56 protein-coding genes and 1 pseudogene (1 of these 57 running past the window's edge) are annotated in these 54,644 nt (G+C 66.5%); 34 read left to right on the forward strand and 23 right to left on the reverse strand.

From position 1 onward, the window contains the following. Positions 1–74: 74 nt before the first annotated feature. The 4 genes from G0D83_RS17665 to G0D83_RS17680 all read right to left on the reverse strand — a co-directional run bounded on the left by G0D83_RS17665 (position 75) and on the right by G0D83_RS17680 (position 3,586). A complete protein-coding gene (locus tag G0D83_RS17665; RefSeq protein WP_164196123.1) occupies positions 75–1,136 on the reverse strand; it encodes a relaxase/mobilization nuclease domain-containing protein in 1,062 nt (353 codons plus the stop codon). After that, a complete protein-coding gene (locus G0D83_RS17670; RefSeq protein WP_164196124.1) occupies positions 1,133–1,558 on the reverse strand; it encodes a hypothetical protein in 426 nt (141 codons plus the stop codon). Before G0D83_RS17670 ends, G0D83_RS17665 begins: the two co-directional genes overlap by 4 nt. A gap of 337 nt (positions 1,559–1,895) precedes the next feature. After that, a complete protein-coding gene (locus G0D83_RS17675) occupies positions 1,896–2,657 on the reverse strand; it encodes an ABC transporter permease (protein WP_164196125.1) in 762 nt (253 codons plus the stop codon). Further along, positions 2,654–3,586, reverse strand: coding sequence for an ABC transporter ATP-binding protein (locus tag G0D83_RS17680; protein WP_164196126.1), 933 nt, complete (start codon positions 3,584–3,586; stop codon positions 2,654–2,656). The genes G0D83_RS17675 and G0D83_RS17680 overlap by 4 nt, the downstream gene beginning before the upstream one ends. Positions 3,587–3,821: 235 nt before the next feature. Between G0D83_RS17680 and G0D83_RS17685 the strand changes: the two genes are divergently transcribed. Continuing rightward, on the forward strand, positions 3,822–4,826 hold the full coding sequence (locus G0D83_RS17685; RefSeq protein WP_164196127.1) for a DMT family transporter: 1,005 nt from the start codon (positions 3,822–3,824) through the stop codon (positions 4,824–4,826). A gap of 7 nt (positions 4,827–4,833) precedes the next feature. Here the strand turns inward: G0D83_RS17685 and hemE are convergent, their stop codons facing one another. Beyond that, positions 4,834–5,871 carry a uroporphyrinogen decarboxylase gene (hemE, locus tag G0D83_RS17690; protein WP_164196128.1) on the reverse strand — a complete coding sequence of 346 codons (1,038 nt, stop codon included), beginning with the start codon at positions 5,869–5,871 and terminating at the stop codon, positions 4,834–4,836. Positions 5,872–5,978: 107 nt separating this feature from the next. On the opposite strand from hemE, the gene hemC reads away from it, so the two are divergent. Beyond that, positions 5,979–6,953, forward strand: coding sequence for a hydroxymethylbilane synthase (gene hemC, locus G0D83_RS17695; RefSeq protein ID WP_164196129.1), 975 nt, complete (start codon positions 5,979–5,981; stop codon positions 6,951–6,953). 57 nt (positions 6,954–7,010) lie between these two features. Here the strand turns inward: hemC and G0D83_RS17700 are convergent, their stop codons facing one another. Next, positions 7,011–7,523, reverse strand: coding sequence for a DUF6446 family protein (locus tag G0D83_RS17700; RefSeq protein ID WP_164196130.1), 513 nt, complete (start codon positions 7,521–7,523; stop codon positions 7,011–7,013). Further along, positions 7,520–8,479, reverse strand: coding sequence for a glycine--tRNA ligase subunit alpha (locus tag G0D83_RS17705; protein WP_164196131.1), 960 nt, complete (start codon positions 8,477–8,479; stop codon positions 7,520–7,522). Before G0D83_RS17705 ends, G0D83_RS17700 begins: the two co-directional genes overlap by 4 nt. Before the next feature lie 199 nt (positions 8,480–8,678). Here G0D83_RS17705 and G0D83_RS17710 point away from each other — a divergent pair, with 199 nt between their 5' ends. Then, positions 8,679–10,505, forward strand: coding sequence for a serine protease (locus tag G0D83_RS17710; RefSeq protein WP_164196132.1), 1,827 nt, complete (start codon positions 8,679–8,681; stop codon positions 10,503–10,505). A 106-nt stretch (positions 10,506–10,611) separates the two neighbouring features. Here the strand turns inward: G0D83_RS17710 and G0D83_RS17715 are convergent, their stop codons facing one another. Further along, a complete protein-coding gene (locus G0D83_RS17715) occupies positions 10,612–11,901 on the reverse strand; it encodes a sorbosone dehydrogenase family protein (protein ID WP_164196133.1) in 1,290 nt (429 codons plus the stop codon). 185 nt (positions 11,902–12,086) lie between these two features. Here G0D83_RS17715 and dctP point away from each other — a divergent pair, with 185 nt between their 5' ends. The 5 genes from dctP (at position 12,087) to G0D83_RS31915 (ending at position 15,591) form a co-directional block, all read left to right on the forward strand. After that, complete coding sequence (dctP, locus tag G0D83_RS17720) at positions 12,087–13,100, forward strand: TRAP transporter substrate-binding protein DctP (protein WP_164196134.1); 1,014 nt, start codon at positions 12,087–12,089, stop codon at positions 13,098–13,100. Positions 13,101–13,109: 9 nt separating this feature from the next. Further along, entirely contained in the window at positions 13,110–13,628 is a 519-nt protein-coding gene (locus G0D83_RS17725) for a TRAP transporter small permease (protein WP_235940156.1), read from the forward strand. A 29-nt stretch (positions 13,629–13,657) separates the two neighbouring features. Further along, entirely contained in the window at positions 13,658–14,947 is a 1,290-nt protein-coding gene (locus tag G0D83_RS17730) for a TRAP transporter large permease (RefSeq protein ID WP_164196135.1), read from the forward strand. Between the two features lie 16 nt (positions 14,948–14,963). After that, entirely contained in the window at positions 14,964–15,338 is a 375-nt protein-coding gene (locus tag G0D83_RS17735) for an OsmC family protein (protein ID WP_164196136.1), read from the forward strand. Between the two features lie 88 nt (positions 15,339–15,426). Continuing rightward, entirely contained in the window at positions 15,427–15,591 is a 165-nt protein-coding gene (locus G0D83_RS31915; RefSeq protein WP_193989074.1) for a hypothetical protein, read from the forward strand. Positions 15,592–15,734: 143 nt separating this feature from the next. On the opposite strand, the gene ilvC is transcribed toward G0D83_RS31915, so the two are convergent. Continuing rightward, entirely contained in the window at positions 15,735–16,757 is a 1,023-nt protein-coding gene (ilvC, locus tag G0D83_RS17740) for a ketol-acid reductoisomerase (protein ID WP_164196137.1), read from the reverse strand. 177 nt (positions 16,758–16,934) lie between these two features. Between ilvC and G0D83_RS17745 the strand changes: the two genes are divergently transcribed. The 3 genes from G0D83_RS17745 to G0D83_RS17755 all read left to right on the forward strand — a co-directional run bounded on the left by G0D83_RS17745 (position 16,935) and on the right by G0D83_RS17755 (position 19,077). Beyond that, on the forward strand, positions 16,935–17,390 hold the full coding sequence (locus tag G0D83_RS17745) for an Lrp/AsnC family transcriptional regulator (protein ID WP_164196138.1): 456 nt from the start codon (positions 16,935–16,937) through the stop codon (positions 17,388–17,390). Next, the gene (locus G0D83_RS17750; protein ID WP_108969306.1) at positions 17,387–17,842 is read left to right on the forward strand and encodes an Lrp/AsnC family transcriptional regulator; all 456 of its coding nucleotides are present in this window, start codon (positions 17,387–17,389) and stop codon (positions 17,840–17,842) included. Before G0D83_RS17745 ends, G0D83_RS17750 begins: the two co-directional genes overlap by 4 nt. Before the next feature lie 110 nt (positions 17,843–17,952). Beyond that, complete coding sequence (locus G0D83_RS17755; RefSeq protein ID WP_164196139.1) at positions 17,953–19,077, forward strand: aminotransferase class V-fold PLP-dependent enzyme; 1,125 nt, start codon at positions 17,953–17,955, stop codon at positions 19,075–19,077. Positions 19,078–19,282: 205 nt separating this feature from the next. On the opposite strand, the gene G0D83_RS17760 is transcribed toward G0D83_RS17755, so the two are convergent. Continuing rightward, positions 19,283–20,554 carry an L-fuconate dehydratase gene (locus G0D83_RS17760; protein WP_164196140.1) on the reverse strand — a complete coding sequence of 424 codons (1,272 nt, stop codon included), beginning with the start codon at positions 20,552–20,554 and terminating at the stop codon, positions 19,283–19,285. Positions 20,555–20,571: 17 nt separating this feature from the next. Further along, complete coding sequence (locus G0D83_RS17765) at positions 20,572–21,084, reverse strand: dehydratase (protein WP_203595031.1); 513 nt, start codon at positions 21,082–21,084, stop codon at positions 20,572–20,574. A gap of 110 nt (positions 21,085–21,194) precedes the next feature. On the opposite strand from G0D83_RS17765, the gene G0D83_RS17770 reads away from it, so the two are divergent. Further along, positions 21,195–21,992 carry an IclR family transcriptional regulator gene (locus tag G0D83_RS17770; protein WP_164196141.1) on the forward strand — a complete coding sequence of 266 codons (798 nt, stop codon included), beginning with the start codon at positions 21,195–21,197 and terminating at the stop codon, positions 21,990–21,992. A gap of 38 nt (positions 21,993–22,030) precedes the next feature. Continuing rightward, the gene (locus G0D83_RS17775) at positions 22,031–22,876 is read left to right on the forward strand and encodes an amidohydrolase (RefSeq protein WP_164196142.1); all 846 of its coding nucleotides are present in this window, start codon (positions 22,031–22,033) and stop codon (positions 22,874–22,876) included. A 296-nt stretch (positions 22,877–23,172) separates the two neighbouring features. On the opposite strand, the gene G0D83_RS17780 is transcribed toward G0D83_RS17775, so the two are convergent. Next, complete coding sequence (locus G0D83_RS17780; RefSeq protein ID WP_164196143.1) at positions 23,173–23,466, reverse strand: DUF1330 domain-containing protein; 294 nt, start codon at positions 23,464–23,466, stop codon at positions 23,173–23,175. 374 nt (positions 23,467–23,840) lie between these two features. Here G0D83_RS17780 and G0D83_RS17785 point away from each other — a divergent pair, with 374 nt between their 5' ends. From G0D83_RS17785 to G0D83_RS17835, 13 genes and pseudogenes are all read left to right on the forward strand, one after another. Beyond that, positions 23,841–24,419, forward strand: a complete 579-nt coding sequence (locus G0D83_RS17785) for an OsmC family protein (protein WP_164196144.1) — start codon at positions 23,841–23,843, stop codon at positions 24,417–24,419. Positions 24,420–24,516: 97 nt separating this feature from the next. Further along, a complete protein-coding gene (locus tag G0D83_RS17790; RefSeq protein WP_164196145.1) occupies positions 24,517–24,687 on the forward strand; it encodes a hypothetical protein in 171 nt (56 codons plus the stop codon). Between the two features lie 186 nt (positions 24,688–24,873). Then, complete coding sequence (locus G0D83_RS17795) at positions 24,874–26,121, forward strand: NAD(P)/FAD-dependent oxidoreductase (protein WP_164196146.1); 1,248 nt, start codon at positions 24,874–24,876, stop codon at positions 26,119–26,121. A gap of 16 nt (positions 26,122–26,137) precedes the next feature. Continuing rightward, positions 26,138–27,274 carry an NAD(P)/FAD-dependent oxidoreductase gene (locus G0D83_RS17800; protein WP_164196147.1) on the forward strand — a complete coding sequence of 379 codons (1,137 nt, stop codon included), beginning with the start codon at positions 26,138–26,140 and terminating at the stop codon, positions 27,272–27,274. 252 nt (positions 27,275–27,526) lie between these two features. Then, the gene (locus tag G0D83_RS17805) at positions 27,527–27,883 is read left to right on the forward strand and encodes a group 1 truncated hemoglobin (RefSeq protein WP_164196148.1); all 357 of its coding nucleotides are present in this window, start codon (positions 27,527–27,529) and stop codon (positions 27,881–27,883) included. 4 nt (positions 27,884–27,887) lie between these two features. After that, positions 27,888–28,937 (forward strand): adenylate/guanylate cyclase domain-containing protein, encoded by a 1,050-nt coding sequence (locus tag G0D83_RS17810; protein WP_164196149.1) that lies wholly within the window; start codon positions 27,888–27,890, stop codon positions 28,935–28,937. 1 nt (position 28,938) lies between these two features. Beyond that, positions 28,939–30,846: an ATP-binding protein gene (locus tag G0D83_RS17815; RefSeq protein ID WP_164196150.1), complete on the forward strand. Its 1,908-nt coding sequence runs from the start codon at positions 28,939–28,941 to the stop codon at positions 30,844–30,846. Further along, positions 30,843–31,541 carry a response regulator gene (locus G0D83_RS17820; RefSeq protein ID WP_164196151.1) on the forward strand — a complete coding sequence of 233 codons (699 nt, stop codon included), beginning with the start codon at positions 30,843–30,845 and terminating at the stop codon, positions 31,539–31,541. Before G0D83_RS17815 ends, G0D83_RS17820 begins: the two co-directional genes overlap by 4 nt. A 92-nt stretch (positions 31,542–31,633) precedes the next feature. After that, positions 31,634–32,071, forward strand: a complete 438-nt coding sequence (locus tag G0D83_RS17825) for a globin domain-containing protein (RefSeq protein WP_164196152.1) — start codon at positions 31,634–31,636, stop codon at positions 32,069–32,071. A gap of 10 nt (positions 32,072–32,081) precedes the next feature. Beyond that, a complete protein-coding gene (locus tag G0D83_RS32525; RefSeq protein WP_255455848.1) occupies positions 32,082–32,213 on the forward strand; it encodes a hypothetical protein in 132 nt (43 codons plus the stop codon). A gap of 25 nt (positions 32,214–32,238) precedes the next feature. Continuing rightward, positions 32,239–33,276, forward strand: a pseudogene (locus tag G0D83_RS17830) (PLP-dependent cysteine synthase family protein); the annotation flags it as partial. 105 nt (positions 33,277–33,381) lie between these two features. Then, positions 33,382–33,738, forward strand: a complete 357-nt coding sequence (locus G0D83_RS32265; RefSeq protein WP_370457262.1) for a glutaredoxin domain-containing protein — start codon at positions 33,382–33,384, stop codon at positions 33,736–33,738. A 12-nt stretch (positions 33,739–33,750) separates the two neighbouring features. Further along, a complete protein-coding gene (locus G0D83_RS17835; RefSeq protein WP_164196154.1) occupies positions 33,751–34,995 on the forward strand; it encodes an MFS transporter in 1,245 nt (414 codons plus the stop codon). Positions 34,996–35,099: 104 nt separating this feature from the next. On the opposite strand, the gene G0D83_RS17840 is transcribed toward G0D83_RS17835, so the two are convergent. After that, the gene (locus G0D83_RS17840; protein WP_108969276.1) at positions 35,100–35,900 is read right to left on the reverse strand and encodes a helix-turn-helix transcriptional regulator; all 801 of its coding nucleotides are present in this window, start codon (positions 35,898–35,900) and stop codon (positions 35,100–35,102) included. 149 nt (positions 35,901–36,049) lie between these two features. Here G0D83_RS17840 and G0D83_RS17845 point away from each other — a divergent pair, with 149 nt between their 5' ends. The 5 genes from G0D83_RS17845 to G0D83_RS17865 are packed head-to-tail and all read left to right on the forward strand — an operon-like array spanning position 36,050 to position 40,860. Continuing rightward, positions 36,050–37,183: an ABC transporter ATP-binding protein gene (locus tag G0D83_RS17845; RefSeq protein ID WP_164196155.1), complete on the forward strand. Its 1,134-nt coding sequence runs from the start codon at positions 36,050–36,052 to the stop codon at positions 37,181–37,183. Between the two features lie 41 nt (positions 37,184–37,224). Beyond that, positions 37,225–38,379 carry a PotD/PotF family extracellular solute-binding protein gene (locus G0D83_RS17850; protein ID WP_108969274.1) on the forward strand — a complete coding sequence of 385 codons (1,155 nt, stop codon included), beginning with the start codon at positions 37,225–37,227 and terminating at the stop codon, positions 38,377–38,379. A gap of 22 nt (positions 38,380–38,401) precedes the next feature. Next, positions 38,402–39,259, forward strand: a complete 858-nt coding sequence (locus G0D83_RS17855) for an ABC transporter permease (RefSeq protein ID WP_164196156.1) — start codon at positions 38,402–38,404, stop codon at positions 39,257–39,259. Between the two features lie 16 nt (positions 39,260–39,275). Beyond that, on the forward strand, positions 39,276–40,082 hold the full coding sequence (locus G0D83_RS17860) for an ABC transporter permease (RefSeq protein WP_164196157.1): 807 nt from the start codon (positions 39,276–39,278) through the stop codon (positions 40,080–40,082). A gap of 22 nt (positions 40,083–40,104) precedes the next feature. Next, the gene (locus tag G0D83_RS17865; RefSeq protein WP_108969269.1) at positions 40,105–40,860 is read left to right on the forward strand and encodes an SDR family NAD(P)-dependent oxidoreductase; all 756 of its coding nucleotides are present in this window, start codon (positions 40,105–40,107) and stop codon (positions 40,858–40,860) included. Between the two features lie 16 nt (positions 40,861–40,876). Here the strand turns inward: G0D83_RS17865 and glpK are convergent, their stop codons facing one another. The 8 genes from glpK to glpD form a co-directional block, all read right to left on the reverse strand. Next, the gene (glpK, locus tag G0D83_RS17870; protein ID WP_164196158.1) at positions 40,877–42,388 is read right to left on the reverse strand and encodes a glycerol kinase GlpK; all 1,512 of its coding nucleotides are present in this window, start codon (positions 42,386–42,388) and stop codon (positions 40,877–40,879) included. Positions 42,389–42,579: 191 nt separating this feature from the next. Continuing rightward, positions 42,580–44,283: an ABC transporter substrate-binding protein gene (locus tag G0D83_RS17875; RefSeq protein ID WP_164196159.1), complete on the reverse strand. Its 1,704-nt coding sequence runs from the start codon at positions 44,281–44,283 to the stop codon at positions 42,580–42,582. A 79-nt stretch (positions 44,284–44,362) separates the two neighbouring features. Beyond that, positions 44,363–44,635 carry a DUF2160 domain-containing protein gene (locus G0D83_RS17880; RefSeq protein WP_108969264.1) on the reverse strand — a complete coding sequence of 91 codons (273 nt, stop codon included), beginning with the start codon at positions 44,633–44,635 and terminating at the stop codon, positions 44,363–44,365. A gap of 12 nt (positions 44,636–44,647) precedes the next feature. Then, a complete protein-coding gene (locus tag G0D83_RS17885; RefSeq protein WP_164196160.1) occupies positions 44,648–45,499 on the reverse strand; it encodes a carbohydrate ABC transporter permease in 852 nt (283 codons plus the stop codon). Between the two features lies 1 nt (position 45,500). Further along, a complete protein-coding gene (locus tag G0D83_RS17890) occupies positions 45,501–46,370 on the reverse strand; it encodes a carbohydrate ABC transporter permease (protein ID WP_164196161.1) in 870 nt (289 codons plus the stop codon). Continuing rightward, positions 46,370–47,452 carry an ABC transporter ATP-binding protein gene (locus tag G0D83_RS17895; protein ID WP_164196162.1) on the reverse strand — a complete coding sequence of 361 codons (1,083 nt, stop codon included), beginning with the start codon at positions 47,450–47,452 and terminating at the stop codon, positions 46,370–46,372. The genes G0D83_RS17890 and G0D83_RS17895 overlap by 1 nt, the downstream gene beginning before the upstream one ends. A gap of 12 nt (positions 47,453–47,464) precedes the next feature. Beyond that, on the reverse strand, positions 47,465–48,553 hold the full coding sequence (locus G0D83_RS17900; RefSeq protein WP_164196163.1) for an ABC transporter ATP-binding protein: 1,089 nt from the start codon (positions 48,551–48,553) through the stop codon (positions 47,465–47,467). A gap of 36 nt (positions 48,554–48,589) precedes the next feature. Next, on the reverse strand, positions 48,590–50,185 hold the full coding sequence (gene glpD / locus G0D83_RS17905; protein WP_164196164.1) for a glycerol-3-phosphate dehydrogenase: 1,596 nt from the start codon (positions 50,183–50,185) through the stop codon (positions 48,590–48,592). Between the two features lie 233 nt (positions 50,186–50,418). Between glpD and G0D83_RS17910 the strand changes: the two genes are divergently transcribed. Beyond that, a complete protein-coding gene (locus G0D83_RS17910) occupies positions 50,419–51,186 on the forward strand; it encodes a DeoR/GlpR family DNA-binding transcription regulator (protein WP_164196165.1) in 768 nt (255 codons plus the stop codon). Positions 51,187–51,228: 42 nt separating this feature from the next. Beyond that, entirely contained in the window at positions 51,229–51,936 is a 708-nt protein-coding gene (gene sfsA, locus G0D83_RS17915) for a DNA/RNA nuclease SfsA (RefSeq protein WP_164196166.1), read from the forward strand. Positions 51,937–52,032: 96 nt separating this feature from the next. Here the strand turns inward: sfsA and G0D83_RS17920 are convergent, their stop codons facing one another. Beyond that, the gene (locus tag G0D83_RS17920; protein WP_164196167.1) at positions 52,033–52,929 is read right to left on the reverse strand and encodes a mechanosensitive ion channel family protein; all 897 of its coding nucleotides are present in this window, start codon (positions 52,927–52,929) and stop codon (positions 52,033–52,035) included. A 239-nt stretch (positions 52,930–53,168) separates the two neighbouring features. Here G0D83_RS17920 and map point away from each other — a divergent pair, with 239 nt between their 5' ends. Beyond that, positions 53,169–53,996, forward strand: a complete 828-nt coding sequence (gene map / locus G0D83_RS17925; protein ID WP_164196168.1) for a type I methionyl aminopeptidase — start codon at positions 53,169–53,171, stop codon at positions 53,994–53,996. A 112-nt stretch (positions 53,997–54,108) separates the two neighbouring features. Here the strand turns inward: map and G0D83_RS17930 are convergent, their stop codons facing one another. Continuing rightward, positions 54,109–54,644: the 3' portion of a sulfite exporter TauE/SafE family protein gene (locus G0D83_RS17930; protein ID WP_164196169.1), read on the reverse strand. Its footprint extends 277 nt past the window's final position; only the last 536 of its 813 coding nucleotides appear in the window; its start codon lies off the right edge, out of view; the stop codon is at positions 54,109–54,111.

Here is a 54,644-nt window from a genome sequence, read left to right on the forward strand (position 1 = left end):
GGCCTACCGAGACGCCATCGTTTGAAAGACAGTTGCTACTCAGGAGTTGGAGCCTCCGGCAAACCCGGGGCGGTTCATTGCCAGGCGTCATGCTCGCTCTGAGCTTTAAGCTGTGAATACTTGCCCGTCAGACGGCTCCAGAGTTTCCCGAAGCCCTTTTCCGGCAGGCGCGCGGCTCGTGCTGCGGCCTCCCTGGCTTCGCGCTGTTTTTGCAGTTCCGCGAGGCCAGTGCGCTCCATCCGGTGGCGATCCACCATCTGCATGCGGCGCTGCTCCAAGGTCGGGCGGAGGCGTTTGTAGCCGTCCGCGATCTGCTGCTTGTGCTCGCGCAAATTGTCCGCCATCAGCCCAGCGATTTTCTGGCGCTGCTCTTCCAGCGAGGGCAGGGCGTCCGAAGATGCAAAGCGGGCGGCAACATCCTTCGCTTTCACCCCTGACCAGCGCGAGAGGGCATAGGCTTCACCGCGATAATCCACGGCAACGACGCCCCTGCGGTCGCCCTTGGCAAGATAATAGCCGCGTTGTTCTAGGGCAGCTTTGAGAGCTTCGGCGGAATCGGAGCGCTGCCAGGCGTCCTTGAAGATCGCTTTGACGATCTGCGGATCTTGCTTGGCCCGCTGGGCTTGCTGCCATTCGGCGCGGGTGAAGGTGAGAGGGTTTTTCGCGGCGCGGTCGATCATGCCCTTCGGCATGTCCCAGCCGTGCTGGAGATAGAGCTCCTGGCTCAAATCCATCAGCCGCCGCTTTGTGAAGGATAGCTGCTTGGCCGTCATCGTGTCGGTATCGATGCGGCTCCAGACAGCATGGGCATGACGCCTGCCTTCTTTCTCATGGAAGACGACGGCGCGTGGCTGACCATTCAGGCCGAGTTTTTGCTCTGCCATCTCGACGGCGGCTTCAAAAGTGGCCGTGTCGACATGAGTATCTTGCGGGGGATTGAGGCTGAGCGAGAATAGATGCTGCTGGCAACGCGTGCCTTTGGCGATGGCCTCGGCTTCGCGCAGCGCTTCATGCAAATCCTCTTCGTTCATGAACCCGCGAAGCTCATGCAGCTCGACATGCTCGTTATCGCGGACATTCATCAAATGGGCGGCGAGCTTGGCGGCGTTGCCGCGCTGAGAGCCTTTCAGGATCATGGCTCACCTCCACCGGGCAAGCTGCCAAGCGCCCGCATCAGCTCTTCGCGCATCGCTTTGACATCCGCGCAGGCTTGGCGAAGTTCGGCTTCCACTTCCGGTGAAACTGGCAAGGAGCCCGTATTCGTTGCGTGGGCGAGCTGGTTGAGGTTTTGCGAGAGGCGAGATTGCCCGAGCGAGCCGAGAACACGGCCCAGAGCTTCATGGTCTTTCACAGGGTTGGTATTGCGGCGGCGCACCTTCTCCAGCGGCTCATCGAAGAGCTTGGCTTTGATGTACGCCCCGAGCGGTACGCCGTTTGCTGCGTCGCGCAAGAGAGCCATTTGTTCAAAGGAGAAGCGCAGCGAGAACGGAGCCTCGCGCGGCTTCTTTTTCGGCTTGGCGGCTGCTACCGCGTTGAAATCACGTTCCGAAATGCTCATAACCGCACCTCGGATCGTTATCCTGAGTTACGGTGTTAGAGGCTTCAACGGCTCTGAGATGGCGCTGCCACTCTTCTAGAGTGGCGAAGAAAGTGTTCGAACTTTCTCCGCTTAGGCGCGCCATAATCCTTTGATCTGTAGAAGCTCCCCAGCCGCTCGAAGCGGAAGGTCGTGTGGGCGCTTTGGCGCCCTGTTTCCGCCCGTGCTTCAAGGCCCGACACTGCGACAATCAACACGCGTGCGGCCTTTGCTGTGCAGGTTAGGCTTTCGTCCCGGGCAAGCCGCGCTTGAGAGCGCGCTTACCTGGAAAAGCCCTGGAGGGCCTCAAAGACCGAGCTCAGCTGCGCAGGCGCCAGCCGGTGCGGAATATCCACCAGATCACCGCGAGACAGAGCCCGGTGAAGGCGGCGATGGCCAGCAGGCTCAGGCCAATCGGCACGTCGGCCGTCCCGAAGAAGGCCCAGCGGAAGCCCGAAATAAGGTAGACCACCGGGTTGAACAGCGTGATCGTCTGCCAGATCGGCGGGAGCATGGAGATCGAGTAGAAGCTGCCCCCAAGGAAGATCAGGGGCGTGACCACAAGCAGCGGCACCAGTTGCAGCTGCTCGAAGTTGCCCGCCCAGATGCCGATGATGAAGCCGAGCAGCGAGAAGCTGATGCAGGTGAGCAGCAGGAAGGCGACCATGGCCAGCGGGTGCGCCACGTGAAGATCGACGAAAAGGTTGGCCGTGGCGAGGATCACCACGCCGATGAACAGCGCCTTGGTCGCCGCCGCCCCGACATACCCGATGACGATCTCGAGAAAGTTCACCGGGGCCGAGAGCAGCTCGTAGATCGTGCCGATGAACTTCGGAAAGTAGATGCCGAAGCTGGCATTGGAAATCGCCTGGGTGATGACCGAGAGCATCACCAGCCCGGGCACGATGAAGGCGCCGTAGCTGACGCCTTCGACCTCGTCGATGCGCGAGCCGATGGCGGCGCCGAAGACCACGAAATAGAGAGACGTCGAGATCACCGGCGAGATGAAGCTTTGCAGCAGGGTGCGGAAGAAGCGGGTCATCTCGTAGCGGTAGATGGCCCAGACACCATAGAGGTTCATGCCTCAGACTCCTCTTTGTGGACCATGCTGACGAAGATCTCCTCGAGCGAGCTCTGCCGGGTCGAGACATCGCGCACGGCGATGCCCTCGGCGGCGAGATCGGCCATGAGCCGGGCGATGCCGCTGCGCTCGGCGGTGCTGTCGTAGCTGTGCACCAGCATGTGGCCCTGCTCCTCCAGATCGAGCCCGCGGCCTTGCAGCACCGGCGGCAGCGCGCTGAGCGGCGCATCGAGCGAGATGCGCAGCTCCTTGCGGCCGAGCCGTGTCATCAGGCTCTGCTTTTCCTCGACCAGCAGGATGCTGCCGTGGTTGATCACCCCGATGCGGTCGGCGATGGCTTCGGCTTCCTCGATATAGTGGGTGGTCAGGATAATCGTGGTGCCCTGCGCCTTGAGACCGGCGACGATTTCCCACATGTCCCGCCGCAGCTCGACATCGACGCCCGCGGTGGGCTCGTCGAGGAACAGCACCCTGGGCTCATGCGCCAGCGCCTTGGCAATCAGCACGCGGCGTTTCATCCCGCCCGAGAGCGCGCGGATCGGCGTGTCCTTCTTGTCCCAGAGCGAGAGGCGGCGCAGCACGTCCTCGATCAGCGCGTCGTCGCGCTTCAGCCCGAAGAGCCCGCGTGAGAAGCGCACGGTATTGATCACCTTCTCGAAGGGTTCGAGGTTGATTTCCTGCGGCACCAGGCCGACCAGCCTGCGCGTCTCGCGGTAGTCGGTGATCACGTCGTGCCCGCCGACCTGGATGTGCCCGCCGGTGGGGGTGACCAGCCCGCAGATGATCGAGATCAGCGTCGTCTTGCCCGCGCCGTTGGGGCCAAGGAGCGCGAGGATTTCGCCTTCCTCGATGGCCAGGTCGACGCCCTTCAGGGCCTCGAAACCGCCGTCGTATTTCTTTGTGACCTGTGCCACCTCGACCATGGGCATGGGATGATCTCCGCGTGATGTGAGCGCAAACCTAGGTCCGCCAGCGCAAAGCGCAACGTGCGATACCGCAGGGATGGCTGTGCGGCAGAGGCCTGCTGCCTGTTTTCGTCAGGATCAGCGGCAAGGCCCTGTCGAAGAGGTGTGCCACGTCCTCAATTCGCCAAGTCCTTAAAAGGGCAATAGTGTTGTGAGGTTGCATATGGCGCTCGCGCGCGGGCCGCGCTAGAGCCGTGGCATGACACTCGCCGCATCACCCACCAGCCTTCACCGCCCCGGCCTTGGAATCGCGCTGATCTGCGCGGGCGTTGCGGGGATCTCGATCAACGACATGCTGATCAAGCTGCTCTCGGGCGGCTATCCTCTGCACCAGATCGTCGCGACCCGTGCAGCGGTCGGCCTGTGCATCATCCTCGTCATGCTCAAGCTCGAGGGCGGCTGGAAACTCCTGCGCAGCGATACGCCGCTGCTGCACCTGGCGCGCGGTGTTCTGGTGGTGCTCGCCAACATGAGCTTCTACGCCTCGGTGGCGATCATCCCGCTGGGGCAGGCGACGGCGCTCTTCTTCGTGGCGCCGCTCTTCATCACGCTGCTCTCGGTGCCGATCTTGGGCGAGAAGGTGGGGCCGTGGCGGCTCGGCGCGGTGTTTGTCGGTTTTCTTGGCGTGGTGGTCATGCAGCAACCCTGGGCAGAGGCGCCGGCGGGGGCCGAGGCTTCGCGGCTGGTGCTTTTGCTGCCGGTGATCTCGGCGCTGCTCTATGCGCTTCTTCAGGTGCTCACGCGCAAGCTTGGTGTCACCACCCGGGCTTCGGCGCTGGCGGTGCACCTGCAGCTGATGTTCCTGGTGGTTTCGGCGGGGTTCTACCTCGTGGCGGGCGACGGGCGCTACATGGACGCCTTCGAGAGCGAGGCCGCCCGCTTCCTGCTGCGCCCCTGGGTGCTGCCGAGCGCAAGCGACGCGCTTGTCTTTCTGACACTTGGCTGCATTTCGGGCTTTGTCGGCTACGCGCTGAGTGCCTCCTACCGGATGGCCGACGCGGCGGTCATCGCGCCCTTCGAATACGTCGGGCTGCCGCTGGCGATTTTCTGGGGCTGGGCGATGTTCGGCGAATGGCCGGTTTCCGCGACCTGGATCGGCTGCGCGCTGATCGTCGGGGCGGGGCTTGTGGTCTTCCTGCGCGAGCGGGCTCGGGCCCGTCCGCAACCGGGACGGCGGCGCCGAAGCACCGCCGTCCGGCGCTGAGGTCAGATCAGGCCGTCACCGTGCTGCGCACGGTGTCGATCATCAGTTGAACGTTCTCGGGGTCGGCGTCGGGCGTGATGCCGTGGCCGAGATTGAAGATGTGCGGTCCCTTCGAGAAGGCCTTCACCACCCGCTGCGTCTCGCGCACCAGCGCGTCGCCGCCGGTGACCATGTGCGACGAGGCAAGGTTGCCCTGCACGCAGCCCGCGACTTGCACGTGCTCGGCGGCCCATTCGGGGGTCACACTGTCGTCGACCGCGACGCAATCGGCGCCGGTGGCCTGATGGAAGCCGATGTAGCCTTCGCCCGCCTGGCGCGGGAAGGCGATGACCGGCAGGCCGGGGAAGCGCGTTTTCATTTCCTGGGTGATGATGCGGGCGGGCTCCAGCGCGTACTTGCGGAAATCATCCCCCTCGAGCGAGCCCGCCCAGCTGTCGAAGAGCTTCACAACTTCGGCGCCTGCCTCGACCTGCTTGGTCAAATACTCGATGGTGCCCTGCGTCAGCACGTCGAGGATGCCCTCAAAGAGCTTGCGGTTCTCGGCCTTCAGCGCATGCGCCGGGCCCTGGTCCTTGGTGCCGCGCCCGGCGATCATGTAGGTGGCGACGGTCCAGGGCGCCCCGGCAAAGCCGATCAGCGTGGTCTCGGACGGGAGCTCGCGCGAGAGGATCTTCACCGTCTCGTAGACCGGGTTGAGGGTGTCATGGATCGCGCCCACAGGCTTCAGCGCGGCGAGATCGGCGTCGGTCTGGATGGTCGAGAGCCGCGGACCCTCGCCGGTGACGAACCACAGGTCGAGCCCCAGCGCCTGCGGCAGCAGCAGGATGTCGGCAAAGAGGATCGCCGCGTCGAAGTTGTAGCGGCGGATCGGCTGCAGCGTCACCTCGGCGGCAAGCTCGGGGTTGTAGCACAGCGACAGGAAGTCCCCGGCCTGGGCGCGGGTGGCGCGGTACTCGGGCAGGTAGCGTCCGGCCTGGCGCATCATCCAGACCGGCGGGGTGGGCAGCGTTTCGCCGGCCAGCGCGCGCAGGATCGTCTTGGTCATGGGAACCCCCGACTGTCTCGTGTCATTCAAGTCTCTCTCTTGGGGGCGGCAATATGTCAAAACGGCCCCCATTGCCACAGCTCCTCCCGCGACATAAAGCTCGGCCCATGACAATCGAGACCCCCATCGCCCTGCCTTCGCCCGACGCCCCCCTCAAGATCGGCACCCGCGGCTCGCCGCTGGCGCTGGCGCAGGCGCATGAGACCCGCGACCGGCTGGCCGCGCATTTCGACCTGCCCGCCGAGGCCTTCGAAATCGTCGTGATCAAGACTACCGGCGACGACCGCGCGATGATCGCCGCGGACCGGCCTCTGAAGGAGATCGGCAACAAGGGGCTGTTCACGAAAGAGATCGAGGAGCAGCTGATGTCCGGCGGCATCGACATCGCTGTGCATTCAATGAAGGACATGCCGACCGAGCAGCCCGAGGGGCTGATCCTCGATTGCTACCTTCCGCGCGAGGACGTGCGCGACTGCTTCATCTCGCCCTCGCATTCTGCCATCGCCGAGCTGCCCGAGGGGACGGTTGTCGGCACCTCGTCGCTGCGCCGCCGGGCGCAGCTGCTGAGCCGCCGTCCCGACCTGCAGGTGGTGGAGTTCCGCGGCAACGTGCAGACCCGGCTCAAAAAGCTCGAAGACGGCGTCGCCGCCTGCAGCTTCCTTGCCATGGCAGGGCTCAACCGGATGAACATGGCCGGCGCGCACATGACGCCCATCGCCCCCGAGGATATGCTGCCCGCCGTGGCGCAGGGCGCCATCGGTATCGAGCGGCGCACCGACGATGCGCGGGTGGCCGAGATGCTGAACGCGATCCACGACCGGCCGACCCAGTTCCGGCTTGACGCCGAGCGGTCTTTCCTGCGCACTCTCGACGGCAGCTGCGAGACGCCGATCGCGGGGCTGGCGCTGCTCGACGGCGAGACGCTCTGGCTGCGCGGCGAGATCCTGCGCCCCGACGGCAGCGAGGCCCTGTCGGGCGAGCGCCGCGGTCCGATCACCGAGGGCGTGCGCATGGGGGCCGATCTAGCGCGCGAACTGCTGGAGCGGGCGGGCGAAGGGTTTTTCGACTGGAAGGCGGGCTGACAGGATCAGACTGGGCGCGGGCCGGATGCGGTTTGCGCCCAGTCTCTTGTCTCTCGCTTATCTCTCCGGGCAGTCCTCGCCGAGCGGCGTGCCGTCATAGGCCTTGTCGCCGCATTCGTTGATCTCTTCCCAGATGTAGCCGCGGCCGTCCTCGGTGATCGCCACAACCCGGTCGATGCCGAACTCGATGTTGCGCCGCGAGGTGTAGACATGCGCCGTGCCCGCGGCGATCTGCGCGCCGATCGCCTCTGCGTCAAAGCAGCCGAACCAGTCGGGCGCATTGCGTGGCTCGGCGCCCTCGTAGCGTTCGAACACCGGGTCGAGCGTGTCCGGCCGCTCGGACGTGGTGAAGCAGGCGCGGTAGCGGATCGGCGAGGAGTCCGCGTCGATGCCCTCGAAATCGGTGAAGGGGATGTCGCGCGGCGCGCCTCGGTCGAGCGGCGTCAGCACCACGCGCGCCTCGGTCTCGGGCAGGGGATCATAAAAGTAATAGACCTGCGCGTAGTAGACGACCGCGCCGAATATCAGCGCGGCCGCGACGATGAAAATGCCAAGGATCTTGCCGCTCACGCGGCGCTCTCCGCGGCCTCGGGGGTCCAGCCGCCCGCCTCGGTGCTGACGAAGGCGTCGGCGCATTTCTTCGCCAGCGTGCGCACCCGGCCGATATAGGCCTGACGCTCGGTGACCGAGATCACCCCCCGCGCGTCGAGCAGGTTGAACAGATGCGACGCCTTGATGCACTGGTCGTAGGCCGGGTGCGCCATGACGATGCGCTTGCCGGTCTTGGGATCGTCATGGGTCCGCGCGAGGATCGCTTCGCACTCGGCTTCGGCCTCCTCGAAGTGGCGCAGCAGCACCTCGGTGTTGGCCACGTCGAAGTTCCAGCGCGAGTACTCTTCCTCGGTCTGGCGGAAGACATCGCCGTATTTCAGCGCGATGGGCGCATCCGGGTCGTTGAACGGCATCTCCATCACGTGGTCGATCCCGAGCACGTACATCGCCAGACGCTCAAGCCCGTAAGTCAGTTCGCCCGACACCGGGTGGCAGTCATGACCGCCGACCTGCTGGAAATAGGTGAACTGCGAGACTTCCATGCCGTCGCACCAGACCTCCCAACCAAGGCCCCAGGCGCCCAGCGTCGGGCTTTCCCAGTCGTCCTCGACGAAGCGGATGTCGTGCAGCGCCATGTCGATGCCGATCGCCTCGAGAGAGCCGAGGTAGAGTGCCTGCAGATCCGGCGGGCTGGGTTTGATCAGCACCTGGTACTGGTAGTAGTGCTGCAGCCGGTTCGGGTTCTCGCCGTAGCGCCCGTCGGTGGGGCGGCGCGAGGGCTGCACATAGGCCGCGGCCCAGGGCTTCGAGCCGAGCGCGCGCAGCGTGGTGGCCGGGTGGAAGGTGCCGGCGCCCACCTCCATGTCGTAGGGCTGCAGCACGGCGCAGCCCTTGGCGGCCCAATAGGTCTGCAGCCGCAGGATGATCTCCTGGAAACTGCGCGGCTTGCTGCTGTCGCTGCGGATCTCGCTCATGGCATCTTTCCCCTTGCGCGCCGCCTGTGCGGGCGCCCGTCGTCCAATGGTCGGCTGCCTGATTATGCGTGCAACGGTCAAGCGTCAATGCGCCAGCCTGACCATCTTTTGAGATGACGCGAGCGGGGGGTCTGTTACAGAGTCCTCGCAGAAAACAAGAGACGATCACAAGACCGGGGCCCGAGGAGCGAGTGAAGCCATGTTCAGATCCATTCTATTAGCAGGCACTGCGGCCATCATGCTGGCGCAGGGCGTTGCGGCGCAGCAGGGCGACGTGGTCTATATCCAGATCGAGGCCCAGCCCAGCCTGAACGAGGCCGAGGCGCGCCTGCGCGACTACGCGGGCGGGCTGCGCGATGTGAACGGCTTCTCGCTGGGTGGCGGCTGGTACGGCATTGCGCTCGGACCCTATGATCCCGAGGACGCCGCCGAGCAGCTGCGCAACCTGCGCGCCGCGGGACTCATCCCGCGCGATTCCTATCTTGCCGCTGCCGGCGAATACGGTCGGCAGTTCTGGCCGGTTGGCGCCGGTATCTCCGGCAGCGCCAACCAGCCGGCGGTTACCGCCGCGCCGCTCGATCCGGCGCCGACCGCGCAGGCGAGTGCGGAGCAGACCGCCGCGCTCGCGGATGCGCTCGCGCAGGACCTCGACGAGGCGCCTCAGGAGGCCGCGGCCGCCCCCACGCCAGCGCCCGAGATTCCCGAGGAGACCGTCTCGGAGGCGCGCCGCAGCGAAGCGCAGCTCAGCGCCGCCGAGCGCCAGCAGCTGCAGGTCGCCCTGCGCTGGTCGGGCCATTACGACAGCGCCATCGACGGTGCCTTCGGCAATGGCACCCGCATGGCCATGGGTGCCTGGCAGCGCGACAACGGCTACGAGGCCACCGGCATCCTCACCACCCGCCAGCGCGCCGACCTTCTGGGCGAATACAACGCGGTGCTCGAGGGCACCGGCATGCAGCAGGTCAGCGATGCCCGCGCCGGCATCGCCATCGAGCTGCCGATGGGCATGCTGGAGTTCGACCGCCACGAGGCGCCTTTCGCCATCTACAAGGGCAACGGCGCGCTCGAGGGTGCACAGGCTTTGCTGATCAGCCAGCCCGGCGACCGGAAAGCGCTGAACGGGCTCTACGAGATCCTGCAGACGCTGGCGATCGTCCCGGTGAATGGCGCGCGCAGCCTGCGCCGCGACGGCTTCACGCTCACCGGCGAGAATGCGCGGATCACCAGCCACACCGAAGCGGTGTTGCAGGACGGGCAGATCAAGGGCTGGACGCTGGTCTGGCCGGCTGGCGACGACGCCCGCTTCGAGCGCGTCGTCAACGTGATGAAGACCAGCTTCCGCGTCACGCAAGGCGTGCTTGACCCGGCCTCTGTCAGCGATGACGGCCAATCGCTCGACCTGGTCTCCGGCCTGCCGATCCGCAAGCCGCGCGAGACCGTGGCGGGCTTCTTCGTCGACGCGCGCGGCACGGTGCTGACCTCTGCCGCCGCCGTGGCAGGCTGCGGCCGGCTCACCCTCGACGGCAGCTATGACGCGCAACTCCTCCAAAGCGATGCGGGGCTCGGCGTGGCGCTGCTGCGACCGACGGCAGCACTCGCGCCGCGCGGTGTCGCCCGACTGCGCACCGACATGCCCCGGATCAACTCCGAGGTCGCTGTCGCGGGCTTCCCCTACGGCGGCGTGCTCAGTGCGCCGACGCTCACCTTCGGGGCGCTGGAGGACAGCAAGGGCCTTGGCGGCGAGGAGACTCTGGCGCGGCTGGCGGTCGAGACGACGCCGGGAGACGCGGGCGGGCCGGTGCTCGATGGGGGCGGGGCGGTTGTCGGTGTGCTGATGCCGCGCGACGCGGGGGCCAAGCAGCTGCCCGAGAACGTGGCCTTCGCCACCGAGGCTTCGGCGCTTCTGGCCTTCCTGCAGGGCGCTGGCATCCCCGGCACCGCCTCGCAGGGCGAGGGGATCATGGCGCCCGAAGATCTCACCGCCGCCGCTCGCGACATGACCGTGGCGGTCAACTGCTGGGAATGATCGGGGCGGGCGTCTGCCCGAGGGCAGTTTCCCGCAAACATGCCTGCGGAATGCGAAGAGGGGGGTGGCGCCCCCCTCTTTTTCTTTCCGAAAACTGGCCCGCGCTTCAGGCCGCGGTCACCCGCCAGATGATGTCGCCCACGTCGTCGGCCATCAGCAGCGACTTGCCGTCCGGCCCGATGCAGACCCCGACCGGCCGACCATAGGAAACGCTTTCGTCCTCGGCCAGGAAGCCCGAGAGGATGTCGCGCGCCGGCCCCGAGGGCTTGCCGTTCTCGAAGGGCACGAAGACCAGCTTGTAGCCGCTCAGCGTCGAGCGGTTCCACGAGCCATGCTGGCCGATCACCATGCCGTCCGGGAAGCCGGGCAGGGTGCCCTCGGGCATCCAACACAGGCCCAGCGAGGCGGTGTGCCCCCCAAGCGCGTAGTCGGGCTGGATCGCGCGGGCCACCAGCGCCGCATCCTGCGGCACGCGGTCGTCGACGATCTGCCCCCAGTAGCAGAAGGGCCAGCCGTAGAAGCCGCCGTCCTGCACCGAGGTGAGATAGTCCGGCGGCGTCTCGTCGCCGAGCCCGTCGCGCTCGTTCACCACGGTCCAGAGCGCGCCCGTCGTCGGCTCCCACGCCATGCCCACGGGATTGCGCAAGCCCGAGGCAAAGACACGGGACTCGCCGGTGGCCAGGTCCAGCTCCCAGATCGCGGCACGGCCTTCCTCGGCCTCCATGCCCTCGTCGGCGATGTTGCTGAGCGAGCCGACGCCGGCGTAAATCTTCGTCCGGTCGGGTGAGACGATCAAGCTGCGGGTCCAGTGGCCGTGCGGCTTGAAATCGACCAGCTTGCGGCCTTCGCCGGTGAGCCGGACCGCGCCCTCCTCGTAGGGGAAGGCGACGATGCCGTCGGTGTTGCCGACGTAAAAGGTGCCGTCTACCAGGGCCATGCCGAAGGGCTGGTTCTGGTTCTCGAGGAAGATTTCCCGCTGTTCGGCAACGCCGTCGCCATCCGCATCGCGCCAGAGCGTGATCCGGTTGGCGCTGGTGCCGAGCGCCCGGGCGCGGCGCATGGTGGCATGCATGGCGCGGTCGAAGAGCGTCTTAGGTGGGCGGCCCTGCTGCATCGCCTCGGCGACCAGCACGTCGCCGTTGGGCAAAACCTCGATCCAGCGCGGGTGCAGCAGCTCCGAGGCAAAGGCGTTGACCTTCAACCCTGGCGCGGGCGTGGGCGTGTGACCCGGCTCCCAGCCTTTCGCGGTCGGCATCTTGAGGGTCATGATTCCCTGTTTCTTGGCCTCCGGTATGCTAGGATTTGAGCCGAATGCCTGTGTGCCCGGCGCGCTTGCGCGCCGAAGTAGAACCATCGTGCCGCCGATCATCGCGGTCACGCGTGCCATGAAATCCATGTCAGCCCCCAGTCAATGTTTGCGCGAACATAGCGCAGGCAGGGCAAAGGGCAAAGGGGTCCCGCGACGTTTGCACGCACCCGCACTGGGGAAGTATTCCCTAGGGTCAACCATTTGCGGCCATTGTATGCGCCGTCATTTTCTTTAACGAGCGGCCCTGTAATCGGCCGAGAGGAGAGACGCCAATGACCAACCGCATCCGCACCGCGCTTCTGGGCACCGTCCTTGCCGGCCTTGCCGCGACCTCGACCATGGCCGAGGAATGGCGCCTCAACAACTTCCTGCCCGAAACCCGGCCGGAGACCGCGCAGATCGAGCAATTCGCCGACGAGGTGAACACGGCGCTCGCAGACCGAGACTTCAAACTGACGGTCTATAGCGGCGGTTCGCTGGGCCTCAAGAACACCGATCTTCTGCGCGTGCTGCCGCGCGGTGCGGTGGAAATGAGCCTGATGTGGTCGAACTACCTCGGCCGCGACGCGCCGGCGCTGAGCTCGGTCTTCGTGCAGGGCGCGATCAGCACCGTTGACGAGCTGAAAGCGGTGCTGCCGGTGGCGCAGGAGATCTACGAGGAAGAATACACCGATTGGGGCGTGACCACCGTCGGCTTCGTGGCGATCCCGACGCTCTCGGTTTCGGTCTTCTGCCGCGACGAGCCGATCCACACGCTCGAGGACCTCAAGGGCGTCAAGCTGCGGGTCTGGGCGCGCGAGCAGGTCGAGACCTTCACCAAGCTCGGCGTCGCCGCGCAGATCATCCCGCAGGAAGAGACCTATGTGGCGCTGAAGACCGGCGTTGTGGATTGCGCGCTCTACCCGGCGCTCTACGCCAGCACGATCTCGCTGCAGGAGGTGACGAACTACGCCTCTTTCCTCTACCCGATGGCCTCGGCGCCCTACACGCTGGGGGTTGCGACCGACACCTGGGAGTCCACCGACCCCGAGATCCAGACGGCGATCACCACGGCGGCGGATGCGCTCTGGGAGCGCACCAACCAGTACGACAAGGATGCCGAGGCCGAGATGGCCGCGCGCGAAAAGCTCGGCGAGATGGGCGTGACCTGGGGTGAGGACTTCCCCGAGGAAGACCGCGCGCAGTTCATGGAGGCCGTGTCCGAGACCTGGCAGATGCTGGCCGAGGAAGCCGGCGGCAACGCCATGGACTATCGCGCCCGCGTGCTCGAAGCGCTTGGCCGCTGATCCGCAGCGATGGGGGCGCTGAGACACATGCTGTCGCGGGGGCTGGAGCTTCTGGCCCTCGCCATGGCGCTGCTGGCCGCCGTGGCCATGGTGGGGATCGTCGGGATTATCACCACCAGCGTCATCATGCGGCGGTTCTTCAACAGCCCGGTGCATATCACCGAGGACATGGTGGGGCTGATGCTGAGCGCCATGCTCTTTCTCGCCCTGCCGCTGGTGACCCTGAGAGCCGAACACGTGCGTGTCTCGATCGTGGCCGATGCCCTGCAGAGCCGCATCCCGAGGCTGCTGCGCATCGCCGCTATGCTGGTGGGGGTGCTCTTTTTCGGCTGGATCCTACTCGAGTCGATCCCGTGGTTCGAATTCGCCTGGAAACGGACCCTCAAGTCCGAGACCGCGCGCGTGCTGCTCTACCCGTGGATGGCGGCGCTGCCGCTGTCGGTGGCGGTGACATGGGTGATCTTCGCCGGGCGGCTGCTCGGCGTGCTTGCGCCGGAACGGCCGCACGCCCCGGAGGAGTTGCAGTGACCAAGCCCCCCGCAAAGGACAGGTAACCCATGTTCTGGACCACGCTGATCGGCGTCATGGTGTTCTGCGCCTCGACCGGAGTCGCGCTTGGCGCGGCGCTCGGCCTCACCGGGCTGGTGCTCCTGCATGTCTATTCCAACGGTGCGACCTCTTTGGCGGTGGATGCGATCTGGAGCGTTTTCAACTCCTTCACCCTCAGCGCCGTGCCGCTGTTCATTCTGCTGGGGGAAATCTTGCTGCACAGCGGGGTGAGCAACCGCGCCTATTCCGCTTTTGCGCCACTGTTCCGCCGTGTGCCCGGCGGGCTGCTGCACACCAATATCGCGGTTTGCACGCTTTTCGGCGCGGTCAGCGGCTCGAGCATGTCGACCGCCGCCGCCGTGGGGTCTGTCGCCTATCCCGAAATGGTCCGGCGCGGTTATGACAAGGACGTCATCGTCGGCAGCCTCGCGGGGGGTGGCACGCTGGGGCTGCTGATCCCGCCGAGCCTGTCGTTCCTGATCTATGGCGCGCTCACCGAGACCTCGATCGGGCGGCTCTTCATGGCGGGCATCCTGCCGGGGCTGATGATCGGGCTCATGTTCATGGGCTACATCCTCGTCAAGGCGCTGCGCCATCCACAGATCGCTCCGCGCGACGAGAGCGGGCTGCCTTTGCGCGACATCCTGCGCGGCTTCAGCCAGGTCTGGCCGCTGCTGATCCTGATCTTCGCGGTAATAGGCAGCATCATCGGCGGCATCGCCACCCCGACCGAGGCCGCGGGGCTCGGCGTGGTGCTGGCGACGGTCATCTCCTTCCTTTGGGGCGACCTCACGCTGCGCAAGCTGCTTGACGCGATCTTCCATTCGACGCTGCTTTTCGCCGCGATCGGCTTTGTCGTGCTTGGGGCGACGATCCTCGCGCAGTCGGTCAGTATCCTCGGCATCCCGCAGAAGATTCTGAGCGCTGTCGCGGAGAGCGGGTTGGGGCAGTACAGCATCCTCATGATCGTGGTGCTGATTTACCTGCTGCTCGGCTGTTTCTTCGACGGGCTGTCGCTGATGATCATGACGCTGCCGGTGGTCTTCCCGCTGCTGACCTGGCTGGGCTATGATCCGATCTGGGTCGGCGTGCTGATCACCATCGTCATCGAGATCGGCCAGGTGACGCCGCCGGTGGGGCTCAACCTCTCGGTGCTGTCGAGCCTGACCAAGAACGAGATCAGCCTTGGCCGGGTGGCGACGGCGACCGTGCCCTACTGGCTCATTCATCTTTTCGCGCTGGTGGTGCTGACGATCTTCCCGGTCATCGCGCTCTACCTGCCCAACCTGTTGTTCTGAGGAAAGGTTTTCTCCCATGGCCCTGAAACTCCGTCCCAAGCGCTTCGGCCCGGTCTCGGTGCTCTTCGACCCCGAGGGGCCGGTGCGCTTCGTCTCGGGCGAGGGCGGTGAGCCGCTGCCCCATCCGCCCTATGACAAGCCGGTGCTGACCCTGATGGCCTCGGTGGCGCATTGTCTCGTGGAATCGCTGCGTATCGTCGCCAAGCGCGACGAGGTGGCTCTGCCCGCCTATGCAATCACCGTGACCGCCGAGAAGGCCATCGACGCGCCGGGGCGCCTGCAATCCATGGTCTGCCGCATCGAGGGCGACCTCGACGCCGAGATGCTGCGCGAGGCCAAGTCCATGTGCACCGTCAGCAACACGCTGAACTGCAAGATCACCCTCGAGTGAGGCCGCCATGTGCCCCCGGCGCGGCTTGTGAAGCCTTGCCGGATGGGGCATGTGACATCATCTTCGTGGCAACGGAAAGGATCGTGTCATGGACTACAGCAAGATGGGCGGCGGACGCCCGGGCTCGAACAAGCCCAAGTTCAGTGCGGAAGACCTCAAGCGCGAGGGCAAGGCCGGCACTGGCGGCAAGGCCAGCAAGGAAGAACTCCTCGCGCGCATGAAGGCACAGAACGCGGCAAAAAAGAAGGACTGACCCTTCAGGGCGGTCCCGGGGCGGTTCGGGGGAAGTCCGGGCGCGGCCCAAAGCGCGCGCGTCTCGCGCGACTCACATTGCCGGACCTCAAAAGAAAAAGGCGCGGGAAATCCCGCGCCTTTCGTCTGTTCGGGAGGCCCCGATCAGTTCTTTGCCTTGTCGACCATCTTGCCGGCCGAGATCCAGGGCATCATGCCGCGCAGCTTGGCGCCGGTGGCTTCGATCTCGTGCTCGTCGTTGGCACGGCGCGAGGCCTTGAGGGTCGGCTGACCCACGGCGTTCTCGAGCATGAAGTCGCGGACGAACTTGCCCTGCTGGATGTCGGTGAGGACTTCCTTCATCGCCTTCTTGGTCTGCTCGTAGGGCAGGATGCGCGGGCCGGTGACATACTGGCCGTACTCGGCGGTGTTCGAGATCGAGTAGTCCATGTTGGCGATGCCGCCTTCATAGATCAGATCGACGATCAGCTTCACTTCGTGCAGGCACTCGAAGTAGGCCATTTCCGGCGCGTAGCCGGCTTCCACCAGCGTCTCGAAGCCGCAGCGGATCAGCTCGACAAGGCCGCCGCAGAGCACGGCCTGCTCGCCGAAGAGGTCGGTCTCGCACTCTTCGCGGAAGTTGGTCTCGATGATGCCCGAGCGGCCGCCGCCGATGGCCGAGCAGTAGGACAGGCCGATCTCGAGCGCCTTGCCCGAGGCGTCGTTGTGAACCGCCACGAGGCAGGGCACGCCGCCGCCCTTGGTGTATTCGCCGCGCACGGTGTGGCCCGGGCCCTTCGGCGCCATCATGATGACGTCGACGCCTTCTTTCGGCTCGATCAGGCCGAAGTGCACGTTGAGGCCGTGGGCGAAGGCGATGGCGGAGCCTTCCTTCAGGTTGTCATGCACGTATTTCTTGTAGGTCTCTGCCTGCAGTTCGTCGGGCATGGTGAACATGATCAGGTCGCACCAGGCCGCAGCTTCCGCGATGCCCATGACCTGCAGGCCTTCGGCTTCGGCCTTCTTGGCCGAGGGCGAGCCTTCGCGCAGGGCGACGACGAGGTTCTTGGCACCCGAGTCGCGCAGGTTCAGCGCGTGGGCGTGGCCCTGGGAGCCGTAGCCCAGGATGGCCACTTTCTTGTCCTTGATCAGGTTGATGTCGCAATCGCGATCATAATAGACGCGCATGGGTCTTTTCCTTCCTTGGTGCAGCCTTGCTGCGGGTCTTGGTGCGGGCGGTTTGTTGCGCCGCGTGGTTATGAGGCGCAATTTACGTAGCCCGCGGCGATACGGCTTGCATTTTTCTTGAGTATTTCGCGGAAAGATGAAAGATCATTCTCGGAATGACTAATTAACGGAGAAATCATGCTCGACGACACAGACCGGCGTATCCTCCGCCAGTTCCAGGCGGCACCTGACCTGCCCGGCGCCGAACTGGCCGAGCGGGCAGGGGTCACGCCCTCGACGCTGGCGCGGCGGCTGGCGGCCATGCGTGAGAAGGGCGTTCTGCGCGGCACGCGCGGGGTGATCCACTGGCCGGCGCTTGGCTACGAGCTCGAGGTGTCGCTGCGCGTGGAGCTCGACAAGACCGTCGCCAGCGCCTTTGACGAGTTCCTCGCGGCGGCGCGGCAGGTGCCCGAGGTGATCGAGATCCAGACCTTTCTCGGCTCGATTGACGTCCGCCTCGCGGTGATCGCGCGGGACCTGACCCACTACCAGCAGCTCTACAGGGGCAGGATCCTCACCTTGCCGCATATCTCGGATATCGAGGCGCTGATGCACGTGGCGCTGGTCAAATCCGACGAAACGGTTCCGCTATGATCGACATGGACGATACCGACCGCGCGCTGGTGCTGGCGCTGGCCAAGGATGCGGGCGCGAGCGCAGGCGCGCTGGGGCGCGAGCTTGGTCTCTCGCAGCCCGCCTGTTGGCGGCGCATCCAGCGCCTGCGCGAGGCGGGCGTGTTCCGCAAGCCGCGGCTCGATCTCGACCTCGAGGCGCTGGGGTTCGGCGTGACGGTCTTTCTCGGCGTGAAGCTCGCCACGAAGGGGCGGGTCAGCCTCGAGGACTTCGAGCGGGCTGTTTCGGCCATTCCCGAAGTGCAGATCGTCGAGCACGTGCTGGGCGCCTTCGACTACCGCCTGCGGGTGGTGGCGCGCGACATTCCCGATTTCGAGCGGGTGCTGCGGCGGCGGATCATGACCCTGCCCGGGGTAGGGCGGGTCGAGGCAAATGTGGTGCTGACCGAGGAGCGGCGGCCCGGGCCGCTCTGATCCCGCGCCAGGTCTGCTCCGTGTCTGCTCTGGGTCCCGCGACCATCGGAGGTTTTGCCAATCGCTGCGCAACGCGCTAACCCCTTGCGCAACAGCAAAGGAGTATGCCCATGGCGCTGCGCAAGGATGTGGACCCCAGCGGTCTCGACGAATTCTCGGTGGTCTTTACGGATCGCTCGCTCAACCACATGTCGGGGGCCTTTCAGCAGGTGATGCGCGACATCACGGCAGGGCTGCGCGAGGTCTATGGTGCCGACGGGGTGGCGATCGTACCCGGCGGCGGCACCTACGGCATGGAGGCCGTCGCCCGCCAGTTCGGACGCGGCGCCAAGGCGCTGGTGGTGCGCAACGGCTGGTTCTCCTTCCGTTGGAGCCAGATCTTCGAGGCCGGCGGCTTCGGCGGTGAGGTCACCGTGATGAAGGCCCGGGCCACCGGCAACGGCGCACAGACGCCCTTCGCCCCGGCGCCGATTGAAGAGGTCACCGCCAGGATCCGCGAAGAGCAGCCCGACATCGTCTTCGCCCCGCATGTGGAGACTGCCGCCGGGATCATCCTGCCCGACGACTACGTCACCGCCCTCGCTGCGGCCGCGCATGAGGTCGGCGCGCTGATGGTGCTCGACTGCATCGCCTCGGGCTGCGTCTGGGTCGACATGAAGGCAACCGGCGTCGATGTGCTGCTTTCCGCGCCGCAGAAGGGCTGGAGTTCGACCCCTTGCGCGGGCCTCGTGATGATGTCCGAGCGCGCGCTGGCGCGTCTGGACGAGACCACCTCGGACAGTTTTGCGCTCGATCTGAAGAAGTGGCGCCAGATCACCGCGGCCTACGAGGCGGGCGGCCATGCCTATCACGCCACCATGCCCACCGATGGCCTGCGCATGTTCCGTGACGCGATGGAGGAAACGCGGGAGTTCGGCTTTGCCGAGGCCAAGGCCGCGCAGGTCGAGTTGGGCCGCAAGGTGCGCGAGCTGCTGGCGTCGAAGGGCGTGGTCTCGGTGGCCGCCGAGGGCTTTGGCGCGCCGGGGGTGGTGGTCAGCTACACCTCCGACCCCGAGGTGCAGTCGGGCCGCGCCTTTGCCGAGAGGGGTACGCAGATCGCCGCCGGCGTGCCCCTGCAGGTGGACGAGCCCGCGGGCTTCTCGACTTTCCGCCTCGGTCTTTTCGGCCTCGACAAGCTCAAGGACGTCGACGCCACCGTCGCGCGGCTCGACAAGGTGCTCGGCGAAGTTCTCTGAGATGCGCCGGGATGCGCCCTTGGGCGCATCCCGTTTACAGGCCGTAGTGCCGGTGGGGTCTCGGCAGTCGGGCAAGCTTATCTCCGGCGCGGCGCCGTTGGGCCGCCGGGGCAGTGCCCGGCTCAAAATGGTTCCTGGCTCGTTCCGAAAACCGATCAGCGACGGCGGCGCAGGGATCGCGCCGCCGCGCATCACATGCGGCGGCTCAGCCCAGGGCGAAATCGCGGCGCGTGCGTTCCTTGATCTCGATCGAGAAGCCCGGGGCAGAGGGGGCCAGGTAGGCCCCGTTCCGCACCACGCAGGGATCGGTGAAATGCGTGTGCAGGTGGTCGACGTACTCGGTGCGCCGGTCGTCCTTTTCGCCGCAGATGGCGACATAGTCGATCATGCTCAGGTGCTGGACGTATTCGCAAAGCCCGACGCCGCCCGCGTGCGGCCAGACCGGCAGCCCGGCCTTGGCGGCCATCAGCTGCACGGCAAAGACCTCGTTGAGCCCGCCGAGCCGGCAGGCATCGATCTGCACCACGTCGATCGCGCCCGAGGCGATGAGCTGCTTGAACATCACGCGGTTCTGGCACATCTCGCCGGTTGCGACCTTGATGGGGGCAACGCCCTCGCGGATCGCCTTGTGGCCGAGGATGTCATCGGGCGAGGTCGGCTCCTCGATGAACCACGGCTTGGCGAAGGACAGGCGGTTCACCCAGTCTATGGCCTCGCCGACCTCCCAGACCTGATTGGCGTCGATCATCAGCGTGGCGTCGGGGCCGAGCTCTTCGCGGAAGATGGTCAGCCGTCGGATGTCGTCGTCGAGATCGCGGCCGACCTTCATCTTCACATGCGTGAAGCCCTGTGCCCCCGCCTCGCGGCAGAGCCGCCGCAGCTTGTCGTCGGGGTAGCCGAGCCAGCCGGCCGAAGTGGTGTAGCACGGGTAGCCCTCGTCGAGCAGCGTGGCGATGCGGTCGGGCTTGCCGCGCGCGGCTTCCTGCAACAGCTCCAGCGCCTGCGCGCGGTCGAGAAAGTCGGTCATGTAGCGGTAGTCGGGGATGCGCGCGAGCTCTTCGGGGCTCATCTCGGAGACAAAGCGCCAGACGGGCTTTCCCGCCTCGCGCGCCATGAGGTCCCAGACCGCGTTGACCAGCGCCCCGGTTGCGAGGTGGATGACGCCCTTCTCCGGGCCGACCCAGCGCAGCTGGCTGTCGCCGGTGATCTCGCGCCAGAAGGCACCGGGGTCGGCGCGGATGTCGTCGGTGTCGCGCCCGATCACCTGACCCTTCAGCGCCTGGATCGCCGCCACGCAAAGCTCGTTGCCGCGCCCGATGGTGAAAGTCAGCCCGTGACCCTCGTGCCCGCCGTCTGTCTCAAGCGTCACGTAGGCCGCCGAATAGACGGGATCGGGGTTCATCGCATCGGAGCCGTCGAGGCCGCCTTCCGAGGGGAACCGCAGGTCCCATGTTTTCAGGCCGGTAATACGTGTCATGCCGCAGCCTCCTTTTTCTAAACGTTGTGGATGTGGTCTCGGGCCAGCAGCAACGCGCCCCACGGGTTGTCCCCCTCCACGGTCTCATAGCGCTTGCCGGACTGCGGGGGCCCAGGGTCATCCTGCGCGCGCGCGGCGGCGACGCAGGTCCGGGTGGGATTGGCGATGGCGGGGCGGACGAAGCGCAGCGGGTCGTGACCGAAGGAGAAGGCGAGCAGGTTGATCTCTGTCGCTGTCGACCTGACGGAGATGGAGAAGATCATCTCGCCACGACAGACACGGCCACCGAATTCTGATGTCGCCACGGACTGGGCATCCGTGTGATGCGAGAAGAAATCGGCGATCCGCCCGGCTCGGACGGCGAAACCGGTCTCGGGGATCGTGTGGCCACAGCCCTCGTGGACTTCGCAGAACCCGATCTCTCCAAACCGGCGTTGGCGGCGCTTCGCGCGGCAAGGACCTCCGCTGAAGCGGTCGTCAGATCGTCCATGGTTCTCCTTCCAGAAAATCCGCGAGAGGTAATCACTCACTTATGGGTATTCTATTCATATACAAATAGAACGGGCGCTACCTGTCAAGGAATTCCGCTGGAGACGCAGGCCGTATTCTTATATCAATGATCCAATTCACAGAGAGCAGCATGACCGACACCAATGACCGCTACCGCGCACCGGCGCTGGACAAGGGGCTCGATATTCTCGAGCTGCTTGCCGGGATCGAGGTGGGGCTCACCCAGGCCGAGATCGCCAAGGCGCTCGGCCGTTCGCCAAACGAGTTCTACCGGATGCTCGAGCGGCTCGCCCGTCGCGGCTATGTCGCCCGGGTCGAGGGGGACCGCTATGCGCTGACCCTCAAGATGTTCGGCATGGCGCAGTTCCACGCACCGACCCGGCGGTTGGCGTCCCTCGCGACACCGCTGCTGCGCGATCTGGCTGCCCGCACGCGTCAGGCGAACCAGCTCGTTGTCTTTGATCGCGGCAGCGCCGTGGTCATCGCCCAGCAGGAGGCGCCGGGCTACTGGGGCATCTCGATCCGCGTTGGCAGCCACTTGAGTCTTTTTGACACTGGCTCGGGCAACGTGCTGCTGGCCTTTGCCAGCCCCGAGCGGAGGCGGGCCATGGTGGCCGAGAACAGCGACACCGGCGCCCCGGCCCGCGAGATCCCCGCCGAACTGGAGGCCCGCTTCGAGATCGTTCGCGCCCGCGGGTACGAGGTGAAACCCTCGGCGCAGACAGTGGGAGTCACCAACCTCTCGGCCCCGGTGCTGGCGCCGAGCGGCGAGGCCATCGCTGCCGTCACCATTCCCTACCTGCCTCTGGTCGACCGCGAATCCGCGCCCAGCCCCGAGCGGGCAACCGAGGCGCTGGTCGAGACAACGGCTGAACTGTCGCGATTTGCCGGATATGGGGTGGAGGGGGAGACATTTGCATCTGAATGATCCATTCTTGAGTGAATGACTCGCTCACGGAGGAGCAGATGCAAGACCCCGCCATTCTGGACAGCCACCTTCACCTCGTGCGCCGGGACCGGCTCGATTACCCGTGGCTGTCCGGTGCCCCGGCGCTCGACCGGGATTGGCTGCTCGAGACCTACGCCGAGGAGGCCCGGCGCATCGGAATCGGCGGCGCGATCCACATGGAGGTGGATGTCGCCGACGCGCGCCTCGAAGACGAGACCGCCTGGATCGGAGAGCTCGCCGCCAGCGGCACCTTCCCGATCCGCGGCGCGATTGCAGCGTGCCGTCCCGAGGCGCCGGACTTCCCGGCTTACCTCGAACGCTCGGCCGCGCGTGCGCTGGTTGTCGGCTTCCGCCGCGTGCTGCACGTGGTGCCCGACGATGTCTCGCAGGGCGAGCTCTTCCGGCAGAACCTCCGCCTGCTCTCTGGTCCCGATCTGCCCTTCGATCTCTGCGTGCTCGCACGGCAACTGCCACTGGCGATCGAGCTGGTGGACGCCGCGCCCAACACCCGCTTCGTGCTCGACCATTGCGGCGTGCCGGATATCGCGGGCGGACAATGGGACACCTGGGCGCGCGATCTCGCCGAGATCGCCAAACGAGCCAACGTGTCGGCCAAGATCTCGGGTGTCGTCGCCTATGGCGGCGCGGGCTGGACGCTGGACGAACTTGCCCGCTGGGTCAGCTACACCGCCGAGACCTTCGGTCCCGAGCGCCTCTGCTGGGGCGGCGACTGGCCGGTGAACACGCTGGGCGGCGGGCTCTCCACCTGGGTGGCGGCCACCCGCGCGATCTTTGCCGGCTGCAGCGCCGAGGAGCGTGCCGCGCTCTATGCCGGGAACGCGGCGCGTATCTGGAAACTCTGAGCCTCGGAAGGTCACGGCGAAGAGCTTGTCGAGGTCGTCTCTGGCGGCCTCGACCCTTCCATGCTTCAGAGCGCCATTGATGCGCTCCGAGCCTTCCTGCCGGAACGGCGTGTGGCCATGGTGGCGGGGGCACGGGCTCGCGGTCACCTGGCGCTCATTCTTTCGGGGAGATTTATCCTCGCATAAGACTGACTGCGTCGCTCTAGGTGCGTCCGGCCCGATGGCGGGGGGCTCATAGGAACGCACGTGGACCCCATTTCCGGTACCCGCGTGCGGACTGCGTTCAGAAGGCCCTGTCAGCCCAGATCACCTGCGAAGACCACCAGCTCGCGCGTCGCCGCCCTCAGGGCGAAGGCGCGTGCAGCCTGGTACTCGGGGTCGTCGTAGCAGGCCTTGGCCAGGGCGAGGCTCTCGAACTCCACCAGCAGGATGCGCGATTTGTCCCCGGCCTCGACCAGCGCGGGCGCGTCGTCGCCGCGGCGCACCCTGGCGCCGTATCTTGCCGCGATGGACGCCCAGAGGCGCCCGTAGTCCGCCTGCGCGTCGGCGTCGGTCACGTCGGTGCCGAGCACCAGCCAATAGCCTTTCATCGGGGTCATCCTTCCCTGGTCGGATCGTGTCGCGGCAGGTCTAGCGCGGCGGGTCCCGCGCGGGAAGGGCCGGGCGCCAGGAGGGCGCAGACAGTGACCTTACGCATCCGCAGCGTGTCTTCGGGCATCCGGCCAATCGTCACCCCCCGGCGGGCGGTCATCGCGAGGCCCGGGGCGAGCCCGCTTCAGGTCAGCTGCTCTGCGTCCGGCCGGCGCAGGCCTCCGCAACCTGATCGGCGCGATGTTTGCGGCGTGAAACGAATGAAACAGCCCGCGCAATCGGCCTGAAACGCGCGGCCGTCAGAACTTCTGTCCATCGGAAGGGCTCAGCGCCCAACGAGTTCACCAGACCCCAAATGGACAGGAGTTCAGACATGACCACCCAGACCCTCGAGAAGCCCGCGAAGACCGCCATGAACGGCGTCGACGTTCCCACATTCCTGGCCACGCTCGGCGTGGTCGGCGAGACCCCCGAGATTGCAAAGTTCACGTTCCGCGCCGACGGAGAGTGGCTCTCGGGGACCCACAGCCGCACTGCCTTCACCGGATTTCACGGCGCCATGCAGGATATGCAGCATCGCCGTGACTACGCCGTCGAATGCGATCACCCGCAGGTGCTCTGCGGGGCCGACAACGGCGTGACCCCGGTCGAACTGCTGCTTGCCGCGCTGGCTTCCTGCATCACCGCGGGCATCGGCAATATCGCCTCGATCCGCCAGGTGAAGCTGCACGCAGTCGAGACGAAGATCGAGGGCGACATCAACCTCAACGGCATCCTCGGCCTCGACAAGTCCGCCCGCAACGGCTTCACCGGCGTCCGCATGGCGGTCTCCATCCGCGGCGATGCTCCGCAGGAGACACTGCGCGAGATCGTCGAGCAGTCGGTCGCCCGCTCCGCAGTCTTTGACGTGCTGAGCAACGGTGTGCCGGTCTCGGTCGAGATGGCCGCCTGAGCCCTCGCGACGCCCCCGTGACGCCCCTGTGACAGACCGCCCGCGCCATCCGGGGCGCGGGCCAGCGCTTTCAACCCTGCCTCTAATGGAGCGACCCATGCCCCGATTCAACGCCCCCGCCGCCAAGCCCGGTTACGGCTCCGGCTTCGACCACGTCGCCCTGCGCGACACCATCGACGACTTCCGCACTTGGTGGGACCGGAGTTGCCTGCTCGCCCACGCGCCGATGATCCCGTCGAAGGAGAGTTCGATGCCGATGGCTGCCTGAGCCCTGCAGAGCCCCCTTCCTCGCCTCCCTCAATCCTCCCTGACGGCCCGCCGCTCTGCGCTGCGGGCCTTTGCTTTGCGGCGGGGCAGCGCGCGCTGAAACAGTCGAAACGTCGAACCCCCTTTCGCGAGGCATGGGCGAAACGCGGGGCGGGCAGTCTTCGGAAAACCGCAACGGAGAAACCCGATGAGCACTGCCACCAACGTCCTGATCCTCGGCGCCGGCCAGGCCGGTCTCGCCCTCAGCTGGTCCCTGTCGCGCCGCGGTATCGACCACATCTTGCTCGAGCGCGGACGGGTTGGCGAACGCTGGCATTCCGAGCGTTGGCCGGGGCTGCACCTGCTGACACCCAACTGGATGAACCGCCTGCCGGGTCCCTGGTCCGAGGATGCCCCCGAGGGCTTCATGTCCGCCGCCGCGTTTGCCGCCCGCCTCGAGAGCTACCGCGCGGCGATCTCGGCCCCGGTGGTCACGGGCTGCGAGGTGCAGTCGGTGACGCGCGAGAACGGCCGCTTCCGGATTGTCGCGGGTGGGCGGCCGTGGTTCTCCCGGGCGGTGGTCATCGCCACCGGCGCCTGCGACCTGCCGGCGGTCCCGGTCTGGGCCGAGGGCTTGCCGCAGGAGATCACCCAGGTCGTGCCGACGCGCTACCGAGGCGCCGAGGCTCTGCCCGAGGGCGGCGTGCTGGTCGTCGGTGCCTCGGCCACCGGGGTGCAACTGGCCGCCGAGATTCAAGCCTCCGGGCGCCCGGTGACGCTGGCGGTGGGCCGCCATGTCCGCGCGCCGCGCCGGTACCGGGGTCGCGAGCTCTTCGAGCTGCTCTCGCAGAGTGGCTTTCTCGGTGCCTCGCGTCCCGAGGAAGCCGACCCTGCCCATCTGATGGCGCTGCCCTCGCTGCAGCTCACCGGTTCCGGCGGTGGCGGGGCACTCGGTCTCGACCACCTGCGGGCCATGGGCGTGCGGCTGGTGGGGCGGGCGCTGCGGGCGGAGGGATCCGTGCTGCAGTTCGACCCTGACCTCGGAGCCGAGATCGACGCGGGCGAGCGGCGGCGGCGCAAGCTGCTGACCCAGCTCGAGACCCATCTCGTCGCGACCGGGAGCCTGTTGCCCGCCGATCCGGAAGCCTGGCGGGCGCCCGATCTCCCGCGCGCCGGGCCACAGAGTCTCGACCTCTCGGCGCAGGGCATCCGCACGGTCGTCTGGGCGACCGGTTTCCGCCGCAGCTACCCGTGGCTGCACCTGCCGGTGCTGAACGCCGCGGGCGAGCTGGACACCGACCGAGGGATCGCCGCCGTGCCCGGGCTCTACGCCCTCGGACTGCCGTTCCTCCGCCACCGGGCCTCGGCCTTCATCCATGGGGTTGGACGCGATGCCGAAGACCTCGCCCCGATCATCGCCGCCGGCTTGTGCCGGGGCAGTCAACTTGCCGCCTGACAAAAGGAATATCCACATGACCACAGCAACTTACGACGTCCTCATCGTGGGCGCCCGCTGCGCTGGCGCGGCCACGGCCCTGCAGCTCGCGCGGAGCGGCGCCCGGGTCCTGCTGATCGACGGTGCCCGTGCCGGCACCGACACAATGTCCACCCATGCGCTGATGCGCGGGGCGGTCATGTTGCTGGAGCGCTGGGGTCTCGCCGAACCACTCCGCGCGGCGGGAACCCCGCAGATCGCGCGCACGAGTTTCATCTATGGCGCCGAGACCTTCGACATCGCGCTCCGCCCCGAGCACGGCGTCAAGACCCTGATGGCGCCGCGCCGCCACCTGCTCGACCGTATGCTGGCCGAGGCCGCTGCCGAGGCGGGCGCGGAGCTGCGCTATGAGACGCGCTGCGCGGCGCTGATCCATGACCCGCAAGGCCGGGTCACCGGCGCGCGGCTGGCCCTGGCCGATGGCACCCCGCGCGAGGTCTCGGCCGGGCTGGTCATCGGTGCCGACGGCAAGCGTTCGCGCGTGGCGCGGCTCGCGGGGGCCGAGGTCACGCGGCAGGCGCGCCATACGGTGGCCTGCGCCTACCAATATTTCTCGGGACTGCCCAACCGTGGCTTCCGCTGGCATTTCACCAACGGCGCCGCGGGCGGGATTATCCCGACCAATGACGGCGGAAGCTGTGCCTTCGTCGCGCTCCCGGAAGACTCCCACGCCGCGCTGCGCAGCGCTCCGGTGCAGGCGCTTGCGGCGCGCCACATGCCGCGGATGGCCGAGGACATGGCCGGGGCCGAGCCCGCCGAGGCGCGGGTGATCTTCGCGGGGCTCAAGGGCTACATGCGCCGCTGCGCTGGCCCGGGCTGGGCTCTGGTGGGCGACGCCAGCTGGTTCCGCGACCCGATCACCGCCCATGGCATCACCGACGCCTTCCGGGATTCCGAGCTGCTGGCGGAGGCCGTGAAATCGGGCACCCTGGGCAGCTACGAGGCCCGGCGGGATCAGCTCTCGTTGCCGATCTTCGAGCTTTCCGACCGTATCGCCAGCCTCGACTGGAGGCTGGATGAACTGGCCGATCTGCACAAGCAGCTGAACCGCGCGATGAAGGCGAACCAGGCATGGATTGCCGGGGAGCGCGACGAGGTGCGGCGCGTCGCCTGAGCAGCGGGGATGGCCCAGTGAGGCCATCCCTTCCGCGCAGTGCACCTCTCGGCCCGATCGCCGCTGCGCTGAAACACTCGAAACAAATCCGTCCCCGCCAAGACACGCGGCTGAAACGGGGGGCGCTGAGGCTGGGGGTTCCCCGCCGGACGAAAACCTTGCCACAGAGGTGCAAGATCCCGCATGTTTGTAGGACATTTCAGATCAGCAGATTTCTATAGCGAAAAGCCGCGCGCTCCGGGGGAGATGGCCATGGAGAAGTCCCTGTTCGACAAGTACGGCGGCTTTTCCGTCGTCAGCAAGATCGTCCTCGACCTCTACGACCGGCTGCTCGACGACGATGACGTCGGCCCGTTCTTCGACGAGATCGACATGGCCCGCATCGTCGATCACCAGACCAAGTTCGTCTCGTCGCTGATGGGCGGCCCGGCCTCCTATACCGATGACCAGATCCGCAAGATGCACGCCCACCTCGAGATTCATCAGCGGCATTTCGACAAGCTGCAAAGCTTGCTGCGCGCGACGCTCGCGGATCACGGCGTCGCCCCCGAGGATCAGGCTGCGATCCTTGCCGCCTTCGAGGCGCGGCGCGACCTGGTGACGGAGTAGCGCCATGACCATCGCCGCGATCAACGAGCAGCTGCTGAGGGCGATCGGGGTCGGGGTGGCGCTGCTCGATCTGCAGAGCCTGCGCCTGCGCTTCTGCAACGACACCTTCCGCGGCTGGTTCGGCGAAATCGAGGTGGGTTCGAAGCTGCTCGAGCAGTTCCAGGATTTCGACACCGAGGCGCTGCGTGCCGAGCTCGCCGCCGAGGGGCGCTACACCACCGAGACGACCTTTCGGCTGCGCCGCCGCACGATGACCGTGGCGATGGATTTCAACCGCGCGCTCGACGAGGACGAGCCGATCGCGGTGCTGGTGTGCCAGAACATCTCGCGCATCAAGGAGCTGGAGTCGATGATCGACAGCTACTCCATGATGGTCGAGCGCAACACCCGCGAGATCAAGCGCGAGAAGGAGCAGGTCGAGAAGCTGCTGCTCAACATGATGCCGCGCTCGGTCTACGAGGAATACAAGACCTTCGGCATCGTCACCCCGCGGCTCTACGATCCGGTCTCGGTGGTCTGCATCGACTTCGTCGGCTTTTCCGAGATGGTCAGCGCGCATGAGCCGGGGGTGATCGTCTCGGAGCTCAACGACATCTACACCGCCTTCGACCGCATCGGCGAGCAGTTCGGCTGCGCGCGGATCCGGGCGGTGGGGGATCTCTACATCGGCGTCGCCGGCTTGCCCGATCCCACCGAGGACCACGCGCAGGCCGCTGCCAATGCCGCCATCCGCTTCATGCGATACCTGAACCAGCGCAACGGCAGTCACCCGATCCAATGGTCATGCCGCGTCGGCATCGCCGCGGGGGCGGTGGTCGGCTCGGTGGTCGGCGTGCAGAAATACATCTACGACGTCTTCGGACCGGCGGTGATCACCGCCGGACAGCTGCGCTACAAGGCTGAGCCGATGACCATTTCCGGCAACCGCGCGGTGGTCGAGCGGCTCGGTGATGCGTTCACCGCCGCCGAGGCGGGCAGCATCACGCGCTCGGACGGCAGCGAAGAGACGGTTTTCCGCATCGCCGCCGAGATGCGCGCGCCGCAGGAGCGCTGAGATGGCGGTGCGCTTCGACCCTTCGGTGCCGGAACCGGCGGAGGGCGCGGCGCGGCGTCCCGCCGACATGCTGGCCGAGGTGATCGATGCGCTGTCCGAGGGTCTCGCGATCTTCGACGAGAATGCAGGGTTGCTGCGCTTCAACCGCGGCTTTGCCGAGATGAACCCGTCGGTGGCGAACCTTCTGGCCGAAGGGCTGGGCTGGTCGCTCCTGCTGCGTGAATGGGTCCTGCGGGGAGGTCTGAGCGCGTCGGACGCCGAGCGGCTCAGCTTCATGGAAGCGCGGCTCGCGGGCGGCGATTGGATGGTCACCCCGCTCGAGATCGAGGCCGGCGACCGCGTCACCGAAATCCTGCTGCGCAGCACCGCGGCGGGTGGCTTCGTGCTGGTGCAGACCGACATCACCGAGCGCCGCGCCTTCGAGGAGACCGAGCGCGCCGCCGACCAGCTTGTGCGCAAGGTGCTGGAAAGCTGCCCGGCCAATATCATCATGTCCCGCGTCGGCGACGGCGAGGTGATCTATCGCTCACCCGCCGCCACCGAGCTTCTTGGCAGCGCCGAGCACACCCACGCGCATTTCGCCTCGCGCGCCGAGCGAGCCGATTTCATCACCGCCGTGCTGCCCGACGGGCGGGTTGACGACATGCCGGTCACCGGCATCCGTGCCGACGGGCGGCGCTTTCCGAGCCTCGTGTCGGCACGGCTGATCCAGTACCGGGGCGAGGATGTGCTGGTCTCGTCCACCGTCGATGTCTCAAAGGAGGTGGACCTGCGCCGCCGCCTTGCCGCGCAGCGCGAGCAGATTTTCCAGGCCGAGAAAATGTCGGCCCTCGGCGAGCTTCTGGCCGGTGTGGCGCATGAGCTGAACAACCCGCTCTCGGTGGTGGTTGGTCATGCGCTGATGCTGCGCGACGAGGAAATCTCTGACGAGGTGCTGCGCCGGGTCGAAAAGATCTCGGATGCCGCCGAACGCTGCGCCCGGATCGTGAAGTCCTTTCTCGCCATGGCCCGCCAGCAGCCGGCGCGGCTGGTGCCCATGGACATCGCCGAGACCGTCGAGACCGCCGTGGGGGCGCTCTCGCAGAGCGCCGAGGGGCTGGCGGCTGAGGTCTCTCTGGACATTGCCGCCGACCTGCCGCCGGTGCGCGGCGACGCCCATCAGATCGCGCAGGTGGTCATCAACCTCGTGACCAATGCCGATCAGGCCATCGCCGAAAGCGGCACCGGAGGCCGGATCGACGTTTCGCTGACCCACCACCCCGAGGCGCAGCTGGTCGAGCTTCGTGTCGCCGACGACGGTCCGGGCATCCCCAAGCACATTCGCAGCCGCATCTTCGACCCGCTCTTCACCACCAAGCCCGTCGGTGCGGGCACCGGCATCGGGCTGGCGCTCTGCCACCGCATCGTCACCGCCCATTCCGGCACCATCGCCCTCGCCGAGGGCGGGCCGGGCGCCACACTGGTGGTGCGCCTGCCAACCACCGAGGTGGACTCCGCGCCTGCCCCCGGCAGGGCGCCGTCAGAAAAGCCTGCCGGGCGCGGCGCGGTGCTTGTGGTCGACGACGAGGAGGATGTGTCGGACCTCATCCGCGAGATCCTCCTGCGCGACGGCTTCGAGGTGACCGTGGCGAACTCGGCCGAGGCGGCGCTCGCGCTGCTGACGGCGCAGGACTTCGCGCTGATCCTCACAGATCTCAACATGCCCGGGCTTGGCGGTCGCGGCTTTTACGAGCGGCTCCTGCGCGACCGCCCTGCGATGGCCCGCCGCATGGGCTTTGTCACCGGCGACACGATGAGCCCGCAGGCGCGCGGCTTCCTTGACGGTGCCGGTCGGCCCTTCCTCGAAAAGCCCATTTCCCCCGAAGAGCTCCGCCGCCTCGCCCGCGCCATGCTGGAGGGCGGCGCATGAGTGATCACGTGCTCATCTGCGACGACGAGCAGGACCTGCGCGAGATGGTTGGCGAATACCTCGGCAAGCGCGGCTACCGCACGACGCTGGCGGGCGGCGCCGCGGAGCTGCGCGAGAAGCTGGCGCAGGAGCGGCCCGATCTCATCCTTCTCGACATCAACATGCCCGGCGAGGACGGGCTTTCCGTGCTGCGCAGCCTGCAGGGGCCCGAGGCGCCCATGGTCATCATGCTGACCGCCGCCGGCGAGGTGATCGACCGCGTGGTCGGCCTCGAGATGGGGGCAGATGATTACCTTGCCAAACCCGTGGACCTGCGCGAGCTTGCCTCGCGGATCAAGGCGGTGCTGCGCCGCCAGACCACGGCCCCCGAGGCGGCGCCGCGCGCACGCACCCGCTTCCGGTTCGGCAAGACCTGGCTCGACCTCGACGCGGCGAAGCTCTTCGACGAGGCGGGCATCGAGCTGCCGCTCACCGCGATGGAATTCAACCTTCTCAAGCTCTTCGCCCGCAATCGGGGGCGCGTGCTCAATCGTGACCAGATCCTCGAAGGGGCGCACGACCGGTCGTGGGATCCCTTTGACCGGTCGATCGACATCCGCATTTCGCGCCTTCGCAAGAAGATCGAGGTCAACCCGGCGAAGCCCGAGGTGATCCGCACGGTGCGCGGCGTAGGGTACATCTACGATCCGGGCTGACAGAATTGAAACACGCGCGCCGCCTTCCGGACACGCGCGCGAAACACCGACCGGACAGACTGGCTGCATCATCCGACACAATGGAGAGCGCCATGACCCTGACCCCGCAGCACATCACCGACATCCGCCTCAGCTGGCAGGTGCTGGCCAGCGACGCTGACGGCTTCGCATCGGGCTTCTACCACCGCCTGTTCCGCCGCGATCCGGACCTCAGGCCCCTCTTTGCCAGCACCGATCTGCCCGCGCAGCGCCGAAAGCTGATCACGGCGATCGCGCTCGTCGTGCGCCATGCCGACGATCTTTCGCCCGTGCTCGGCCCGCTCGCGGAGCTTGGCGCCCGCCACTTGGGCTACGGTGTGAAGACCCGCGACTACACCACCGTCGGCGGCGCGCTGATCGAGACCATGGAAGCGCAGATGCAGGGGGCCTTCACGCCCGAGGTCCGTGACGCATGGCTCACCGCCTACGGGGCCGTGGCCGGAACGATGATGGCCGGAGCCGAGACGGCCACCCGGCGCGCGCGTGCCTGAGGTGATCGCCATGCCCGCTGCGCCCGCTCCCTCGATTTCGCCCGCCGCACTGACGGCGGCGGGGCCGCGCAGGCGCCTTGTCGCCGGGGCGCTGGCCTCGGCTCTCGGGGTCTTCGTCCATTGCCTTCTCCCGCTTCTCTGAGCGCTCTACACAAAGGGATTTTCTCATGACCAGAGCTTTCCAGAACATCCTGCAGACTGTCGGCCGTACGCCCATCGTCCGCATCAGAAAGCTCGCGCCCGAGGGCGTCGAGCTTTACGTCAAACTCGAGGCCTTCAATCCAATGGGCTCGGTCAAGGACCGGCTGGCCCTGGGCATCATCGAGGCCGCGGAACGCGACGGCTCGCTCGGGCCCGGCCAGACGGTCGTCGAGGCGACGAGTGGAAATACCGGCATCGGCCTTGCCATGGTCTGCGCCGCCAAGGGCTACCCGCTGGTGGTCACCATGGCCGAGAGCTTCAGCATCGAGCGCCGCAAGCTGATGCGCTTTCTTGGCGCCAAGGTCATCCTGACCCCGGCCTCGGAAAAGGGCTCCGGCATGATCGCCAAGGCGCGCGAGTTGGCCGAGAAGCACGGCTGGTTCCTTGCCCGGCAGTTCGAGAACGAGGCCGGGCCTGACTTCCACTCGCGCACCACGGCGCAGGAAATCCTCGATTGCTTCGAAGACGCGCCGCTCGACTATTGGGTGAGCGGTTTCGGAACCGGCGGCACGCTCAAGGGCGTGGCGCGGCGGCTGAAGGCCGAAAGCCCCGGCACGCGGATCGTCGCCGCCGAGCCGGACAATTCCGCGCTGCTCGCCTCGGGGTGGTGCCAGCCCTACAACGCTGACGGCTCGCCCGCCGCCAGCCATCCCGCGTTTCGCCCGCACCTGATGCAGGGCTGGTCGCCGGACTTCGTGCCGAAGCTGGTCGATGACGTGCTGCGCGAGGAATGGATCGACGCGCTGCAGCCGGTCGCCGGCGCCGACGCGATGAGGTGCGCGCAGGAGCTCGCGCGCCACGAGGGCATCCTCTGCGGCACCTCGGGCGGCGCGACTTTTGCCGCCGCGCTCGAGGTGGCACGGCACGCGCCGAAGGGCGCGCGCATCCTCGCCATGCTGCCCGACACCGGCGAGCGGTACCTCTCGACCCCGCTCTTTGCCGAGATCGAGGAGGTGATGAATGCGCAGGAGCTGGACATCGCCGCCTCCACCCCGCGCTTCCGCTTCGACGCGGGCGCCAGCACCCCGGCGCCGCAATCCGCGCCGGTGGCGGCGAGCGGAAAGGCCAAGGCCGAGCTGGAGGCGCTGATCTCGGACCCGGCGCAGCCGGTGGTTTTTTTCGCGCTGGAGTGGTGCGAGTTCTGCTGGTCGGTGCGCAAGCTCTTCGCCGCGGCGGGGATCGAATACCTCTCCGTGGATCTCGACGGGGCGGCCTACCGCGAGGGCGATCGCGGCGGCGCGCTGCGCCGGGCGCTGGCCGAGAAGACCGGCGCGGTGACCATTCCGCAGATCTTCATCGGCGGCAGGCACGTCGGAGGCGCCACCGAGACCTTCGATGCCTTCAACAGCGGTGCGCTGCAACAGATGCTGGCCACCGAGGGCCGAGAGGTGCATACCGAGGGCATCGGCTATGCCTATGGCTTCTTGCCTGCCTGGCTGCACCCGCGCACGCCGGCCACCGCCTGAGGAGGCGAAACGATGCAAGAGATCTGCAAGGACACCCCCGCGCAGCCGGGCCGCTACCGCTGGGTCATCGTGGGCGCCGCCTCGGTGGTGCTGGCGGTGGCCATGGGGCAGCTCGTCAATGGGCTCTCGGCCTTCTTCACCCCGCTCGAGCAGAGCGAAGGCTGGAGCCGCGGCGACATCGCCCTGATCAACTCGGCGGGGCTGATCGGTCTTGCCATCGGTGGCATCGCGATGGGCTGGCTGGCCGACCGGATCGAGACTCGCAAGGTGGTGCTGGCCGGGACCATCGTCACCGGGCTCTGCGTGACCGCGGCGGGTTTTGCCAGCACGCTCTGGCAGCTCTATGCGCTCTTTTTCGTGGCGGGCGCGCTTGGCGGCGGGGCGCTGTTCGCGCCGCTCTTCGCCCTTGTCGGCAGCTGGTTCCGAACCGGTGCGGGGCTGGCGATCGGCATCGTCTCGGCCGGGCAGGCCATGGGGCAGGGCGGCATCCCGCTCGCCAACGCCATGCTGATCGACGCCTTCGGCTGGCGCGGTGCCTTCGTCGCCATCGGCCTCGCCTCGCTCGCCATCATGGTGCCGCTTGCCCTGCTGGCCCGCGCGCCGAGCGCCTCGGAAGGTGCCGGCGCTCAGGCCGAGAAAGACGCGCCCGCCGTCCACCCCGCTGTGGTGGTGGTGCTGATGAGCCTTGCTGTCATCTTCTGCTGCGCATTGATGTCGGTGCCGCTGATGCATCTCGCGCCGCTGGTCGAGCTTTGCGGCGCGACCGGCCCCGAAGCCGGGGGCGTGCTTTTCGTCATGATGCTGACCGCCATCGCCGGCCGTGTCGCCTTCGGCAAGCTTGCAGACATGATCGGCGCGCTGCCGGCCTATCTGGCGGCAAGCGTTTGGCAGACGGCGCTGGTCTATCTTTTTATCCAGATCGACGACATCGGGCTCTTCTACCTTTTCGCGCCCATCTACGGCTTCGGCTATGCCGGGGTGATGACCGGGGTGCTGACCACCCTCCGCGCGCTGATCCCGGCCCGGTTCCGCGCCAGCGCAAGCGGCATCGTCATCGCCTTCGCCTGGGGCGGTCACGGGCTGGGCGGATGGCTCGGGGGTCTGTTCTTCGACCGCACCGGCAGCTACGATCTGACCTTCGGCGTGGCCGCGATGGCCGGGCTGGTGAACCTCGCACTGCTTTTGGCCCTCGGGGCACTGGTGGTGCGCGGCAAGTCCGGGCCGCCCTCGCAACAGGCGTTGGCCCGAACGGCCTGAGGTTTCCGCACGGGAGACCGCGGCAGGGCCACGAGGGGCAGGGCGCCTTCCCCCGGACCGCCGGACTACACGCCATCCCGCAGCGCGCGACCTCGCGTCCCCCTTCAGAGGTCCTCGAGCGAGGCCATGAACTGCGAGAAAAGCTCGCCCTGCGAGCTTACCCCCAGCTTGCCGTAGATATTGCGCCGGTGGATGCGCACCGTGCCGGGGGCGATCCCCAGCGCGTGGCCGGTGGCCTCGGCGGAATGGCCCTTGAGCGTGTATTCGACGATCTCCGCCTCGCGCGGGGTCAGCAGGTTGCGCCCGAAACTCTGGAAGGCATCGTCGATCAGCTTGGGCAGGCGCGGCCCCTCGCTGCTCGGCTGCCCAGCGAAGTCCTCGATCAGCCCCGCCCAATGGCGCTTCGCGCAGGCTTCGACGAAGGGAAAGATCGTCTGGAAGTCGCGGAATTCCCGCGCCGAAAACGCCTTCAGCTCGCGCATCGCCGATATCACGACGCTTACATCGTCACCAACGTCAACGATAAAGCCTATTTCTTCGGCAAGCCCGGTCTGCACATAGTAGTTCCGGAAGTATTCGGCTTGGTAGAAGCGGTCGGGCGCAAGCTCGCGCAGGCGCACCAGCCGGGACGTCGTGGGAGCGGCGGAGTGGAGGTAGAACGGGTCCAGAAGATAGGGGCCTTCCTGGTAGTCATCGACCATGACCCGCCGCTTGGCGCTGGGAAAATCGTCATAGATATCAATAGGTCGGCGGTCCTTATAATAGGCGAAGGTGACGGTGAACTCGAAGGGCACGACAGCGCGCATCGCCGCGGTCAGCGCCTTCGGAAAGCGCGGGGTGCCAATGGCAGAGACGACCTCTGTACTCGCCGCGACCCAGCCTTCTACGTCAAATTTCCCAGCCATCTATGCCCTTTGTGGTATATACAACCATTTACCGTTTTTGTACCTTTTTTGAAAATTACGGCATATGCCGCTCGGCGCAAGGGGAAACAGCCATGCCGGGCAAGAGGGGATAAGCCGGGCCGGGGAGCACGATGATTCAGGAACCGCACATGACCGACGCCACCACCACTCACGTCCGCGCGCCGGAGGCCGTGGCGGAATTCGTCGGCGCGACCAAGCGCTTCGGCGAGGTACTGGCTGCCGACCGCATCGATCTGCGCATCCGGCGCGGCGAGTTCCTGTCGTTCCTTGGTCCCTCGGGCTGCGGCAAGACGACGGCGCTGCGCATGCTGGCGGGCTTCGAAAGCCCGACCGAGGGCGAGGTGCTGATCGATGGGCGCGATGTCTCGGCGGTTCCTGCGCACAAGCGCCCGGTCAACATGGTCTTCCAGCACTACGCGCTCTTTCCGCATATGACCGTGGCGCAGAACGTCGGCTACGGGCTGCGCCAGCGCCGCCCGCGCCTGCCGAAGCGCGAGATCGAGATCAAGGTCGCCAAGGCGCTCGCCACGGTGCGGCTGACCGATTTCGGCCCGCGCCGGATCTGGGAGATGTCGGGCGGCCAGCAGCAGCGCGTGGCACTGGCGCGGGCCATCGTCAACGAGCCGCAGATCCTGCTGCTCGACGAACCCATGGCCGCGCTTGACGCCAAGCTGCGCGGCGAGATGCAGCGCGAGCTCTTGGAATTGCAGCGCAGCCTCGGGATCACCTTCGTGCTGGTCACCCACGATCAGGAGGAGGCGCTCGCGATGTCCGACCGCATCTGCATCATGGGCAAGGGCCGGATCGCGCAGGTGGGCACCCCGCAGGAGCTCTACGACCGCCCGCGCAGCCGCTACGTCGCCGATTTCGTCGGTAAGGCCAACATCGTCTCGGGGCAGATCACCGGCCGTCAGGGCGGCATGGCGCAGGCGGTTCTGGGCAACGGCGTCAAGGTGGTGCTGCGCGACGAGCCCGGCGACGCGCGCACCTCGGCCGAGATCGCCGTGCGCCCCGAAGCGCTGGCTCTCGCGCTGCGCGAAAGTGCTGTCCCCGCGGGGACAGCGGCTGTCCCCGCGCGCATCACCCACCGAACCTTCCTGGGAAGCCACTCCGAATACCTGCTGACGGCCGAAGGAATCGGACCGCTTCAGGTGAATATCCCGCGACAGGCCGAAAGAGCCCTGGGCGGACATGACGTGGGCGCCTCTGTCCACGTGCTCTGGCCGGAGGGAACGGGTCTCGTTCTCGCCGCCGACGACTGAAGACATCCACATAAGTCAAAGTCCAACAAGGGAAAATCGAAATGAAAGACGACAACACGCCGATCTCGCGCAAGGCGTTCATGGAAGAGCTGCGGCGCTTCCAGAAAGGCTCCGTGACCCGTCGCCACTTCCTCGGGGTGACCGGCCTCGGCACCGCTGCGGCGGTGATGGGCGGCGCCATGCCGGGCCTGCTGCCAACCCGCGCCCGTGCCCAGGACATCGGCGACCGCGTGGTGCTGGCGACCTGGCCGAACTACCACGATCCGGCCAACTTCGATGCCTTCACCGACGAGACCGGCGCCTATACGCAGGTCAACGTCTTCGGCTCGAACGAGGAAATGCTGGCGAAGATCCAAGCCGGCGGCTCGGGCTGGGACGTCTTCGTGCCCACCAACTACGCCATCCCGACCTATGTCGAGGCCGACCTGATCGAGCCGCTCGACCTGAGCAAGATCCCGAACTTCGACGCGGCGGCTTTTGAGAAGCGCTTCTCGGACGCGGGCACCATCGACGGCGTGGTCTACGGCGTGCCGAAGAACTGGGGCACCACCGGCATCGCCTTCAACTCCGACAAGACCGGCGGCGTTGTGGACAGCTGGAAGGCCTTCTTCGACGGGGCGCGCGACAAGTGGGACGGCCGCGTGATGGTGCATGACTATCAGCTCACCACCATCGGCAATGCACTGTGCTACCACGGCTTCTCGTTCAACTCGGTAGACCCCGAGGAACTGGCTCAGGCCGAGAAGCTGCTGATCGACGTCAAGCCGCACCTCTACGCGATCTCGTCCGACTACCAGCCGGCGATGCGCAACGGCGATGCCTGGCTGACCATGTGCTGGACCGGTGACGGCAAGCAGATGAACACCGACATGCCCGAGATCGGCTTCGCGCTCGGCAAGGAGGGCGGCGAGATCTGGTCGGACTATTACGCCATCCCCAAGGACGCGCCGCACAAGGAGGCCGCCTACGCGCTGATCAACTTCCTGCTGTCGCCGGAGGTGAACGCCAAGGAGGCGCTCGCCCACGGCTACCCGGTGGCCGACAGCCGCACCAACGCGCTGCTCCCCGAAGAGCTGCTGAACGATCCGATCATCTACCCGGCTGCCGAAGCGCTCAGCCCGCTGGAGTTCGGCGCGGCGGTGACCCTGACCGACCCGAACCGCGCCGAGCTGATGGCGCGCTTCAAGTCGGCGTAAGACAGAAGACGGAGACAGGACGATGGCCATGACCCAATCACGGGCGCGGGCGCTGCTGCTGACACCGGCAGGGCTGTGGTACGCGGCGATGCTGCTGCTGCCGCTGGCCGTCGTCCTGATCTTCTCCTTCGGCGAGCGCAGCGCCATCGGCGGCTACGCGCCCGGCTTCACCTTCGAGCAATACGCCAACCTTCCGGCGCGCTTCGCGGCCTTTCGCAACACGCTGACGCTGGCGCCGGTGGGCACCATCGCGGCGCTGCTCATCGCCTATCCGCTGGCCTATTTTCTGGCGGTGAAGGTAAGCCCCAAGTGGAAGACCATGCTGCTGGTGCTGGTGATCGTGCCGTTCTGGACCTCGATCCTCATCCGCTCCTACGCGTGGATCTTCCTGCTCGGCGGCAAGGGTATCCCGGCGCTGCTCGAGACCATCGGCCTCGATGACGTGCGGCTGCTCAACACGCCCTTCGCGGTGCTGGTGGGCATCGTCTATGGTTACCTGCCGCTGATGGTCTTCCCGATCTACGTGGCGCTCGAAAAGCTCGACAAGCGGCTTTTGGAGGCCGCCGCCGACCTTGGAACGCCGCCTTGGCGCGCCTTCCTGCAGATCACCCTGCCGCTGTCGATGCCCGGCGTGCTGACCGGCTCGATGCTGGTGTTCATCCTGCTGATGGGCGAGTTCCTGATCCCCGCGATCCTTGGCGGCGGCAAGGTCTTCTTCGTCGGCAATGCGCTGGTCGATCTCTTTCTGCAATCGCGCAACTGGGCCTTCGGCTCGGCGGTGGCGGTGGCGTTGGTGGTCATCATGCTGATCACCGTCGGCATCTACACCCGCCTCGTGAAGCGCTTCGGCGCCAGCCGCGACGATGTCGGCCTGATGTAATCCTCCGGAGGCACCCATGAGACTTTACGCCTGGGCGGTCTACGCCTTTCTCTACCTGCCGATCGGCATCATCGCGCTGTTCTCCTTCTCGGCGGGGCGCTCGGCCTCGCAGATGCAGGGCTTCTCGCTGCAATGGTACGGGCGCGCGCTGAACAATCCCTTCGTGATGGAGGCGCTCTGGACCTCGGTGCGTGTCGCCTTCCTGTCGGCGGTGCTGGCGACGGTGGTGGGCACCATGGCGGCGCTGGCGCTGACCGGGATGCGCGGACGCGCCCGCAAGGTCTTTGACCTGCTGGTGCAGATTGCGGTGATGATCCCCGGCATCGTCATCGGCATCGCGACCCTCATCGCGCTGGTGTCGGTCTTCGATCTGGTGAACCCCTGGCTCGAGGCGCTGACCGGCTGGAAGCTCTCGCTCGGCACCGGCTCGCTGATCGGCGCGCATGGTCTCTTCACCATGTCGCTGGTGGTGCTGCTGGTGCGCGGGCGGATGGAGACGCTGGACGGGGCGCTGATCGAGGCGTCGAGCGATCTTGGCGCCACGCCCATGGGCACCTTCTGGCAGGTGACCTTTCCGCAGATCCTGCCGGCGATCCTCGCGGGTTTCCTGCTCGCCTTCACCTTCAGCTTCGACGATTTCATCATCGCCTTCTTCGTCGCGGGCGCCGAGACGACGCTGCCGATCTACGTCTTCTCGTCGATCCGCCGCGGCGTCACCCCCGAGATCAACGCGATCGGCACCATGGTGATGGCTGCTTCGCTGCTCATGCTGATCAGCGCGCAGCTTCTGCTGCGGCGCTCTCAGGCGCACGCGCGCCGCTAACTCAAGACTTCAGGAGAGACCCATGCTGAAAGACCGTGTCGCGCTGGTGACCGCCGCCGGATCCGGGATCGGCCGCGCCGGGGCCGTGGCCATGGCCCGCGAGGGGGCCTATGTGGTGGTGACCGATCTGCGCGAGGATCTCGCCGCCGAGACGCTGGCCGAGATCGACGCCGCGGGCGGTCGCGGCATGGCGCAGGGCCTTGATGTGCGCGACGATGCGGCGGTCGAGGGGCTGATCGAGCGGGTCGCAAAGGATCACGGAAGGCTCGACGTGCTGCACAGCCACGCGGGCATCCAGATCGAGGGCAAGGTCGAAGAGGTCACCCCGGCGCAGATGGATGCCGCCTGGGCGCTGAACGTGCGGGCGCATTTTGTCGCCTCGCGGGCGGTGATCCCGCACATGCGGGCGCAGGGGGGCGGGTCGGTGATCATCACCGCGTCGAACTCGGGCTGCCAGTATGACCGGGGCATGGTCTCTTACGCCACCACCAAGCACGCCGCCGTGGCCATGGTGAAGCAGATGGCGGTGGATTACGCGCGCGAGAGGATCCGCTTCAACGCGCTCTGCCCGGGGTTCGTGGACACGCCCTTCAACCTCGGTTTCGAGAAGCAGATGGGCGGGCGCGCGGCGCTCGAGAGCTATGTCGCCGACACCATCCCGATGGGCCGCTGGGCCAGCACCGAGGAAATCGCTGAGGGGATCCTCTACCTCGCCTCGGACCGCTCGGCCTTTGTCACCGGGCTGGCGCTGGTGATCGACGGGGGCGAGATCCTCTGATCTCGCCCGGCGCGGCTCAGCCGTTTGGGGAGCCGAAACCGATGGTCGCCTCGACCGCGCGTTTCCAGGCCGCGTATTTGCGCTCGCGCACGGCGGGGTCCATCTTCGGCTCGAAGCGCGCATCGCGGGCCCAGGCGTCGGCAAACTCCTCCATCCCCGGCATGATCCCGGCCTTCTGACCGGCGAGCCACGCCGCGCCCATGGCGGTGGTTTCGAGCACCGTGGGCCGCTCGACCGGCGCGTCGAGGATGTCCGACAGGTACTGCATCCCCCAGTCCGAGGCACTGAGCCCGCCATCCACGCGCAGCGCCGCCATCTCGGCGTCGCCATGTTCGGCACCCCAGTCGGCCTTCATCGCCTCGATGAGGTCGCGGGTCTGGTAGCCGACGCTTTCCAGCGCGGCGCGGGCGAATTCGGCGGGGCCGGAGTTGCGGGTGAGTCCGTAGATGGCCCCCCGGCAGTCGGCGTTCCAATAGGGCGCGCCGAGACCGGTGAAGGCGGGGACCAGAACGAGTTCCTGCGCCTCGTCGGCGGCCTCGGCCAGCGGCTGGCTTTCCGCCGCGTCGCGGATCACCTTGAGCCCGTCGCGCAGCCATTGGATCACCGCGCCGGCGACAAAGATCGAGCCTTCGAGCGCATAGGTGGTCTTGCCGTCGATGCGGTAGGCGATGGTGGTCAGCAGCCGGTTCTGCGAGACAACGGGGGTCTCGCCGGTGTTGAGCAGCGCAAAGCAGCCAGTGCCATAGGTGGATTTCACCATGCCGGGTGTGAAGCAGGCCTGACCGATGGTCGCCGCCTGCTGGTCGCCCGCGATGCCGAGGATGGGGATCGGGCGGCCGAAGAGATCAGCCCGGCAGTCGCCGAAGTTGGCGTCGCAGTCGCGCACCTCGGGGAGCATGTTGGTCGGGATATTCAGGCGCTTGCAGATGGCTTCCGACCAACGGCCTTCGCGGATGTTGTAGAGCATGGTGCGGGCGGCGTTGGTGGCGTCGGTGGCATGCACCGCGCCGCCGGTCAGCTTCCAGACGAGCCAGCTGTCGACCGTGCCGAAGAGCAGCTCGCCGGCCTCGGCCTTTTCGCGCGCGCCGGGGGTGTTGTCGAGGATCCACGCCAGCTTGGTTGCCGAGAAATAGGGGTCGAGCAGCAGGCCGGTCTTTTCGGTCACCGTTTCCTCGAAGCCCTCGTCGCGCAGGCCCCGGCACATCTCGGAGGTGCGGCGGTCCTGCCAGACGATGGCGTTGTGGATCGGCTTGCCGGTTGTCTTGTCCCAGACCACGGTGGTCTCGCGCTGGTTGGTGATGCCGATGGCGGCGATGTCATCGGCGCCGACGCCCGCCTTTTCCACGACGGCGCGGCAGGTGGCAGCGGTGGTGGACCAGAGGTCGAGCGGATCGTGCTCGACCCAGCCGCTTTGCGGGAAGTGCTGCGGAAACTCCTCCTGCGCCGAGGCGACGACCTGCAGCTTGTCATCAAAGAGGATCGCGCGCGAGGAGGTGGTGCCCTGGTCGATGGCGAGGATGAGGGTCATGTCTGTCTTCGGCCTTCCTGTGTGTCGTCAGTCCCGTTTGGACGCGCGGGGCTCGGCCTGCGCGATCGTCGTCCCGGAGTTTTGCGTCCGGGATCAGTGTCTTGCCCGACTCGTATCGGCGATGGCCCCCCTTGGCCATGGCGGAGACGAGAAAGCGGGGGCAGGCCATGGCCCGCCCCCGCGCAGTTAGCTCAGTTCCAGGAGGCGACGAGCTCGTCGTAGGCGACGGTCTTCGGCTCCTCGCGCTCGTTCTCGATTTTCGGCTTCGGCGAGCCTGCGGTGTCGAGCCACTCCTGCGGGTCCTTCTCCTCGTTCATCACCGGGCCCAGATCGCCCTGGATGCCGGCGCGCTCGAGGCGCTCCATGACCTTTTCCATGTCCGAGCAGAGGCTGTCGAGCGCGTCCTGCGCGGACTTGGCACCCGACATGGCGTCACCGATGTTCTGCCACCAGAGCTGCGCGAGCTTGGGGTAGTCCGGCACGTTGGTGCCGGTGGGCGACCAGCGCACGCGGTCAGGCGAGCGGTAGAATTCCACGAGACCGCCGAGGTTCGGCGCGCGGTCGGTGAAGCTCTCGTCCTGGATGGTGCTCTCGCGGATGAAGGTGAGGCCAACGTGGCTCTTCTTCACGTCCACGGTTTTCGAGGTGACGAACTGCGCGTAGAGCCAGGCGGCCTTGGCGCGGTCCTCGGGGGTGGACTTCATCAGCGTCCAGGAGCCCACGTCCTGGTAGCCGACCTTCATCCCGTCTTCCCAGTAGACGCCATGCGGCGAGGGGGCGAGGCGCCACTTCGGCGTGCCGTCCTCGTTCATCACCGGCAGGCCGGGCTCGACCAGCGAGGCAACGAAGGTGGTGTACATGAACATCTGCTGGGCGATGTTGCCCTGCGCCGGGACCGGGCCGGCCTCGGAGAAGGTCATGCCCATGGCCGAGGGCGGCGAGTACTTGTTGAGCCACTCGATCGCCTTGTCCACGGCATAGACCGCTGCCGGGCTGTTGGCCGCGCCGCCGCGCGCCATGCAGGCGCCCACGGGCTGCGACTTGTCGTTCACCCGGATGCCCCATTCGTCGACCGGCAGGCCGTTCGGCTCGCCCTTGTCGCCCATGCCGGCCATCGACATCCACGCGTCGGTGTAGCGCCAGCCGAGCGAGGGGTCCTTCTTGCCGTAGTCCATCGAGCCGAAGATGTCCTGCCCGTCGATATTGCGACCGGTGAAGAACTCGGCGATGTCCTCATAGGCCGACCAGTTGACCGGAACGCCCAGCTCGTAGCCGTACTTTTCCTTGAACTCGGCCATGATGTCGGGATCGGTGAACCAGTCGTAGCGGAACCAGTAGAGGTTGGCGAACTGCTGGTCGGGCAGCTGGTAGAGCTTGCCGTCGGGGGCAGTGGTGAACTGGGTGCCGATGAAATCGTCCAGATCCAGCGTCGGGCTGGTGACGTCCGCGCCCTCGTTCGCCATCCAGTCGGTCAGGTTGCGCACCTGCTGATAGCGCCAGTGGGTGCCGATGAGATCGCTGTCGTTGACATAGGCGTCGTAGATGTTCTCGCCCGACTGCATCTGGGTCTGCAGCTTCTCGACCACGTCCCCCTCGCCGATGAGGTCATGGGTGATCTTGATGCCGGTGATCTTTTCGAAGGCCGGGGCGAGCACTTGGCTTTCGTACTCGTGGGTGGTGATCGTTTCCGAGACCACCTTGATCTCCATGCCCTGGAACGGCTGGGCCGCGTCGATGTACCACCGCATCTCGGCTTCCTGGTCGGCGCGCGAGAGGGTCGACAGATCGCCGATCTCCGCGTCGAGGAAGGCCGTGGCCGCCTCCATGTCGGCGAAGGCCGGCCCGCTCAGCAGGCCGAGCGCAAGCGCCATGGCGGTTGATCTCTTAAGGTTCATGGTTTCCTCCCTTATTGAACCATTTATTCTCTTTCGGCGGTCCGGGCACCTCCAGCCCGGGCCGGCGCTCTGCCGGGTCTCAGACCCAGCGGAACACTGCCGCCGCGTAGATCAGGCAGACGACAAGCGCCGCCGGCTGCGCCTGGCCGACAAGGCCGAGCCAGGCGAGATTGATGAAGGCCGAGCCCAGCAGCGTGATGAAAAGCCGGTCCCCGCGCGTGGTCTCGATCCCGAGGATCCCGCGCTGCGGGGTCTCGGGGAAGCGGATCGCCAGCACGGTGAAGATCACCAGCAGCGCCGCGATGGTCAGAAAGAAGGCCGCTGTGGGCCAGGTCCATGCCATCCAGTCCATGTCGATCTCCTCTCAGACCCGGCCCAGGGCAAAGCCCTTGGCGATGTAGTTGCGGACGAACCAGATCACGAGAGCCCCCGGGATGATGGTCAGCACACCCGCCGCCGCGAGCACGCCCCAGTCGAGCCCCGAGGCCGAGACGGTGCGGGTCATCGTGGCGGCGATGGGTTTTGCATCCACCGTGGTCAGCGTGCGCGACAGCAGCAGCTCGACCCAGGAGAACATGAAGCAGAAGAATGCGGCGACGCCGATGCCGGACGAGATCAGCGGCATGAAGATCTTCACGAAGAAGCCGCCAAAGCTATAGCCGTCGATATAGGCGGTCTCATCGATTTCCTTGGGCACGCCGCGCATGAAGCCCTCGAGGATCCAGACCGCCAGCGGCACGTTGAACAGGCAATGCGCCAGCGCCACGGCGATATGCGTGTCGAAGAGCCCGATCGAGCTGTAGAGCTGAAAGAACGGCAGGGCGAACACCGCCGGCGGCGCCATGCGGTTGGTCAGCAGCCAGAAGAAAAGGTGCTTGTCGCCCATGAAGTGATAGCGCGAGAAGGCGTAGGCCGCCGGCAGCGCCACGGAGAGCGAGATCACCGTGTTCATCACCACGTAGATCAGCGAGTTGATGTAGCCCGAGTACCAGCTGGGATCGGTGAGGATCGTCGCGTAGTTGGCGAAGGTCAGGTTGCGCGGCCAGAGCGTGAAGCTGCCGAGGATCTCGGTGTTGGTCTTCAGGCTCATGTTGAGCAGCCAGTAGATCGGCAAGAGCAGGAAGAGCAGGTAGAGCGTCATGACGATGGCGCGCCCGTTGATCCGCGGCAGGCTGCGCGACCGGCTGGCGGCGGGGGCGAGGGTGGTGTCGGTCATCTCACATCCCCTTTTTGTCGAGGTTGGTCATCACGGTATAGAACACCCAGGAAATCAGCAGGATCACCAGGAAGTACATGATCGAGAAGGCCGCCGCCGGGCCAAGGTCGAACTGCCCAAGCGCCATCTTCACGAGGTCGATCGACAGCAGCGTGGTGGCATTGCCCGGACCCCCGCCGGTGACCACGAAGGGCTCGGTGTAGATCATGAAACTGTCCATAAAGCGCAGCAGGATGGCGATCATCAGCACGCCGGCCATCTTCGGCAGCTCGATGTAGCGGAACACCTTCCAGCGGCTGGCCTGGTCGATCTTGGCCGCCTGGTAATAGGCGTCGGGGATCGACTTGAGGCCCGCATAGGCCAGCAGCGCCACCAGCGAGGTCCAGTGCCAGACGTCCATGACGACGATGGTGATCCAGGCGGCCAGCGTGCTCTGGGTGTAGTTGTAGTCGATGCCCATCGACGCCAGCGTTCGGCCCAGCAGGCCGATGTCGACCCGTCCGAAGACTTGCCAGATGGTGCCCACCACGTTCCACGGGATGAGCAGCGGCAGCGACATCAGCACAAGGCAGAACGACGCCCAGAAGCCCGACTTCGGCATGTTGAGCGCGACGAAGATGCCCAAGGGGACCTCGATGGCGAGGATGATCCCAGAGAACATGAGCTGCCGACCGAGCGCATTCCACATCCGGTCCGAATGCAGCATCTCGTCGAACCATTCGAGCCCGGCCCAGAAGAACTGGTTGTTCCCGAAGGTGTCCTGCACCGAATAGTTGACCACGGTCATCAGCGGGATCACCGCCGAGAAGGCCACCAGCACCAGCACTGGCAGCACCAGGAACCATGCCTTGTGATTGACGGTCTTGTTCATCAGGCAGCCTCCCCCGAGGGTGCGACGCGCCAGTCGTCGCGGTAGACGTTGACGTGGGCGGGATCGAAGCGCACGCGGGTCATGTCGGGCCCGATGCTCTCGTCCTCGCCGGCGACGATGTTGATGTCATGGCCGAAGAACTCGGCGCGGATGATCTTGTGCCGCCCGGCGTCCTCGACGCGGCGGATCTTGACCGGGAGCCCCTCGGTGGCGCTCAGCCGGGCAAACTCGGGGCGCACGCCGATCTCGACCTTGCCGTCCATCGCCCGATAGCCGGCGCCGAGGTCGAAGTTCGAACCGTTGATGTAGCCGCGGCTGCCCTCGACCTTGGCGGGGATCACGTTCATCCCCGGCGAGCCGATGAAATAGCCGACGAAAGTGTGCTCGGGCCGCTCGAAGAGCTCCTCGGGCGTGCCGATTTGCACCACGCGGCCGTCGTACATCACCACCACCTTGTCAGCGAAGGTCAGCGCCTCGGTCTGGTCGTGGGTGACGTAGATCATCGTGTGGCCGAAATCATGATGCAGCTTCTTGAGCTGGGTGCGCAGTTCCCACTTCATGTGCGGGTCGATCACCGTCAGCGGCTCGTCGAAGAGCAGCGCGTTCACATCCTTGCGTACCATGCCGCGCCCGAGGCTGATCTTCTGCTTGGCATCGGCGGTCAGCCCGCTGCACTTGCGGCGCAGCTGGTCCTCCATGCCGATCATTCGCGCGATCTCCTGCACCCGCTCGGCGACATAGGCCTCGTCGCGGCCGCGGTTGCGCAGCGGGAAGGCCAGATTGTCGCGCACGGTCATCGTGTCGTAGACCACCGGGAACTGGAACACCTGCGCGATGTTGCGCTCGGCGGTCGGGGCATGGGTCACGTCCTGCCCATCAAAGAGCACGCGGCCCTGCGAGGGAATCAGCAGCCCGGAGATGATGTTGAGCAACGTGGATTTGCCGCAGCCCGAGGAGCCGAGCAGCGCATAGGCGCCGCCATCGTCCCAATCATGGGTCATCTGCTTGAGCGCGAAATCCTCTTCTCCGCGCGGGGTCGCCATGTAGGAGTGAGCGAGATTGTCTAGCGTTATCTTGGCCATATCGCCTCCTCCTCAGGCAGCTTGCGCATAGGCGGCGGGGGCGACCAGATCGCCGTTCTCGCCGAAGACGTAGACGTGCCGGGGCGACAGCCAGACATCCAGCGGCTTGCCGAGCGGCAGGTCGTGCACGCCGCCCACCAGCCCCACCCAGCGCTCGCCGTGGTGGTCGAGGTGGACAAAGGTCTCGGAGCCCGTGAGCTCGCTGACCTGCAGCTCGGTGCGGAAGTGCAGCGCGTCGGGATCGTGTTGCCGGATCTCCAGGTGGTTGGGCCGGAAGCCCGCCATGTAGCGCCCGTCGGGCAAATCCTTGAGCTTGCCGGTGGCTGGCGCGCTCTGGCCCTCGCCGAACATGAGCCGATCGCCGGTCTTGGAGATCTGCAGGAAGTTCATCGGCGGGTCGCTGAAGACGCGCGCGGTGGTCGCGTCCAGCGGCTGGCGGTAGACCTGCGGCGTCGGGCCGAACTGCGTCACGCGCCCCTCCCAAAGAGTCGCGGTGTGCCCGCCGAGCAGGAGCGCTTCCTCGGGTTCGGTTGTGGCGTAGACGAAGATCGAGCCGGAAGCCTCGAATATCTTTGGGATTTCCACCCTAAGCTCTTCGCGCAGCTTGTAGTCGAGGTTGGCCAGCGGCTCGTCCAGAAGCACCAGTCCGGCGTTCTTCACCAGCGCCCGCGCCAGCGCGCAGCGCTGCTGCTGGCCGCCCGACAGTTCCAAAGGCTTGCGCTCGAGGAAGGGGGTCAGCTTCATCAGCTCGGCGCTCTCGCGCACCCGGCGGTCGATCTCGGCCTTGTCGACACCCATCAGCTTCATCGGAGAGGCGATGTTCTGGTAGACGGTCATCGAGGGGTAGTTGATGAACTGCTGGTAGACCATCGCCACCTTGCGGTCCTGTACCCGCATGCCGGTGACGTCCTTGCCTTCCCAGAAAATCTTGCCGGTAGAGGGCGCATCAAGTCCCGCCATCAGCCGCATCAGCGACGTCTTGCCCGACAGGGTCGGGCCCAGCAGCACGTTCATCGTGCCATTCGCGAGCGTCAGATCGGTGGGGGCGATATGGGTCTGCCCCTCGACGATCTTTGAAACGCCCTTCAGTTCCAGCGACATAAGGTCCTCCTCCCCGCGCCGTATGTCTCCGCCGTGCTATTCGGCGGCGTCGGCCCTTTCGCGGCGGGATGTCATCCAGCCGTCCAGCGCCGATATCTCCTCCTCGCTCAGGCGCAGCCCGAGCTTGGTGCGTCGCCACACCACGTCCTCGGCCGTGCGGGCAAACTCCTGCCGCATCAGCCAGATCACTTCCGCCTCGGTGAGCGTCGCGCCGAATGCCCTCCCAAGATCCGCGGCGCTTCTTGCCTCCCCCAAGAGGGTTTCTGCCTCGGTGCCGTAGGCGCGCGCGAGCCGGCGCGCCCAAACCTCTCCGAGAAAAGGATATTTCTCGGTCAGAGCTTGCACAAGAGCGTCGAAGCCGTCGACCGGGAAATCCCCGCCGGGCATCGCAACGCCCGCAGTCCAGGGGCCAGACTTCAAGGTAACATGTTCGCCGATCTTCTCGAGCGCGCTTTCCGCCAGCCGCCGATAGGTGGTGATCTTGCCGCCGAAGACATTCAGCACCGGTGCGCCGCCCTCCGCGTCCACTTTCAGCGTGTAATCCCGCGTCGCCGCCGTGGCGCTGGAGGCGCCGTCGTCATAGAGCGGGCGCACGCCGGAATAGGTCCAGACCACGTCCTTATCCGAGATCGACTGCGCGAAATACTGGTTGGCGAAATTGATCAGATACGCCTGTTCCTCGGGGGTGCAGACCGGGCGGCGATCCGGATCTTTATGCTCGGCATCCGTGGTGCCGATCAGGGTGAAATCGCGCTCGTAGGGAATCGCGAAGATGATCCGCCCGTCGGTGCCCTGGAAAAAGTAGCACTTGTCGTGGTCGTAGAGCCGTCGGGTCACGATATGGCTGCCTCGGACCAGCCGGACGCCCTCGCGCGATGGCAGGTCAATCTTGTCATGGATCACGTCGCCGACCCAGGGACCGCCCGCGTTGATGAGCATCTTCGCGTAATGCGTCGCTTTCGCGCCGGTTTCGGCGTCCTTGGTCTCGATCCGCCAGAGCGCGCCGTCGCGCTGTGCGTGGGTGACCTTGGTTCGGGTCATGATCGTCGCGCCGCGCGCTTCGGCGTCGCGCGCGTTGAGCACCACCAGCCGCGAATCCTCGACCCAGCAATCGGAATATTCATAGGCGCGCTCGAACCGCGGCTGCAGCGGCGCGCCCTCCTTGGTGCCCTTCAGCGAGAGTGTCGCCGTGCCGGGTAGGATCTTCCTTCCCCCGAGGTGGTCGTACATGAACAGCCCCATGCGGATGAGCCACGCCGGACGGCGCCCCTTCATCCAGGGCATCGCCAGCCCGAGCATCTTGGAGATCGGCGTCTCGCTCTCGAAGCGCATGTCCCTGTGGTAGGGCAGCACGAAACGCATCGGCCAGCTTATGTGCGGCATGGCGCGCAGCAGAACCTCGCGCTCGACCAGTGCCTCGCGCACCAGCCGCACCTCGAGATACTCGAGATAGCGCAGCCCGCCGTGGAACAGTTTGGTCGAGGCCGAGGAGGTCGCCGAGGCGAGATCGCCCATCTCGGCCAGCAGCACGGAAGCGCCGCGCCCGGCCGCGTCCCGGGCGATGCCGCATCCGTTGATGCCGCCGCCGATGACGAAAAGATCTGCAGGGGTATCGGGGGTGGTCTTGCGCACGGGAGCCTCTTTCACGTTGTGGGCAGGCTAAACCTGGAGCGCGCATTCACGCAAGGAATTTGTTTTCGTTTTTTTTCGTTCGAGAGCGCGCGGAGATTTTCTATTATTATCGTGTACTTCTGCCGAAATCTTTGGTTCAGACCATGCAGATGCAGAAACGAATCCTCTGGAACCGGCGCAGATTTGCGGTTTTTCTGCCCGAGTCAGGATAAAGCGAAAGAAACCGAACACCCATGTCCCAGTCCCTGCGCCACCCGGAGATTCTCGAGATCGCCCGCCGCGACGGCAAGGTCACCGTCGAGGGGCTGGCGCAGCACTTTGGCGTCACGCTGCAGACCATCCGCCGCGACCTGAGCGATCTGGCGGACGCCGGGCGGCTCGACCGGGTGCACGGCGGGGCGGTGCTGCCCTCGGGTACGATGAACATCGGCTATGAGGAACGGCGCCATCTCAACATGGAGGCAAAGACCGGCATCGCCCGTGCCTGCGCCGCGCGCATCCCGCACGGCATCTCGCTGTTCCTCAACATCGGCACCAGCACCGAGGCGGTGGCGCGCGAACTCTTGCATCACAAGGGGCTGATGGTGGTGACCAACAATATGAACGTCGCCAATATCCTCGTCGCCAATCCCGATTGCGAGGTGCTGGTCAGCGGCGGCAGCCTGCGCCGCACCGACGGTGGGCTCATCGGCGCGCTGGCGACCGAGAGCATCCGCCAGTTCAAGTTCGACCTCGCGGTGATCGGCTGCTCGGCGCTGGACGCCGAGGGCGACATCCTCGACTTCGACCTGCAGGAAGTCGGCGTCAGCCGCGCCATCCTGCGACAGTCGCGCCGCACCTACCTTGTGGCCGACCAGTCGAAGTTCAAGCGCAGCGCCCCGGCGCGCATTGCCTCGCTGGCGGAGATAGACAAGTTCCTCACCGACGCCCCGCTCGAGCCCGGCCTCGCCGCGGCCTGCGCCGATTGGGGCTGCGAGGTGGTGGTGGCCGCGCGGACTTGACCGTCGGCTTGCGCCCGTCACCGGTCCCGCTATAGCACGCCCATGCGTTTCGAGACCCCGCTCATCCCCGCCCGCCTGCTGCGCCGCTACAAGCGTTTCCTCGCCGATTGCCGGCTCGAGGATGGCTCAGAGATCACTGCCCATGTTGCCAATCCGGGCAGTATGCTTGGCATGGCCGAGCCCGAGAGCCGGATCTGGCTCGAGCCAAACGAGGATCCGAAGCGGAAGCTGAAATACGCGTGGCGGCTGATCGAGCACGAGGGCGGCGCCTTCATCGGCGTCGACACCGGCGTGCCCAACCGCGTGCTGCGCGCCGCGCTCGAGGCCGGGCAGGTGGGGGGACTGGAGGGCTACGAGACCGTCCGCCCCGAGGTGAAATATGGCGAGAAGAGCCGCATCGACTTCCTGCTCACCGGGGCGGCCCGCCGGGACTGCTACGTGGAGGTGAAATCGGTGACCCTTTCGCGCAGCCCGGGTCTGGCCGAATTCCCTGACAGCGTCACGGCGCGCGGGGCCAAGCATCTCGCGGAGCTCGCCGCGATGGTCCGGCAGGGCCACCGCGCCGTGATGCTCTATCTGGTGCAGCGCACCGATGCCGAGGTGGTCACGCTCGCCTCCGACATCGATCCCGCCTATGCCGCGGCTTTCGCCAGCGCGCGCGCGGCGGGGGTCGAGGTGCTCGCGCTCGGCTGCCGGATCACGCCCGAGGAAATCACCCTCGGCGCGCCACTGCCGTTCCGCGCGCCCTGAAGCGTCCGGCGCGGCCCCGCTAGGTTCAAACGTCCCGCGGGAGTCTTCCAAAGCGGACGGGGGCGAAGCCCCCATCCGTGGATGCCCTCAAGGGCCTCAGGCCAGTCGCGAACGCGGTTCCGCGGCCACCTCGGCATCTCCGTCGCGCGAGAGGTGCAGCGTGCGGGTGGGGAAGGGGATGTCTACGCCATTGGCGTCCAGCGCTTCCTTGACCTTGCGCTTCATGTCGGCCTGATAGGCGAAATAGTCGCCGCTCCCGACCCAGACGCGCACAAGGAAATCGACCGAGCTGTCGTTGAGCGCGTTGACCTGGATGAAGGGTTCGGGATCGTTCAGCGAGCGCGGATCGGCCATGATGGTCTCGCGGATCACCCGCTCGGCAGTGGCGAGGTTTGCACCGTAACCGACGCCGAAGGTCCATTCCGCGCGGCGAGTCTTGTAGATCGAATAGTTCTCGATGACGTTGCCCCAGACTTCGGAATTCGGCACGATGATCTGCGTGTTGCCGAGGCTGGCAAGCTCGGTGGTGTTGAGGGTGATGTCCTTGACCGTTCCCGAGACCCCGGCGACCGAAACGAAATCGCCCAGCTTGATCGGGCGGAAGATGATGATCATCACCCCCGCTGCGACGTTCGACAGGGTGCCCTGCAGCGCGAGCCCGACGGCAAGGCCGGCAGCGCCGAGCGCCGCGATGATCGAGGTGGTCTGCACGCCGAACGTGTTGAGCACAACAAGGATGGTGAAGATCAACACCACGTAGCGCGCGATATTTCCGAGGAAGTTGAAGAGCGTGTCATCGAGCCGGGCGCTGCGCGCCGACATCGCGGTGATCCGGCCCTTGACCCAGCGGCCGATGAAAAGCCCCACCAGCAGCAGCACGATGGCTGCCACCACGTTGCCGAGAACGCTGGCCATGAAGTCCAGCGTAAACACGTCGGAAAGCGACGTGCCGTTGTAGATCTCGGTGTTCATGACTTCGTTGATACTGTCCATTGTCCCTCGTCGGTCCTTTTCTGCGCCTTGCGGCTTTCTTGCGCGCCGCTGCGTCCGGCACGTCTTTGGGTCGGGTCTGCCTGATCCCCTTCAGGCGGTCTTCGGGCGATGCCCTGGCTGGCAGGATCGGCGCCGCGGCCCGCATCGCGGGATTTAACTCCGGGACATGCCATTGCGTTCCCCTGCCATCCTCTGGCAATGGAGCGCAATACGCATTAAGTATTGAAGGGAAGAGACCCATGGAGCGCCCCGTCTTGCGAAATGACACGAGCGGCCGTCTCACCCGCGACGGCATCCGCATTCACGAAACCGCCGATTTTGCCGGCATGCAGAAGGCCGGCGCGCTGGCTGCGAAGATCCTCGACGACCTCGCGCCGCTGGTCGAGCCCGGTCGCACCACGGCCGAGATCGACGACTTCATCCGCGGTGCGGTCGAAGAGGCGGGCGCGGTCTCGGCCACGATCGGCTACAAGGGCTATCAGCACGCCAGCTGCATCTCGATCAACCACGTGGTCTGCCACGGCATCCCCGGCGACAAGAAGCTGAAGGATGGCGACATCCTTAACGTCGATGTCACGGTGATCGTCGACGGCTGGTACGGCGACACCAGCCGCATGTACGTGGCCGGCAAGCTCTCGCGCAAGGCCGAGCGGCTGATCCAGGTGACCCATGACTCGCTCATGATGGGCATCGAGGCGGTGAAGCCGGGCAACACCTTCGGCGACATCGGCCATGCCATCCAGAGCTATGTCGAATCGCAGCGCATGTCGGTGGTGCGCGATTTCTGCGGTCACGGTCTCGGCCAGGTATTCCACGCCGCGCCCAACGTGCTGCACTATGGCCGAGCCGGAACCGGGCCGATGCTCGAGGAAGGCATGTTCTTCACCATCGAGCCGATGGTGAACCTCGGCCGTCCCGAGACAAAGGTGCTCGCCGACGACTGGACCGCCGTGACCCGCGACAAGTCGCTCTCGGCGCAGTTCGAGCATTCGGTTGGCGTGACCGCCGACGGGGCCGAGATCTTCACCCTCTCTCCGGGCGGTAAGTTCCACCCGACCTGGGGCTAAAGGGCTGGCCGGGCGCGACCTCGGGCGAGGGGCAGTCCGCCAGCCTCAGCGCTGTCTGGATGCCTGGCTGGTCCAGCGCCTCGCCGAGGGATGAGGCGTCGGCCCGACAGGCTCAGCCCATCAGCGCCTTGCGGAGCATGTTCCCGGCCAGCACCAACACGGTGATCGCAAAGACCAGCCGGAGCCGGGCCGGGCTCAGGCTGTGCGCCAGCTTCACACCGATCGGCACGGTGAGCAGCGAGGTCACCATGATCAGCAGAACGGCGGGCAAATTGACGTAGCCCACGGTCCCCGGCGGCTTGCCGGTGATCCCCCAGCCGGTCAGCAGGAAAGCGATGAACCCGGGGATCGAGATAAGCAGCCCGAAGCCGGGTGAGGTGCCAACGGCACGGTGCGGCGGCACGTTGTAGGCGGTTAGTAGCGGCACTGTGAAGCTGCCTCCGCCAATGCCCATCAGCGCCGAGAAGAAGCCGATGATGCCGCCGTAGAGCGCGCTCAGCCCGCGCCCCGGCAGGGTCTCGGAGATCCGCCAGGTCTTCTTGCCGAGCAACATGTAAAGCCCGAGGCAGACGCCGATCACGCCGAAGACCAGCAGCAGCTGGTCGCTGTGCAGCACGGTCGCTGCCAGAACGCCCAGCACCGAGCCCA

Origin of the sequence: Salipiger sp. PrR003 (assembly GCF_010500785.1) — a bacterium.
Lineage (GTDB): Bacteria > Pseudomonadota > Alphaproteobacteria > Rhodobacterales > Rhodobacteraceae > Salipiger > Salipiger pacificus_A.

Coding starts and splice junctions, on each gene's coding strand:
- G0D83_RS17745 (WP_164196138.1), top strand. CDS start 16,935: ATGCTCGACGACACAGACCGGCGTATCCTCCGCCAGTTCCAGGCGGCA.
- dctP (WP_164196134.1), top strand. CDS start 12,087: ATGACCAACCGCATCCGCACCGCGCTTCTGGGCACCGTCCTTGCCGGC.
- G0D83_RS17685 (WP_164196127.1), top strand. CDS start 3,822: ATGACACTCGCCGCATCACCCACCAGCCTTCACCGCCCCGGCCTTGGA.
- G0D83_RS17890 (WP_164196161.1), bottom strand. CDS start 46,370: ATGAACAAGACCGTCAATCACAAGGCATGGTTCCTGGTGCTGCCAGTG.
- G0D83_RS17840 (WP_108969276.1), bottom strand. CDS start 35,900: ATGGCTGGGAAATTTGACGTAGAAGGCTGGGTCGCGGCGAGTACAGAG.
- G0D83_RS17920 (WP_164196167.1), bottom strand. CDS start 52,929: ATGGACAGTATCAACGAAGTCATGAACACCGAGATCTACAACGGCACG.
- G0D83_RS17885 (WP_164196160.1), bottom strand. CDS start 45,499: ATGACCGACACCACCCTCGCCCCCGCCGCCAGCCGGTCGCGCAGCCTG.
- glpK (WP_164196158.1), bottom strand. CDS start 42,388: ATGACCCTCATCCTCGCCATCGACCAGGGCACCACCTCCTCGCGCGCG.
- G0D83_RS17710 (WP_164196132.1), top strand. CDS start 8,679: ATGTTCAGATCCATTCTATTAGCAGGCACTGCGGCCATCATGCTGGCG.
- G0D83_RS17810 (WP_164196149.1), top strand. CDS start 27,888: ATGACCATCGCCGCGATCAACGAGCAGCTGCTGAGGGCGATCGGGGTC.
- G0D83_RS17875 (WP_164196159.1), bottom strand. CDS start 44,283: ATGAACCTTAAGAGATCAACCGCCATGGCGCTTGCGCTCGGCCTGCTG.
- G0D83_RS32525 (WP_255455848.1), top strand. CDS start 32,082: ATGCCCGCTGCGCCCGCTCCCTCGATTTCGCCCGCCGCACTGACGGCG.
- G0D83_RS17705 (WP_164196131.1), bottom strand. CDS start 8,479: ATGAGCGAGATCCGCAGCGACAGCAGCAAGCCGCGCAGTTTCCAGGAG.
- sfsA (WP_164196166.1), top strand. CDS start 51,229: ATGCGTTTCGAGACCCCGCTCATCCCCGCCCGCCTGCTGCGCCGCTAC.
- G0D83_RS17755 (WP_164196139.1), top strand. CDS start 17,953: ATGGCGCTGCGCAAGGATGTGGACCCCAGCGGTCTCGACGAATTCTCG.
- G0D83_RS17825 (WP_164196152.1), top strand. CDS start 31,634: ATGACCCTGACCCCGCAGCACATCACCGACATCCGCCTCAGCTGGCAG.
- G0D83_RS17665 (WP_164196123.1), bottom strand. CDS start 1,136: ATGATCCTGAAAGGCTCTCAGCGCGGCAACGCCGCCAAGCTCGCCGCC.
- G0D83_RS17835 (WP_164196154.1), top strand. CDS start 33,751: ATGCAAGAGATCTGCAAGGACACCCCCGCGCAGCCGGGCCGCTACCGC.
- map (WP_164196168.1), top strand. CDS start 53,169: ATGGAGCGCCCCGTCTTGCGAAATGACACGAGCGGCCGTCTCACCCGC.
- G0D83_RS31915 (WP_193989074.1), top strand. CDS start 15,427: ATGGACTACAGCAAGATGGGCGGCGGACGCCCGGGCTCGAACAAGCCC.
- G0D83_RS17725 (WP_235940156.1), top strand. CDS start 13,110: ATGGGGGCGCTGAGACACATGCTGTCGCGGGGGCTGGAGCTTCTGGCC.
- G0D83_RS17715 (WP_164196133.1), bottom strand. CDS start 11,901: ATGGATTTCATGGCACGCGTGACCGCGATGATCGGCGGCACGATGGTT.
- hemC (WP_164196129.1), top strand. CDS start 5,979: ATGACAATCGAGACCCCCATCGCCCTGCCTTCGCCCGACGCCCCCCTC.
- G0D83_RS17730 (WP_164196135.1), top strand. CDS start 13,658: ATGTTCTGGACCACGCTGATCGGCGTCATGGTGTTCTGCGCCTCGACC.
- G0D83_RS17865 (WP_108969269.1), top strand. CDS start 40,105: ATGCTGAAAGACCGTGTCGCGCTGGTGACCGCCGCCGGATCCGGGATC.
- G0D83_RS17770 (WP_164196141.1), top strand. CDS start 21,195: ATGACCGACACCAATGACCGCTACCGCGCACCGGCGCTGGACAAGGGG.
- G0D83_RS17750 (WP_108969306.1), top strand. CDS start 17,387: ATGATCGACATGGACGATACCGACCGCGCGCTGGTGCTGGCGCTGGCC.
- G0D83_RS17780 (WP_164196143.1), bottom strand. CDS start 23,466: ATGAAAGGCTATTGGCTGGTGCTCGGCACCGACGTGACCGACGCCGAC.
- G0D83_RS17675 (WP_164196125.1), bottom strand. CDS start 2,657: ATGAACCTCTATGGTGTCTGGGCCATCTACCGCTACGAGATGACCCGC.
- G0D83_RS17680 (WP_164196126.1), bottom strand. CDS start 3,586: ATGCCCATGGTCGAGGTGGCACAGGTCACAAAGAAATACGACGGCGGT.
- G0D83_RS17845 (WP_164196155.1), top strand. CDS start 36,050: ATGACCGACGCCACCACCACTCACGTCCGCGCGCCGGAGGCCGTGGCG.
- ilvC (WP_164196137.1), bottom strand. CDS start 16,757: ATGCGCGTCTATTATGATCGCGATTGCGACATCAACCTGATCAAGGAC.
- G0D83_RS17805 (WP_164196148.1), top strand. CDS start 27,527: ATGGAGAAGTCCCTGTTCGACAAGTACGGCGGCTTTTCCGTCGTCAGC.
- G0D83_RS17815 (WP_164196150.1), top strand. CDS start 28,939: ATGGCGGTGCGCTTCGACCCTTCGGTGCCGGAACCGGCGGAGGGCGCG.
- hemE (WP_164196128.1), bottom strand. CDS start 5,871: ATGACCAAGACGATCCTGCGCGCGCTGGCCGGCGAAACGCTGCCCACC.
- G0D83_RS17775 (WP_164196142.1), top strand. CDS start 22,031: ATGCAAGACCCCGCCATTCTGGACAGCCACCTTCACCTCGTGCGCCGG.
- G0D83_RS17790 (WP_164196145.1), top strand. CDS start 24,517: ATGCCCCGATTCAACGCCCCCGCCGCCAAGCCCGGTTACGGCTCCGGC.
- G0D83_RS17910 (WP_164196165.1), top strand. CDS start 50,419: ATGTCCCAGTCCCTGCGCCACCCGGAGATTCTCGAGATCGCCCGCCGC.
- G0D83_RS17855 (WP_164196156.1), top strand. CDS start 38,402: ATGGCCATGACCCAATCACGGGCGCGGGCGCTGCTGCTGACACCGGCA.
- G0D83_RS17800 (WP_164196147.1), top strand. CDS start 26,138: ATGACCACAGCAACTTACGACGTCCTCATCGTGGGCGCCCGCTGCGCT.
- G0D83_RS17795 (WP_164196146.1), top strand. CDS start 24,874: ATGAGCACTGCCACCAACGTCCTGATCCTCGGCGCCGGCCAGGCCGGT.
- G0D83_RS17785 (WP_164196144.1), top strand. CDS start 23,841: ATGACCACCCAGACCCTCGAGAAGCCCGCGAAGACCGCCATGAACGGC.
- G0D83_RS17735 (WP_164196136.1), top strand. CDS start 14,964: ATGGCCCTGAAACTCCGTCCCAAGCGCTTCGGCCCGGTCTCGGTGCTC.
- G0D83_RS17860 (WP_164196157.1), top strand. CDS start 39,276: ATGAGACTTTACGCCTGGGCGGTCTACGCCTTTCTCTACCTGCCGATC.
- G0D83_RS17820 (WP_164196151.1), top strand. CDS start 30,843: ATGAGTGATCACGTGCTCATCTGCGACGACGAGCAGGACCTGCGCGAG.
- G0D83_RS17900 (WP_164196163.1), bottom strand. CDS start 48,553: ATGTCGCTGGAACTGAAGGGCGTTTCAAAGATCGTCGAGGGGCAGACC.
- G0D83_RS17760 (WP_164196140.1), bottom strand. CDS start 20,554: ATGACACGTATTACCGGCCTGAAAACATGGGACCTGCGGTTCCCCTCG.
- G0D83_RS17850 (WP_108969274.1), top strand. CDS start 37,225: ATGAAAGACGACAACACGCCGATCTCGCGCAAGGCGTTCATGGAAGAG.
- G0D83_RS17895 (WP_164196162.1), bottom strand. CDS start 47,452: ATGGCCAAGATAACGCTAGACAATCTCGCTCACTCCTACATGGCGACC.
- G0D83_RS17880 (WP_108969264.1), bottom strand. CDS start 44,635: ATGGACTGGATGGCATGGACCTGGCCCACAGCGGCCTTCTTTCTGACC.
- G0D83_RS17670 (WP_164196124.1), bottom strand. CDS start 1,558: ATGAGCATTTCGGAACGTGATTTCAACGCGGTAGCAGCCGCCAAGCCG.